At 70.6% G+C, this 57,671-nt stretch carries 48 protein-coding genes and 1 pseudogene (1 of these 49 running past the window's edge); 21 read left to right on the top strand and 28 right to left on the bottom strand.

The features are described 5' to 3' along the window. From cas3 to ACIHCM_RS34605, 8 genes are all read left to right on the top strand, one after another. Positions 1 to 914: the 3' portion of a CRISPR-associated helicase Cas3' gene (cas3, locus tag ACIHCM_RS34640; RefSeq protein WP_399905044.1), read on the top strand. 1,939 nt of this gene lie to the left of the window's left edge; only the last 914 of its 2,853 coding nucleotides appear in the window; its start codon lies beyond the left edge, outside the window; the stop codon is at positions 912 to 914. A gap of 642 nt (positions 915 to 1,556) precedes the next feature. Continuing rightward, positions 1,557 to 3,149, top strand: coding sequence for a type I-E CRISPR-associated protein Cse1/CasA (casA, locus tag ACIHCM_RS34635; RefSeq protein ID WP_399905041.1), 1,593 nt, complete (start codon positions 1,557 to 1,559; stop codon positions 3,147 to 3,149). A gap of 63 nt (positions 3,150 to 3,212) precedes the next feature. After that, complete coding sequence (locus ACIHCM_RS34630; RefSeq protein WP_399905038.1) at positions 3,213 to 3,878, top strand: type I-E CRISPR-associated protein Cse2/CasB; 666 nt, start codon at positions 3,213 to 3,215, stop codon at positions 3,876 to 3,878. A gap of 1 nt (position 3,879) precedes the next feature. Continuing rightward, the gene (cas7e, locus tag ACIHCM_RS34625; protein ID WP_399905035.1) at positions 3,880 to 5,070 is read left to right on the top strand and encodes a type I-E CRISPR-associated protein Cas7/Cse4/CasC; all 1,191 of its coding nucleotides are present in this window, start codon (positions 3,880 to 3,882) and stop codon (positions 5,068 to 5,070) included. Further along, positions 5,067 to 5,852, top strand: a complete 786-nt coding sequence (gene cas5e, locus ACIHCM_RS34620; protein WP_399905032.1) for a type I-E CRISPR-associated protein Cas5/CasD — start codon at positions 5,067 to 5,069, stop codon at positions 5,850 to 5,852. Before cas7e ends, cas5e begins: the two co-directional genes overlap by 4 nt. Then, on the top strand, positions 5,849 to 6,559 hold the full coding sequence (cas6e, locus tag ACIHCM_RS34615) for a type I-E CRISPR-associated protein Cas6/Cse3/CasE (protein ID WP_399905029.1): 711 nt from the start codon (positions 5,849 to 5,851) through the stop codon (positions 6,557 to 6,559). Before cas5e ends, cas6e begins: the two co-directional genes overlap by 4 nt. A gap of 45 nt (positions 6,560 to 6,604) precedes the next feature. Further along, positions 6,605 to 8,191, top strand: coding sequence for a Mu transposase C-terminal domain-containing protein (locus tag ACIHCM_RS34610; protein ID WP_399905025.1), 1,587 nt, complete (start codon positions 6,605 to 6,607; stop codon positions 8,189 to 8,191). Beyond that, positions 8,188 to 9,054, top strand: a complete 867-nt coding sequence (locus tag ACIHCM_RS34605) for an AAA family ATPase (RefSeq protein ID WP_399905022.1) — start codon at positions 8,188 to 8,190, stop codon at positions 9,052 to 9,054. Before ACIHCM_RS34610 ends, ACIHCM_RS34605 begins: the two co-directional genes overlap by 4 nt. Positions 9,055 to 9,919: 865 nt before the next feature. On the opposite strand, the gene ACIHCM_RS34600 is transcribed toward ACIHCM_RS34605, so the two are convergent. From ACIHCM_RS34600 to ACIHCM_RS34590, 3 genes are all read right to left on the bottom strand, one after another. After that, positions 9,920 to 11,389 carry a UvrD-helicase domain-containing protein gene (locus ACIHCM_RS34600; RefSeq protein ID WP_399905019.1) on the bottom strand — a complete coding sequence of 490 codons (1,470 nt, stop codon included), beginning with the start codon at positions 11,387 to 11,389 and terminating at the stop codon, positions 9,920 to 9,922. Positions 11,390 to 11,956: 567 nt separating this feature from the next. Continuing rightward, positions 11,957 to 12,853, bottom strand: coding sequence for a DUF6083 domain-containing protein (locus ACIHCM_RS34595; protein ID WP_399905016.1), 897 nt, complete (start codon positions 12,851 to 12,853; stop codon positions 11,957 to 11,959). A gap of 160 nt (positions 12,854 to 13,013) precedes the next feature. Further along, on the bottom strand, positions 13,014 to 13,277 hold the full coding sequence (locus ACIHCM_RS34590; RefSeq protein WP_399905013.1) for a helix-turn-helix transcriptional regulator: 264 nt from the start codon (positions 13,275 to 13,277) through the stop codon (positions 13,014 to 13,016). 520 nt (positions 13,278 to 13,797) lie between these two features. Here ACIHCM_RS34590 and ACIHCM_RS34585 point away from each other — a divergent pair. Both ACIHCM_RS34585 and ACIHCM_RS34580 read left to right on the top strand, forming a co-directional pair. Then, positions 13,798 to 14,526, top strand: a complete 729-nt coding sequence (locus tag ACIHCM_RS34585) for a hypothetical protein (protein WP_399905010.1) — start codon at positions 13,798 to 13,800, stop codon at positions 14,524 to 14,526. Between the two features lie 331 nt (positions 14,527 to 14,857). Then, positions 14,858 to 15,862 (top strand): annotated as a pseudogene (locus tag ACIHCM_RS34580) (DUF4011 domain-containing protein); the annotation flags it as partial. 330 nt (positions 15,863 to 16,192) lie between these two features. On the opposite strand, the gene ACIHCM_RS34575 reads toward ACIHCM_RS34580, so the two are convergent. Beyond that, positions 16,193 to 16,981: a hypothetical protein gene (locus ACIHCM_RS34575; RefSeq protein WP_399905078.1), complete on the bottom strand. Its 789-nt coding sequence runs from the start codon at positions 16,979 to 16,981 to the stop codon at positions 16,193 to 16,195. A gap of 51 nt (positions 16,982 to 17,032) precedes the next feature. Then, positions 17,033 to 17,446 (bottom strand): hypothetical protein, encoded by a 414-nt coding sequence (locus tag ACIHCM_RS34570; protein WP_399905075.1) that lies wholly within the window; start codon positions 17,444 to 17,446, stop codon positions 17,033 to 17,035. Here ACIHCM_RS34570 and ACIHCM_RS34565 point away from each other — a divergent pair. Further along, positions 17,424 to 18,209, top strand: coding sequence for a hypothetical protein (locus tag ACIHCM_RS34565; protein WP_399905065.1), 786 nt, complete (start codon positions 17,424 to 17,426; stop codon positions 18,207 to 18,209). The two genes, ACIHCM_RS34570 and ACIHCM_RS34565, sit on opposite strands and share 23 nt — an antisense overlap. After that, positions 18,206 to 19,036, top strand: a complete 831-nt coding sequence (locus ACIHCM_RS34560) for a hypothetical protein (RefSeq protein WP_399905072.1) — start codon at positions 18,206 to 18,208, stop codon at positions 19,034 to 19,036. Before ACIHCM_RS34565 ends, ACIHCM_RS34560 begins: the two co-directional genes overlap by 4 nt. 295 nt (positions 19,037 to 19,331) lie before the next feature. On the opposite strand, the gene ACIHCM_RS34555 is transcribed toward ACIHCM_RS34560, so the two are convergent. Then, complete coding sequence (locus ACIHCM_RS34555; RefSeq protein ID WP_399905007.1) at positions 19,332 to 20,834, bottom strand: Wadjet anti-phage system protein JetD domain-containing protein; 1,503 nt, start codon at positions 20,832 to 20,834, stop codon at positions 19,332 to 19,334. Beyond that, positions 20,827 to 24,006 carry a hypothetical protein gene (locus ACIHCM_RS34550; RefSeq protein WP_399905004.1) on the bottom strand — a complete coding sequence of 1,060 codons (3,180 nt, stop codon included), beginning with the start codon at positions 24,004 to 24,006 and terminating at the stop codon, positions 20,827 to 20,829. The genes ACIHCM_RS34555 and ACIHCM_RS34550 overlap by 8 nt, the downstream gene beginning before the upstream one ends. A gap of 172 nt (positions 24,007 to 24,178) precedes the next feature. On the opposite strand from ACIHCM_RS34550, the gene ACIHCM_RS34545 reads away from it, so the two are divergent. Continuing rightward, positions 24,179 to 24,712 carry a hypothetical protein gene (locus ACIHCM_RS34545; protein ID WP_399905001.1) on the top strand — a complete coding sequence of 178 codons (534 nt, stop codon included), beginning with the start codon at positions 24,179 to 24,181 and terminating at the stop codon, positions 24,710 to 24,712. Here ACIHCM_RS34545 and ACIHCM_RS34540 read toward each other — a convergent pair. From ACIHCM_RS34540 to ACIHCM_RS34525, 4 genes are read right to left on the bottom strand one after another with little or no spacing between them, the layout of a single operon-like run. Beyond that, positions 24,669 to 25,622: an IS5 family transposase gene (locus tag ACIHCM_RS34540; RefSeq protein ID WP_399904998.1), complete on the bottom strand. Its 954-nt coding sequence runs from the start codon at positions 25,620 to 25,622 to the stop codon at positions 24,669 to 24,671. The genes ACIHCM_RS34545 and ACIHCM_RS34540 overlap by 44 nt on opposite strands. A gap of 23 nt (positions 25,623 to 25,645) precedes the next feature. Beyond that, the gene (locus tag ACIHCM_RS34535) at positions 25,646 to 26,293 is read right to left on the bottom strand and encodes a hypothetical protein (RefSeq protein WP_399904995.1); all 648 of its coding nucleotides are present in this window, start codon (positions 26,291 to 26,293) and stop codon (positions 25,646 to 25,648) included. A 2-nt stretch (positions 26,294 to 26,295) separates the two neighbouring features. Beyond that, on the bottom strand, positions 26,296 to 26,865 hold the full coding sequence (locus tag ACIHCM_RS34530) for a hypothetical protein (RefSeq protein ID WP_399904992.1): 570 nt from the start codon (positions 26,863 to 26,865) through the stop codon (positions 26,296 to 26,298). Beyond that, on the bottom strand, positions 26,862 to 28,157 hold the full coding sequence (locus tag ACIHCM_RS34525) for a hypothetical protein (RefSeq protein ID WP_399904989.1): 1,296 nt from the start codon (positions 28,155 to 28,157) through the stop codon (positions 26,862 to 26,864). The genes ACIHCM_RS34530 and ACIHCM_RS34525 overlap by 4 nt, the downstream gene beginning before the upstream one ends. Positions 28,158 to 28,342: 185 nt before the next feature. Between ACIHCM_RS34525 and ACIHCM_RS34520 the strand changes: the two genes are divergently transcribed. Next, positions 28,343 to 28,621, top strand: a complete 279-nt coding sequence (locus ACIHCM_RS34520) for a DEAD/DEAH box helicase family protein (RefSeq protein ID WP_399904986.1) — start codon at positions 28,343 to 28,345, stop codon at positions 28,619 to 28,621. Further along, positions 28,569 to 28,850 (top strand): hypothetical protein, encoded by a 282-nt coding sequence (locus ACIHCM_RS34515; RefSeq protein ID WP_399905068.1) that lies wholly within the window; start codon positions 28,569 to 28,571, stop codon positions 28,848 to 28,850. Before ACIHCM_RS34520 ends, ACIHCM_RS34515 begins: the two co-directional genes overlap by 53 nt. Positions 28,851 to 29,325: 475 nt before the next feature. On the opposite strand, the gene ACIHCM_RS34510 is transcribed toward ACIHCM_RS34515, so the two are convergent. Continuing rightward, positions 29,326 to 30,231, bottom strand: coding sequence for a hypothetical protein (locus ACIHCM_RS34510; protein ID WP_399904983.1), 906 nt, complete (start codon positions 30,229 to 30,231; stop codon positions 29,326 to 29,328). Between the two features lie 358 nt (positions 30,232 to 30,589). On the opposite strand from ACIHCM_RS34510, the gene ACIHCM_RS34505 reads away from it, so the two are divergent. The 5 genes from ACIHCM_RS34505 (at position 30,590) to ACIHCM_RS34485 (ending at position 38,675) form a co-directional block, all read left to right on the top strand. Then, the gene (locus tag ACIHCM_RS34505; RefSeq protein WP_399904980.1) at positions 30,590 to 31,237 is read left to right on the top strand and encodes a hypothetical protein; all 648 of its coding nucleotides are present in this window, start codon (positions 30,590 to 30,592) and stop codon (positions 31,235 to 31,237) included. Between the two features lie 532 nt (positions 31,238 to 31,769). Then, on the top strand, positions 31,770 to 34,997 hold the full coding sequence (locus ACIHCM_RS34500; RefSeq protein WP_399904977.1) for a DnaB-like helicase C-terminal domain-containing protein: 3,228 nt from the start codon (positions 31,770 to 31,772) through the stop codon (positions 34,995 to 34,997). Further along, entirely contained in the window at positions 34,997 to 35,569 is a 573-nt protein-coding gene (gene tpg, locus ACIHCM_RS34495) for a telomere-protecting terminal protein Tpg (protein WP_399904973.1), read from the top strand. Before ACIHCM_RS34500 ends, tpg begins: the two co-directional genes overlap by 1 nt. Positions 35,570 to 35,604: 35 nt before the next feature. Beyond that, positions 35,605 to 37,899 carry a DEAD/DEAH box helicase family protein gene (locus ACIHCM_RS34490; RefSeq protein WP_399904969.1) on the top strand — a complete coding sequence of 765 codons (2,295 nt, stop codon included), beginning with the start codon at positions 35,605 to 35,607 and terminating at the stop codon, positions 37,897 to 37,899. A 632-nt stretch (positions 37,900 to 38,531) separates the two neighbouring features. Next, a complete protein-coding gene (locus ACIHCM_RS34485; RefSeq protein ID WP_399904966.1) occupies positions 38,532 to 38,675 on the top strand; it encodes a hypothetical protein in 144 nt (47 codons plus the stop codon). 667 nt (positions 38,676 to 39,342) lie between these two features. Here ACIHCM_RS34485 and ACIHCM_RS34480 read toward each other — a convergent pair. The 5 genes from ACIHCM_RS34480 to ACIHCM_RS34460 form a co-directional block, all read right to left on the bottom strand. Then, positions 39,343 to 40,698, bottom strand: a complete 1,356-nt coding sequence (locus tag ACIHCM_RS34480; protein ID WP_399904964.1) for a tetratricopeptide repeat protein — start codon at positions 40,696 to 40,698, stop codon at positions 39,343 to 39,345. Positions 40,699 to 40,786: 88 nt separating this feature from the next. Continuing rightward, entirely contained in the window at positions 40,787 to 40,936 is a 150-nt protein-coding gene (locus ACIHCM_RS34475) for a hypothetical protein (protein WP_399904959.1), read from the bottom strand. Positions 40,937 to 41,007: 71 nt separating this feature from the next. Next, the gene (locus ACIHCM_RS34470) at positions 41,008 to 41,196 is read right to left on the bottom strand and encodes a hypothetical protein (protein WP_399904957.1); all 189 of its coding nucleotides are present in this window, start codon (positions 41,194 to 41,196) and stop codon (positions 41,008 to 41,010) included. A gap of 114 nt (positions 41,197 to 41,310) precedes the next feature. Beyond that, positions 41,311 to 41,895, bottom strand: coding sequence for a hypothetical protein (locus tag ACIHCM_RS34465; protein WP_399904954.1), 585 nt, complete (start codon positions 41,893 to 41,895; stop codon positions 41,311 to 41,313). Between the two features lie 232 nt (positions 41,896 to 42,127). Then, positions 42,128 to 43,207 carry a hypothetical protein gene (locus ACIHCM_RS34460; protein ID WP_399904951.1) on the bottom strand — a complete coding sequence of 360 codons (1,080 nt, stop codon included), beginning with the start codon at positions 43,205 to 43,207 and terminating at the stop codon, positions 42,128 to 42,130. 167 nt (positions 43,208 to 43,374) lie between these two features. On the opposite strand from ACIHCM_RS34460, the gene ACIHCM_RS34455 reads away from it, so the two are divergent. Then, complete coding sequence (locus ACIHCM_RS34455) at positions 43,375 to 43,572, top strand: hypothetical protein (RefSeq protein WP_399904948.1); 198 nt, start codon at positions 43,375 to 43,377, stop codon at positions 43,570 to 43,572. 331 nt (positions 43,573 to 43,903) lie between these two features. Here ACIHCM_RS34455 and ACIHCM_RS34450 read toward each other — a convergent pair whose 3' ends face one another. The 11 genes from ACIHCM_RS34450 to ACIHCM_RS34400 form a co-directional block, all read right to left on the bottom strand. Beyond that, positions 43,904 to 44,710, bottom strand: a complete 807-nt coding sequence (locus ACIHCM_RS34450) for an endonuclease domain-containing protein (protein WP_399904945.1) — start codon at positions 44,708 to 44,710, stop codon at positions 43,904 to 43,906. Positions 44,711 to 44,851: 141 nt separating this feature from the next. Continuing rightward, entirely contained in the window at positions 44,852 to 45,862 is a 1,011-nt protein-coding gene (locus tag ACIHCM_RS34445) for a hypothetical protein (RefSeq protein WP_399904942.1), read from the bottom strand. A 14-nt stretch (positions 45,863 to 45,876) separates the two neighbouring features. Beyond that, positions 45,877 to 47,220 (bottom strand): AAA family ATPase, encoded by a 1,344-nt coding sequence (locus tag ACIHCM_RS34440; RefSeq protein WP_399904940.1) that lies wholly within the window; start codon positions 47,218 to 47,220, stop codon positions 45,877 to 45,879. 205 nt (positions 47,221 to 47,425) lie between these two features. Continuing rightward, the gene (locus tag ACIHCM_RS34435; protein WP_399904937.1) at positions 47,426 to 49,249 is read right to left on the bottom strand and encodes an RNA-binding domain-containing protein; all 1,824 of its coding nucleotides are present in this window, start codon (positions 49,247 to 49,249) and stop codon (positions 47,426 to 47,428) included. A gap of 297 nt (positions 49,250 to 49,546) precedes the next feature. Next, a complete protein-coding gene (locus tag ACIHCM_RS34430) occupies positions 49,547 to 50,455 on the bottom strand; it encodes a helix-turn-helix domain-containing protein (protein WP_399904934.1) in 909 nt (302 codons plus the stop codon). After that, a complete protein-coding gene (locus ACIHCM_RS34425) occupies positions 50,434 to 50,619 on the bottom strand; it encodes a hypothetical protein (RefSeq protein ID WP_399904931.1) in 186 nt (61 codons plus the stop codon). Before ACIHCM_RS34425 ends, ACIHCM_RS34430 begins: the two co-directional genes overlap by 22 nt. Before the next feature lie 349 nt (positions 50,620 to 50,968). Next, positions 50,969 to 53,041 carry a HEAT repeat domain-containing protein gene (locus ACIHCM_RS34420; protein WP_399904928.1) on the bottom strand — a complete coding sequence of 691 codons (2,073 nt, stop codon included), beginning with the start codon at positions 53,039 to 53,041 and terminating at the stop codon, positions 50,969 to 50,971. 845 nt (positions 53,042 to 53,886) lie between these two features. Further along, positions 53,887 to 54,609 carry a hypothetical protein gene (locus ACIHCM_RS34415; protein ID WP_399904925.1) on the bottom strand — a complete coding sequence of 241 codons (723 nt, stop codon included), beginning with the start codon at positions 54,607 to 54,609 and terminating at the stop codon, positions 53,887 to 53,889. 94 nt (positions 54,610 to 54,703) lie between these two features. Next, positions 54,704 to 55,804, bottom strand: coding sequence for a hypothetical protein (locus ACIHCM_RS34410; RefSeq protein WP_399904922.1), 1,101 nt, complete (start codon positions 55,802 to 55,804; stop codon positions 54,704 to 54,706). Positions 55,805 to 56,608: 804 nt separating this feature from the next. Continuing rightward, positions 56,609 to 56,995, bottom strand: a complete 387-nt coding sequence (locus ACIHCM_RS34405) for a fic family toxin-antitoxin system, toxin component (protein ID WP_399904919.1) — start codon at positions 56,993 to 56,995, stop codon at positions 56,609 to 56,611. Further along, entirely contained in the window at positions 56,992 to 57,291 is a 300-nt protein-coding gene (locus ACIHCM_RS34400; RefSeq protein WP_399904916.1) for a DUF1778 domain-containing protein, read from the bottom strand. The genes ACIHCM_RS34405 and ACIHCM_RS34400 overlap by 4 nt, the downstream gene beginning before the upstream one ends. Positions 57,292 to 57,671 lie beyond the last annotated feature (380 nt).

Raw genomic sequence — 57,671 nt, 5'->3', positions numbered from 1 at the left:
AGGCCCTCACCCGCCGTATCCGCACCGCCCTGGCCTCAGCCGGCGAGCGCCCCGGGCGGCTGGTGGTCGTCACCACCAGCCTGTTGGATATGAGCCTCAATATCGATGTCGACGTCATGGTCAGCGACCTGGCGCCCCTGCACACCCTCCTGCAACGCCTGGGCCGCCTGTGGCGCTTCGACCACATCAAGCGGCCCGACTGGCTGTCCGGCGGTCGCCCCTGCCTGATCGTCCTGGAGCCCACCGACCATCGCGGCCGCACCCTCTTGCCGCCCGCTTGGCGCCAGTTGGGCTCCCCGTTCCTGCCGCTCGCCACCGCCGCCTATCTCGCCCGACGGCCCGAGCAGCCGCTCACCCTGCCCGACGACGTGCAGCAGCTCGTGGAAGCCGTACACGGAGACGCCGACGCCCTGGCCCGCACCGATGCCGCCCTGCGCCGCAGCCACACCTTGCACCAGGCCCGCACCCGCACCGAGGAACACCACAGCCTGCTGCACCTGGTTCCGGCCTGGCGCGACACCCTCTCGCTGTCCGATCTGCACCGCCAGAACCTGCACCCCCGCGAGGCTGCCACCCGCCTGGGCGCCATGCCCCGCCGCCTCCTGCCCGTCTACCGCATGTCCGGCGGCCGCCTCACTCTGGACGCGGCCGGCACCCGGCCGCTGCCCGAGCACCGCAAACCGACCACCGCCCAGATCCGCACGATCCTCCAGCACACCCTGCCCGTCCCCGCCGCCTGGGTCGCCGGCCGCACAAGAGACCACCACATCCCCGCCTCCTGGCGCAGCCACGCCCTCCTCGCCGACCTCGTCCTGCTCCCGCAGGACGCCGGCGATCCCTCCCGGCCGGTGCGCTTTGGCCGGCACCGTCTGCACCTCGACGGCGCCCTGGGACTGGTCCACACCGAAGACTGAACCGCTTCCCGCTTCCCGCCTCACGCCGCCCGCCCGAACTCCCCTCACGGGCATCGTCGTTGCAGGGAAGGCCGGACCTTCCTGCCCGAGGAACGCAGCAGCGCGATGCCAGAAGACAGAAGGCCGCGAATTCTCATCCCAGGCCGCCAGGGCTCCTCATCCGATGCCCCCTGCCGCGGCTGGGACCAGACAGAAATGCCTGACATCTGCGCGAGAACCGGCAGTGACATCGAAATGAGAAGCGACAGCCGTCGCGCCGTCGGAACGGATTGAGGAGTGCGGTCCGGAAATGACGTACGTTCAAAAAAGGGGCACCGACCGGTAATTGTCGGCTGGACTATGTGGTTCGGAAGCTGCTCGTCTATGGCTAATATGGAAACGCGGAGCCGGACTGACGTTCGAGTCCGGTCTCGCGCGCCCTGCCTGCTGCGCTGTGTGCACCGCACCCTTGGTGCCCCCGTGGTGCAGGGGCGGCACGTCGGCGTGGCCTGACCCGGCCCGCGCCCGCACCGTCTGCCCCTTCCTTTCCTTTCCTGCCGCCCTGGTGCGCCCCCTGGTGCCTTGGTCTGTGCAGAATTCCCGATCCGGCGCGCGAGTCTTCCCGAAATCCCTGTTTTGTTCGCACCCGGCAATGGATCCTGTGTGTCTTCCCCGCATTTTGAGACTGACAAAGAACCGTGTATTCCCGTCCTCTTCCCGGACGGGCGCCAGGAGGATTTGGGGTGGCGGGACGTGCTGCTGCGCGCCCACCTCATCAAGGACCTGGCACTTCCCGTGCCGCCGGCGGCATCTGCCGTCTTGCGCCTGCTCGTGGTGATGGCCGCACGGGTCAGCGGCCTGGACGCACGAGGACAGCGGCGCATGACGGCACGTCAGTGGGCTGCCCGCCGAAGGGAGTTACTGGCGCATCCCGCCGGGTTCGACCCCGACGCCGTTCATGCCTACTTCGACGCCTACATCTGGGACCTGTTCCACCCGGCGCGGCCGTTCCTGCAAGACCCGAGACTGGCCAGCCAGTGCCCGCAACGCGCCGGCGTCAACAAGCTGGTCTTCGGCCGCCCCGAGGGCAACAACCTTTCCTGGCTCAGCCCGCACTCCGACAGCGACCCGCAGCCGGTGCCCAGCGCCCAGGCGCTGTGGCACATGCTCATCCACCACTACTACGGCGCGGCCGGACAGTGGTCCGTGCGCACCGTAGGCGGCCGCTCCCTCAACCGGGCCAAAGCCGGCCCGCTGCGCTCGAGTCTGTCTTTCCACCCCCTGGGCCGGACCCTGTACGAGACCCTCCTGGCCGGCATCCCCAAGCCCGACCCGTCCTGGCCGGACGCAGTGGACCACTGCCCGTGGGAGGAACCGCTGCCCCACCCCGACCCCGACGACGGTGACCCCGTCGAGGGCCCGGACCCCGATGCCGCTCCGCCGCCTGTGTCCTCGCCGGGCCGTCTGCTGACCGGCCGCTCGCGTCACGCCGTCCTTCTCATCCCGGCACCGGACGGACGCCACGTGACCGACGCCTACCTGACCTGGGCCACCCAGAAAAAACTCCCGGCCCTCGACCCGTACCTCATCCATCACGTCCATGCGGAAGAACCGGTCACCCGACGCCATCGACCACGCCGCGCGGACGCCGACCGGGCCCTGTGGCGTGACCTGGACGCGCTGCTGCTGGCGGGTGACGAGGACGACCGCAAGGGCACACAGGCAAAGAGCGGCAAGGGCCGTTACACCGTCCAGCGGCCCGACGCCTTCACGACCCTCAACGACCTGCCCCCCGACCTGCGCGCCGCCCTGCGGGTGCGGGTCTACGGATTCGACCAGGACGGCAAGACCACCAACCGCACCTGGTACACGGCCCTGACCCCGCCGATCTGGCCCTGGACGCAGGAATGCGACCCGGCCGCGGCCGAGCGGATCGCCGAATGCCGCAAGGCCGCCGAAGAGATCGGCGCCCACCTCGACCGCCTCTCCCAGGACGCCTGGAAGCAGACCACCAACTCCGGCAGCCCCCGCCACCTGCCGCCCTGGACCCGCAGCGCCCGCACCCTGTACTGGCCCCGCGCCGAGGCCACCTTCTGGAACCTGCTGAACGAACCCGACCGCAGCGCCCGCGCGGCGTTCGCCGCGGACGCCATCCACGCCCTGCGCACCGCCACCCGCCCGGCGATCGCCCAGCACTTCCGCGCCGCCGAAGCCGTCGCCACCGCCCTGGCCCAGCTACGCCAGCGCAGCCGCTGACCCGCCCTCACCACATCCCCCTGCCCACTCTTTCTTGCCGCCTTACCGGAGGCTGCCGCCCCTATGCCCGTCACCACCGCGCAACGCCGCGCCCACTACGACGACTTCGTCCACCAGGTAATCACCCTGTGCGCGGTCAACGGCATCCGCGCCGACCTCAACTCGGGCTTCGGACGGCCCGTCGCAGAGTGCTCCCGGATGCCAGAGCACCTCACCCGGCACATCGCCGGCTTCGGAGCACGCCGCGCCCACTACACCGTGGCCTCACTCATCGCCCTGCACCGCGACCTGCCCCACCAAGAAGGCCCCTACCAGCCGGAGCAGCCCACCCCCGGCAAGGACCAGGACGCCGCCACCACACCGACCGCGAACACAGCTCCGGCATCCGACCCGTCGGGGCCGGCACCGGCGGCGAGCACGGCTGAGCGGCCCTGGCGCCGCCGTCCCGATCTCGGCACCCACCTCGCCATCGCCGTGGCCCGCTACGGCTTCAAAGAAGCCACCATGACCAACCGCGTCAAAACCCTCACCCGGCTCGACACCTCGCTGCTGCACCCGAGGCTGTGGACGCTGACCGGCCACTTGAACAGCCGCGGCGCCGCCCGCCTCGACTTCGCCGTCCTGCTGGAAGACCTGGCCTGGTGGGACGACGACCAACTCGAGATAGCGGCCCGCTGGCGCGAGAACTACTTCCTCACCCTGCACACCATGACGTCCAAGGAGCAGTGACATGACCGCCTACGCCCCCGCCCGCTACGCCGACTTCCACATCCTGCACCCACTGCCCGCCTCCCTCCTCAACCGAGGAGAGGACGACCTGCCCAAGACCCTGAACCTGGGCGGCGTGGTCCGCGCCCTGGTGTCCTCGCAGTCCTGGAAGCGGGCCGTGCGCCTGCGCCTGGAGGACGTCCTGGACGAGCACGCCGCCCGCACCCGCATGCTGCCCCTACGGGTGGCCGACGCCCTGCGCGCGGCCGGCTGGCCCACCGACCTGGCCGCCTTCGCCGGAACCCAGATCGTGCGCTCGGCCACCACGGAAGGCCTCAAGACCGAGGAAAACCAGCGCGGCATCACCTCGGCCACCCTCTACCTGCCGCGCGACGTCCTCGACGACCTCACCGACCTGTGCACCGAACACCGCCCGCACCTCGAAGAAGCCCTCGCCAAGGAAACCGCCGCACAGACCGACCCGGCCAAAGGCACCCGCAAGAAGCCCAAGGCGGAGGCCGTCCTGCCCACACCCAAAGTTGCTTCCGTGATCCGCCGGCGCACCGCGACCATCAACCTCTTCGGCCGCATGCTCGCCGAGGTGCCCGACGCCCACGTCGACGGCGCCGTGCAGATGGCACCCGCCTTCACCGTCCACCCCAGCTCACCCCAGCCCGACTACTTCACCGCTGTCGAGGACTGGGCAGCCCCGAACGAGGCCGGCAGCGCCCACCTGCAGACCGCGTTCTTCACCACCGGCCTGCTCTACCGCTACGCCACGGTCAACCTCACCGAACTGACCCGCAACCTAAACGGCGACCACGAACAGGCCCTGCACCTGCTGGGCCTGTTCGCCGACGCCTTCATCGACGTCATGCCCGGCGCGAAGAAGACCTCTACCGCCCCGCACACCTACCCCCACCTGGTCCACTACACGATCCGTGACCGCCGCCCCGTCTCCTACGCCGGCGCTTTCGAACAGCCCGTCAAGCACGCGCCCGGCGGCGGCTACACCGCTCCCGCCATCACAGCCCTGTCCGAGCATGCTGGCGCCCTGAACCGGCTGCTGGGCACCCGCCGCCTCGTCGGCTGCGGCTACGCCACCCTGCACCCCGGCCCCGTCGACCACCTCGGCATCGCGCACGCCGGCCTCGACGACCTCATCGACGCCCTCACCAAAAACGCGGCCCTGCCCACCGGGACCCTCGTATGAACGGCATCCTGCTTCGCCTTGCCGCCCCGCTGATGTCGTTCGGGGAGCACGCCGCCTTCCACTACCGCGACACCCTCCCCTTTCCATCCCGCTCAGCCCTCATCGGCCTGTTCGCCGCCGCCGACGCACGCCCCCGCAACGAAGCCCTCGCCCCCGACCCGGACGCCGGCCAAACCCCCTACACCGACCTGACGTTCACCGTCCGCATCGACCGCCCCGGCACCCGGCACACCGACTACCACACCGTCGGCGGCGGCCGCCCGCACCGCCAGGGCCTGCGCACCAGCAGCGGCGCCTACCGCCCCCGCGAGAAGTCCACCCTCATCACCGAACGGGTCTACCTCGCCGACGCCGTCTTCACCCTCGCCGTCCAAGGACCCGACCCGCTCCTGGAACACCTCCTGAAGCGGCTCGAACAACCCGCCTTCGGCCCCTACCTCGGCCGGCGCGCCTGTCTCCCCAATGAACCCCTCGTCCTCGGCGGCCCGCACCCCGATCCCATCGGCGAACTCCTTCACCACGTCCCGCTCAGCCTCACCACACCACCGAGCACCGCCACCGTGCCTGTCGCCTTCGTCTGGGAACACCCGCCCTCCCACGTACCCGCCGCGCACAGCGAACGCGAAGTCGCCGACGTCCCCCACGACTTCACTCCCACACGACGCTTCCACAAGACCCGCCGTACCTGGCACACCACCGAAGAACTGCCCGCCGCCCTGTACGCCCCACCCCCCGCACTCACCGAACTGACCGCCTACATCCACCAGGACGCCACCCCGTGACCAGCACCCCAACCGACGCCCTCGCCACCACAGCGACACTGACCCGCATCCGCCTCAACCGCCGTAGCCCGGCCGCCCGCCGTGACCTGGCCGACGCCGTCAGCCTGCACAAGAGCGTGATGCTCCTGGTCCCCGACGACCTCGGCGAAAACCCCCGGCAGCAGGCCGGCCTGCTCTTCCGCCTGGAAGACGGCACCGACGACACCCCGCCCACCCTGCTCGTCCAGTCCCATCAGCCGCCCGACCTCACCCGCCTGCCCCACCACTACGGCACCGCCGAAACCCGACCCCTGCACCCCATGTTCCAGGCCCTGACCCCCGGCCGAGCGGTGCGCTACCGCATCACCGCCAACGCCAGCGCCGCCCGCCGCGTCCTGGACGACCACCACCCCGTCGACAACAAGCACGGCCGGAAAATCGTCGCGCTCTACGGCGACGACGCCCTCGCCTGGTGGCAGCGCCGCGCCCACCAAGCCGGCCTCACCCTGGCCAGCACCGACATCACCCCTGCCCGCTTCCCCCGCGCACGCCGCCGCGCCGACAAGCCCGGCGAACAAGCCCACTCTCCCGGCCCCATGCACGCACTGACCCGCTTCGACGGCCTGGCCACCATCACCGACCCCGACCAACTCAGCCACGCCCTGCTCACCGGCATCGGCCGCGGCAAGCCCTACGGCGCCGGCTTGCTCACCCTCGCCCCCGCCTGACCCACCCGCGCCCCGACGTCCACCACCCCAGAAAGACCCCGACGCGTGCCCGCCACACCACCACCCGACGGCCTCTACGACACCACCTCCCTGCGCGCCGCCGCCGTACGCCGCCTACTGCGCCTGCGTAATGCCGAACGCCTGACCCACTACGACGTGCGTACCGTCGCCGCCGCCTTCACCGTCCACTGGCGCACCGTGCGCCGCTGGATGGACAACGCCACCACCCACAACGGCACCTACACTCCCCAAGGTCGCCGCCACTTCACCCTCACCCCGGCCATGCACGAAGCCCTGGCCCGATGGAACGGCAACGCCGCAGGCACCTACCGCGAACTCGTCGGCGATGGCATCTTTGGCAACCCGCCCCGTGTATCCCAGGCAACCTTTTACCGCGCCGTAGACCGGGAACTCACGCCCGGCCAGCGTGCCGCCCTCAGAGGAGGCGAAGCCGCCCGCCGCCGACACGACGTGCACGCCCTGCGCCCGCACGGCAACCGCAACGACGTATGGGAGACCGACCACGTCGAAGCCAGCGTCTTCGTCAACATCGACGGACGCCGCCGCAAACCCTGGATCACCTGGTTCATCGACCACACAACCGCCGTCATCTGCGGTCTGGCCATCACCCCCCACCAGCCCCGCCAGGACGCCATCCTGGCCGCCGCCCGCGACGCCATCCTCTGCACTGATCACCACCGGCCCTTCGGCGGCATCCCCCGCAAGATCCGCACCGACCGCGGCCGCGACTTCCTGGGCAAGTGCGTGGACGAAGCGTTCAAAAAGTTCGGCACCGAACTGATCGTCCTGCCGCCCTACAGCCCCCACCTCAAAGGCACCGTCGAAGCCATCAACGGCGCCGCCAAGCACATGCTGTTCAAAGGACTGCCCGGCTACGCCCACACCCCCCGAAGCCGCCGCGACCGCCGAGGCCAGCCCCTGTGGGCCCTTCACGAACTCCTCGACTACGAAACCTTCATCACCATCGTCCTCGACTGGGTGGACTGGTGGAACAACGACCACACCATCGCCCGCCTCCACCGGCGCACCCCCGCCCAGGCCTGGCACGCCGACCTCACCCCCATCGACACCCTCGACCCCGCAGACCTGCACACCTACACCCTCACCGACGCCGGCCCACCCCGGAAGATCACCAGCAAGGGCGTCCGCTGGAAAAGCGCCTACTACGTCGGCGACTGGATGCACGGCCACTCAAGCGCCGGCGAGATGGTCCGCCTGCGCCACGAACCCCACCACTACCACCGCGTCGAGCTCTACGACGCCGACACCCTCACCTACCGCGGCCCCGCCTTCCGCAGCGACGAAATGAGCCCCCGCCAAGCCCGTGCACTGCACAACGCCCGCCGACGTGAAGCCGACCGCTACGCCGCCAAAGCCCGCCGAGCACGCAAAAACGCCACACCTCGCTACGCCGCCACCAGCGTCGCCGCCGCGCCCGAACCCCTCAACCGGCTCACCGCCAGCCAGGCAGCCGCCCAGCTACGCCAGTTGCAGACACCGGAAGGTCACCTGCACGCCGAGGCCCGGCCCGACCTCCTCAACCGGCCCCAGCCCGACTCCGCCCGCTGGACCAAGCCCCGGCCCGACCCCAAACCCCAGGACACCCAGTGACCCACCCGACCACGCCCGAAAACCAGCCGACCACTGGCCCCAACTACCACTACATGGGCCTACCCGGCGCCCGCGCCATGCTGACCCAGGCCAGCGCAGAGACCTACGCCAACCTCGTCACCACTCTCAACGCCGACGCCGGCAAAGGCGCCATCATGTGTGTCCACGGCGGCGTCGGCCTGGGCAAGACCTTCGCCGTCAACAGCCACCTCGACGACCTCGCCCCCCACGCCACCCTGCGCATCAAAGTCGGCTCCGCCAAAATCCAGGCCCTGCGCGCCGCCCTGTACAAAAAGCTCGACCTGCCCGGCGAGGCGCCCCTCAACACCACCCGCTGCGAAGCCATCCTCAAGGAAGCCCTGTCGGAAACCCCGCGCGTCCTGGTTGTCGACGAAGCGCAGTGGCTGGACACCCGGGCCTTCGAATTCATCCGCGAGCTCTGGGACGACGAAGACACCCGCCTCGCCGTCGTCCTAGTCGGCGCCGAGACCTGCTATCAGAAGATCAAGAACCGTCCGGCGCTGGACTCCCGCATCCTCGTCTGGCAGCGCTACAAGCCCCTCACCCCGGCCGAAGTCCTCACCGTCATCCCCGAGTACCACCCTCTGTGGGCGGACGTACCCGCAGACGAACTGCTGTGGATCGACGACGTCGCCTGCCACGGCAACTTCCGCCAGTGGGCCAAAATCACCTACCTGCTCCGGGAACAGCACGGCGGCCCCGCCACGAAGGGGGCCGGTAGCACGGGGCCGACGAACCCGCCCACGCCGCACGAGGCGGCAACACCGCTCCCTCCTTACAGCCGGGACCTCGTGCGCGCCGTCCTCAGCCGCCTCGACCCTACCCAACGTCACACCGACTGAAGCGCCGCCCCGGCGTCTGGGCGCATACGCACCGCCACCGGAGCTGGCGGTGCGGCACCGGCAGCCACCAGCGATACTCCAACGCCCGGTGACCCTCAACGTGGGGGAGCGGCTGGCACACCCACCCTCCCGGAGGGGCGAACATGGACCAGCCCGCCCAGCCAACGCATCACACGGTCCGGTTGCCCCGGAGCCCCGTCTACGTCCACGAAGCCGTGCTCGACCGGCGCCCGCTTACTGCTCAGCAGCCGGCTGGCCGCGTTCGTTGAGGGCGGACCCCCACCCGCGTGGGGAACAAACAGGTGGTGACGCCACCGGTAGTGCGGCCGTGGAGAGACCCCCACTCACGTGGGGATGACCCCTTGCTGACCTGCGAGGCCAGCTTCATCGATAGAGAATCTCACGCGTGTGGTCGGGGCGCGGCAGTCAGCAGTGCCTTCTGCCGGAGGGCAAGGCGGAGCACGCGAACCGGGCTGGACAGGCGGGACAGCCACCGGCAGTGGCCTTGTCGGACGAGCCGCACCTCTCGCGTGGCAGCTTGCCCCGGCGGCCATGGGCGCGGGCTGGTTAGAGGCTGTTGTCGGTGAGGGTTCCGCGCTGCACGAGCTCGTCGGCGGTGCAGCCGCGTCGCTGTGCCATCGCGTGGAAGGTTTCGCTCGCGCTGCCAGGACAGGGCTCGGTCGGCTGCCGTCTGACGGATGTACTCATCAGCGGACAGGCCCAGAGCGGCGGAGTGGGCGGCGATCGCCTCGCGCTCCGCAGACGTGAATGTCATAGTGACCTCCTTTGGCCGGTGGGCCTGCTGCTCGGCGGGGAGCCGGGCGTAACCCCTGCGCAGGCCATGACGCTACCCGTTGCGCGGGCTTCAGCCCGCGCTCTCTGCGGTGGGGTGGGTGTTGATCCAGGAGAGGCCGCCGAGGTCGAGTTGGTGGCGGGCGCGGGTGACGGCGACGTAGGCCAGGCGGGCGTCGGTGTCGCTGACGGGTTCCGGAATGGGCTGGCCTTGGGCGCCGTGCTGGTCGGAGTCCTTGGGCGGGGGGAAGTCGTCGGCGATCTTGACGGTGGGCCATTCGCGGCCCTTGGCGGTGTGGGCGGTGGAGACGGTGACGTCGGCGTGCTGTTCGTCGGTGAGCTGGTCGACGGCGGCGAGGATGGCGTCGGGTCCGTGGGTGTCGACGAGGTCGACGAAGGGCTGAAGGTCACGTCCTGCGGGGTCGTGGGCGGCGTAGTCCTGCAGTTCGCCCCAGGCGGCGAAGAGCACGAGCTCGGGGTGGGAGGTGCGGCGGCCGTCCTTGAGGTCGCGGGCCGCGAGTGCGAGCGCGGCCAGCTGCTGGCCGCCTCGGGTGAGCGCGACGCGGTGGCCGGTGGAGAGCAGGCGCATGACTTCGGCCATGGCGCCGATGTTGGTTCGGCACAGCACCGCGTCCGGCCGGTCGAGGCTGCCGATTTCGGTCGCGATCGTGTCGGTGCCGGTCAGACGGATGGGGGCGTCGGCGAGTGTGAGCCACCGGTTGGCCTCTTCGGCGATCAGCGGGCCGAAGCGGAAGGAGCGGGTCAGTGTGAGAGGAGTGGCGTCGAAGCCGGTCATCACGTCCCGGGCCCCGCGCCAGCCGTAGATGGCCTGCGCGGAGTCGCCGACCATGACGAGCTGGGCATGGCCGCGCTGGGCGGTGAAGACCTCCTCCAGAACCGGGTTGGTGTCCTGGGCCTCGTCGAGAAAGAGGAAGTCCGCCTCGATCTTCGGCTCGGTCAGGGCCCACATTTTCAGGTAGTGGTCGTGCTCGAAACGGACCACCCCCTGATCGGGGTTGTGCAGGTCGGCCCAGGCCTTGGTCGCGAACGGCATGACCTCGTCGGCAAGTTGGGCATGGTCGCCGGGTGTGTCCAGGCCGCGCAGTCGCGGCACGTGGTGGCGGGTCAGAGTGCGGTCGGCGGAGTGGCAGTAGCGGGTGACGGTGCGCAGCACGGTGTGGGAGAGCACGCGGGGCCTGATCTCGTGATCACCGATGCGGACCGGACGCGTGATGCCGAGCGCCTGGCCGGTCTTCCACGCCGGCTGGCGGGGGCTGTTGAGCCGGCGGGTGTAGCGGTGACCCACGGCGGCGAAGGCTGTGGCGTGGGCGGTCTTGCACAGCACCGTGCGGGGGAAGCGGCCGGCGGCGTCCTGCGCGATGTTCTTGTTGAAAGCGAGGTAGCGGCCGCGGCGATGGGTGCCGACCGCGAGCAGGCCGAGCGTGCTGGTCTTCCCTGTCCCGGCGCCGGCCTGCAGGACGAGATGGTGACCGGCCCGGAAAACGTCGGCAGCGTGCGTCTGTTCGTCGGTAGGCGTGTGCAACAAGAACTCCGCGAAAGAGAAGAAAAGTATCGAAAGGGGGAAAGAAGTGATGAGTGAGGTCTGCGGTGTTAGCTGCCATCCCGGCAAGTTGCAGCGCCCGGGGTGGGCTCACGGCGCTGCCGGGATGAGCGGTGATGCCGGCTGTGCAGGATTCGGGCCGCGTAGACCAGGACTTCCTCGACAGTGGGGTGCGCGACAGGCTCCCGAGCCGGTTCTCCGGGCGCCGAGCGCATTCTTGCTCATGCTGGGCAAGGGCCGCCGCCACACACCGGCTGAGCACATCCTGCGGCCGCTGCCCAGGCCCGCAACGGCTCAAGGAGCCGAGAGCGATGTTGAGCAGAACCCGGCCGCGCCGGTTGGGGTAGTGCATGGTCAGGATGTCGATCGGCAGTCGCGTGCCCCGTTGGTGCCGCGGCACGTGCGGGGCACCGCCCAGGCTGAGCGCTCTGCACCGTCATCAGCCGGGTACGGCCGCGTTCGCGGCCGGCCGGACGCATGCTCGGGCGTGCCGGAACTCGGTTCGGGTGGCGGGCCTGGGCAGGGTGAGCTCGAGGGCGTGGAAGGGCGTCATGGGCGGGCTGCCTCATGGGCCCTGCCGGTGGGGTCTGGGTGTCGGGTGTGGGTGGGAAGGCGGTTGTGGATGTGCTCGTGGTGGCGCAGGGGGTCGAAGGGCTCCCAGTCGGCCACCGCCAGGTCGGCGGCCGTGGGGATGGCGGCGTGCTGCGGGCAGCGCTGGGCGCGCCAGCGCAGCTGCTCGGCGTACGGGAGGCTGCTGAGGTCGTAGATGGCCATGACCGCGGAGGGCAGGGCCAGCTGCCCGCTCGTCGCGGTGGCCGGGACCAGCCTCCAGGTGCCGGCCGGGGCGCCGGGGGAGAGCAGGGTGCTGGTGCAGCGGTGACGGCGCCGGGTCTGGGCGATGCACTGGATCTCGTCCACCGGGCGGGCGGCGAGGTAGCGCACGTACAGCAGTTGCACGACGGGGCGGGCCGGGCGGCAGGCTGCCGAGTTCTTCCGTTGGGGTGCCGGGCTGTCCGGGGAGGCCGGGCAAGGGGTGAAGGCGTCGGCGTCGATCAGACGGCGGGTGTTCACGGCGAGCGACCGGCGCAGCCCGGTCAGCTCGGGCGGGGTCGGGGGAGTATCGCGGGCGGGACAGACGACGGCGTGCGGCAGGCGGCACCAGCTGCTGCCGTCTCCACCGGGGTAGGCGACACCGGAGCTGACGTGCCAGCGGCACACGGCGGGCACCCTGGCGGCCGGAAGTTCGTGCGGATGGAGGCGGACGGGCCGCTGAGCGCCGCGGTGGTACCACTCGATCCGGTTGCCGCACTCGCGGCACCGGTCGCCCTGGCCGCAGCGCAGCAGCCGGCTGACGCCGTCGGGGGATACGTGCAGGGAACGGCGCACGCGGTGGGCGAGGGGGCTTCCGTCCCAGCGCCGCGTCGGGGGAGGAGGTGTGGAGCGCATGCGGGCGAACCTGTCAGCCAGCACGCCGGGTCCGCGGCAGCAGCTCTGCCGGATCGCCCGGTCAGCCTCATACGGTGCGACTGGAGTGCGAATGCATGATTGCGTGTTCGAGAGGGTCTCGCCGGTTCGGGTGATCTGCGACCGGCGCCCGGGCGGGGGGTCAGTCCCGGGCCGGGCCGGGCAGGTCGTGCCCGCGGCACAGGGTGCTGAAGAGCTCGTCGAGCGGGGTGTTCAGGGCGTGGGCGAGGGCGTGCCAGGTCTTCAGCGTGCCGATGGTGCGGCCCTGCTCGATCTCGATGACGGTGCGTCTGGCCAGGCCGCTGCGGGAGGCAAGCTCGTCATAGCTCCACCCGCGCGCGGCCCGCAGGCGCGCGAGTTGGAACCGCAGCGCCGTGAGGTCCGGATCGGGCGGCAAGATCGTCACCCGTCCATCCGACGGTGCAGACCCCTGCACTGCCAGTGCATACCTCTGCCCTATTTTCCCAGGTGACGGCGCCCGCAACAGGGCAGAGGTCTGCACTACGGTTAGCGGCCGCCCCACCCAAGAACGGGACCGGCGCGGATGTGACAAGGAGGAACACGCGCCCATGAGGCTGCGCCCAGCATGTCCGACGACACCACGCGCCTGGACCGTGGAACTGCGCTCGCACGCCGGCGGGCTTGCTCTCGTATGCCGGCAATGCCCGCACGGCAGCGGGCAGATCACCGCAGCCTCCGCCCGCGCGGCCGCCCTCGCCCACCTCGCACGGCACGCACGCGGCGATCTTCGTCCCCCGCATCTACGGATCTGCCAATGTCATGAACGCGGCTGCCCCTGGCACCCCCGCCACCGTGGCTGCGCTGGCCCCATCCGCCTCCTCCTCGCACGCGAAAGGGGCGGACGACTATGGCGGCTCGCCGACGCCTGCAGCGCCTGTGCCGCAGCGACAGCACAGGCCGCCGTAGTGCCCGACACCGTCCTCACCCACGCATCGCTGCACCCCACAACCGCCCGTCGGTACAGGCGGCGCCCCCAGGGGCCCGGCGAACAGACCCGGGTACGCGAAATCCTCAGCTACCTGGCCGCCGCCCTCCCGCCGGGCACTTCGGCCGCCGCGCGCCTGCTCGCGCTGCAGTGCGCGCTTCGCGTGGATATCAGAATGCACGTCCGGCTGCCCCACGGCGTGCTGCGCAGCCTCCGCCTCAACGCCCTCCCGGACCCGTGGCGCGAGCTGGAGCACGCACGATGGCTGCGCATCATCCCCGCGACCGCGGCCAACGAGGTCGTTGCCGAACTACTGGACGCCGCGCTGCTCGGCCAGGCCCCGGCCCGCCCCGACCGGATGCGTGCCGCGGACTGGGCGCTGCGCGCCGGCTCCTCCCCGACAGCAGGAGCAACCGGACCAATGCCGCAGTTGGCGAGCGCCTACCTTGCGGCGCACGCCGACCCGCAAACCGGCAGCGGACTGAGCGAGCTCGACCAGATGGCGCGCGCCTGTGGCGTCCCGCTCGCGCAACTCCCCACGCTGCTTGATCAACTGGCAGCAACCGGGCTGCTCACGTCATGGCAGGCCTGCCCAGACTCGGGAGACCTGCACTGGACCCTCGCGCACGGAAGGGGAATCCACGACACCAGCCGCCAGTACGACACAGCCGCTCCAGACAATACGGATGAGGCAGGAGCACGATCTTGAGTGTGCGACAGCCGCTCGGGCGAAAGAGGCCGTGGCAGGCTTGATCTTGAACAGGACGTCGTCTGTCTGGCGGACGGCCGGCCTCGACCGGATCCCGCGCCGCCCCGTTCCAGCCGCTTCCTTGACTCCTTCCCGGAGCCGGCAGACGGCGCAGCGGTGTCTTCCGGGCGCCCGTAGTGCGCCGTGCGTGCTTCTTTCGCGCCCTGTGCGCGCTCCAACTCCGCCTGTTTCAACGCGTCTTTGCCTCCTACGTTGGTCTGTTCGCCTGCAGGGGCGGGCTCCGGCGCTCGGCGGGCCGGGTTCGGCGGACGAACCAGCCAAGGGGTGACACGTGGAAGCCATCGCGAGGCAGGCCCGTCGGGAGAAAGTGGCCGCTGAGGCACAGCAGTGGGCCGATGCACTGGTCGACTTCGGGCCCTACAACACGTTGTTGCACTTCAAGGACACCAAAACCGCGTCGCTGGATGTGACCGACGCGAATGGGCAGGCCCTGACCTCGCTCCTGGCAGGACGCAAAACCCGCCTGGCCGCCTTGTTCCCCGCTGCCGCCGACCATGGTCCTGCCTGCACTCGGGCACGGGGCCTGCGCCGCAGGATGGTGGAACTGGATGAGGAGCAGGGCATCGAGGCCGGGCGTCTGGCTCTTGGCCTGATGCGCGTCGACCCGCCGCCCACGCGCGGCAGCACCCCTGTGCCGGCGCTGCGCGCCCCGCTGCTGCTGCAGCCTCTGACCATCCAGCCGCGCACCGCGTCCGAGAACGACTTCGTCCTCGAGACGGCCGGCGAGGCGGAGATCAACCCGGTGCTGCTGTACGCGCTCAGCCGCCAGTACGGCATGGACGGCGACACGGAAGTCCTCGCCGACAAGATCTCCACCGCACTGGAGGAATGCGCGGACCCCGCCGACCGCATCCCCCTCGCCTACGAGATCCTCAAGGCCGTTCTCGTCCGCAGCAACCTGACGGCCGAACTGGAAGAACGCATCGTGGCCGGCGTCTTCAGCTTCGATCGGCTGCCCATGGTCCAGGACCTGCGCAACGCCACCGACTTGCTGGCCGACCACCCGGTCATCGCCGCACTGGCCGGCGACCGGGAAGCAAACCGTGCCCTGGCCGAGGACACCGGCACCCGCGCTCCAGCCGGCGCCGACGACATCCCGCCCCACTCGGAGTACCTCGTTCTCGACGCGGACGCCTCCCAGCAAAAAGCCATCAGCACCGCGCTGGCCGGCTCCCACCTGGTGATCGAAGGACCGCCGGGAACGGGCAAGAGCCAGACCATCGCCAACCTGATCGCCACCTTCTCGGCCCAGGGCAAACGCGTCCTCTTCGTCGCCGAGAAACGCGCCGCGATCGAAGCCGTCACCGACAGCCTCGCCACCGTGGACCTGGACGGACTGGTCTTCGACCTCCACGGCAACAAACTCAGCCGCCGCCAGATCGCCCAGCAACTCCACGACGCCCTGGAGCGCGCAGGCCAGCAAGCTCCGCCCCGCCCGGCCGACCTCCACACCGGCCTGGCCCACTACCGCGAAGAAACCCTCCGCCACATACAAGAATTCCACCAACCGCTCGACCCCTGGCAGGTGAGCCCGCACCAGGCGATCACCCACCTGATGGGCTGCCCGCCCGCCCACCACACCCGCCTCCGGCTGCGCGGCCCCGCACTACGCCACCTCCATGGCGAGCACCACCGCCAGACCGAACAGGACCTGCGGACCTTCGTCGCCAAGAAAGGACTGACCATCCGCCGCGGCGAATCCCCCTGGTCCCACACCCAGGCCCGCACCGAGGACGAACTGCGCGCCGTGGTGGCCGGCCTCGACCAGCTCACCGGCACCGCACTGAGCGACACCCGCCGCACCCTGGCCCTCCTGGTGGACACCGCAGGCCTGCGCCCGGCCGACGCCCTCCAAGGATGGCAGGCCCTGCTCACCCTGCTCCAGGACGTCACCGCGACACTGGCCCGCTTCGAAGCAGCCGTCTTCGCCCCCGGACTGGACGATCTCATCGCCGCCACCGCGAGCCGCGCCTGGCGCAAGGAGCACGACCGGAACATCAGCTGGTGGAACCGCCGGAAACTGATCAAAAAGGCGCGTGGCCTGACCAAGGACGGCCTGCGTGAACGCCCCGCGCTGCACGCCGCCCTCCTGCAGGCGGCCGACCAGCACACCCGCTGGCAGGCGCTGTCCGTGACCACCAACGCGAACCCCTGGACGGTCCCCGGACTCACCCGCGCCCTGACCGCCTTCACCGATCTGCAAAACCGCCTGGCGGCGATAGCCCTGTGCGTGCGCTGGGACGGCTGGCAGACCGCCCCCACCGACGAAGTAGACAAAACCATTCAGCGCCTCGACGGTGACCGCGACACCCTGCTGCGCATGCCCGAACTCAACCAGCTCACCGACCGCCTCGAAGCGGCCGGACTCGGCCGCCTCCTCGACGAGCTGGCACACACAGACGCCGACCCCGACACGGCAGTGGCCACCTTCGACTACCTGTGGTGGTCATCGGTACTGGAGGAGGCGCACATGCGCTCCGCCTACCTGCGCTCCTTCACCCGCCTCGAACACGACCACATCGTCGACCAGTTCCGCCGCAACGACCTCACCCACCGCAACAGCAACCCCGCCCGTGTCCGCTACGAGGTCGCCGTCCGGCTCCGCAAGGCCCGCGACGCCCACCCCGACCAGAACACCTTGGTGCGCACCCAGGCACGCCGCAAGTCCCGGCACCTGTCCCTGCGCAGACTCGTCGAGAAGGCCCCTGACGTGCTGCTGGCCGCCAAGCCGTGCTGGGCCATGTCGCCCCTCGTCGTCAGCCGCGTCCTGCGGCCCGCTCAACAACGACGGCGGAGAGCGCCGCCTGAACGTCGCCATCACCCGCGCCCGCCACACCATGACCGTCGTCAGCTCCTTCACCCACCACGACTTCGACCCCGGCAAACTCAAAAACACCCGCAACCGCGGCCCCGAACTGCTCCGCGCCTTCCTCGAGTACTGCTCGCACGGAGGAGACCTCCAGCGCACCGGAACCGCACGCACCGACTGGAATCTCAACGGCTTCGAACAGCAGGTCCTCGCCACCCTCGAAGCCGCCAACATCCCCGTCACACCGCAGTGGGGCGTGTCCGGCTACCGCATCGACTTCGCCCTCGGCCACCCCGAACGCCCCGGCCAAATGATCCTCGCCGTCGAAACCGACGGCGAGCGCTACCACAGCGCTCCCAGCGCCCGAGACCGCGACCGCCTGCGCCAGGCGCACCTGGAACGACTCGGCTGGCGCTTCCACCGCATCTGGGCCGCCGACTGGTTCACCAACCCCCACACCGAACTCGACCGCCTCCTTGCCACCTGGCGCGACGCCGTACGACAGGCCGACGAAACGCCCGCCGATCCCGCCCCCACGCCCGGCCAGGCAGCAACCCCGCCTCCGGCACAGGCCGCCCGCCGCCCCCGCCCCGCCCTGCCCGCGGCGGACCGTATCGGCGACTACTCCGACGCCGACCTGCTGGCCCTGGCGTCCTGGCTGCTGAGCGACGGGTTCCAACTCGACCGCGACACCCGCATCACTCAGGCCATCACCGAACTCGGCTTCAAAAAACGCGGCCGCGTCATCGTCGAACGCCTCACCCGCGCCTTCGAACAAGCCCAGCACAGGGCAGACAGGGAGACCCAGCAGTGAAACCCTTCGACCCCCTCACCCTCGAACGCGTCGCCCGCCTCATCGTCGACATCGACGGCCCCTTCGAACGCCGCGGCTACCAGCTCACCCAGCTCCTCCAACGCGCCGGATGGCCCCAGCCCGCCGAATACGACGGCTCACCACGCATCCCCTGGCTCACCGACATCCTCACCAGCACCGACGACCCGGCCGCCGTCAGCCGCCTGCTGTGCCGCATTTGCGACCCACTCGAATACGACGACGGCCTTGCCTCCGCCGACCTCGTCCGCCAGACACTCAACACCCACCTCGCCGCCGAACAACTCACCATCACCTATGTCTCCGGACGCCCCGTCCTGGGCCAACCCGGCACCGACGGCCACACCACCGTCTTCACCGTCCCCGACGACCTCGAGGCCCGCATACGCCCCCTCGTCAGCAGCGAAGCCTTCCTCCAACAGCTCATGGAACGCGTCACCGAAACCCAGATCTGCGAACAACACGGCGCCTACGGCCTCACCCTCATCGGCATCGGCAGCTTCGCCGAAGCACTGCTCCTGGACGTCCTCACCCACCGCGACCCCACCCTGCTGCAGGGCTTCGTCCTTCCCAACGGCAAGCGCGTGCCTCCGGAACGAACCAGCTTCTCCCTGCTGCTCGACACCGCCCGTTCCCGCGGCTGGATCCAGATGGACGCCCACGACTTCATGAAGATCGTCCGCGACTACCGCAACTTCGTCCACTTGCGCCAACAACAAGAACGAGGCGTCACACCCGACCGCGACACCGTAGGCATGTGCTGGGGCCCGGTCCTCGCCGTCCTCAACGACCTCGAGACAAGCCGCTGACAGTCGGCTGCGCTGCGCGCACCGCTGCGTCGAGCCAGCGTTATAGGCGAATCCAGCGGACGGAACAGCAGCGGCCGGCTCGTCGGCCCGCCCTCGGACGCGGTACTCGCAGGCGCACACCGCCCGCTGGCCCGACCACACTGTCCCCCTCTTATTCCAACGCGTGCTGAAGGCGTTTCTGTCGCTCGGGTCTGGCGCGGCAACAGGGCGGCTGCGTGGGGAAAAAGTTGGCTCACAGTATCCGGATTCCGCCCCCTCCGCGCGTGTAGGAGGTGTGGACGCAAGGACGTCCGCATCAACGAGTCGATAACGGGAGGCCGGTCGATGACCTGGCTGGAGTGGACGCGCGCGGGTGGGATCGCGACTGGACGTCCGGCGCAGGTCCGTCAATGATCTGATCCAGTGTGCGCGCCAGGGTGGGCAGGACTTCGTGGTAGAGCGTTTCGTGTTCGCAACCATCGCCGCCGTTTGCGGCGATTGCGGCGGCCAGGGCGCGCAGGGAGAGCGGTCCGCTGGCGGCGAGCCGCTCGGCGAGTTTGCGGTTCGCCTCCCTTTTTTCGGGTTTCTGACGGTACTTCGTTCCCTGCCGGTACAGGTCGACGTCCATGCCGACGGGGGTGATGGGCCGGCCGATGCGTTCGGTGAGGTTGGCGATGATCTGGATGCCGTGGGCGTCCAGGTCCTGCCAGGCGGCCACCGGCAGCGGTGCCATGGCCTTGAGGAAAGCGGCCAGGCCGTGCGTTGCGTAGCCGGCGCCCCATACACACAGCCACTGGTCTGCGACGTCGGGGAGTCTGCACACCTGGGCGAAGGCGTCCTCGTTCTCGACCAGGAGCACGCCCACCGCCGAGCAGTCGATCAGCCCGAGGCTGCGCAGGCCGCCTGCGGGCAGGCCCAGCCAGGGGCGACAGGCTGCGGCGTCGGCGATGACGGTATCGACGCGCCAGCGCAGGGGCCCGCGCATGCGCAGCTCGGTGTCGGTCTCTTCCACCGCCTGGTCGAAAGGGCGGCCGACGAGGTTGGCGAACGCCTGCCGACGTGCCGGTGTCCACGTGTACTTGGTGTCGCGCATGCTCTTGCCCGCCAGGACCTTGGCGGTCATCGGCTGCGGGCGGGACTGGGCGGCCCACCACACCGCGGCGGACCTGACGGCCACCTCGTACACCCGCCAGTCCTCGGTTCCGGTGGTGCTGCCCGCGGGGACCTGCAGGGTGCGGGCCGGGGCGGTGGCGGCCAGCAGGGCGTATTCGCTCGCCAGCTGGGGGATGCCTGCCATGACCTGCAGCAGTTCGGCGTGCAGCCGTGAGGGGTCGGGGTGGCCCCGCAACTGGGCGAGCTTGTCCTCCCTCAGCGATGCCCAGGACGGGGTCAGCCGCCAGGAGTCGGGGGCGAATCCGGTGGTCTGCACGACCTTGCAGCGCAGGACGACGGCGCCGCAGCGGATCAGCGACACGGTCGTGCGCCACGCCTGTTCCTGGCCGAAGTCGGCCTCGATGGTGGTCCACCGCTTGCGGGTCCGGGTGGTCAGGACCTTGACCAGGTCACGGTCGGCCAGGCCGGCCGGCGGGTCGTAGGCGGGTACCGGATCGGAGGCGACGAGGTCGACGACGGCGGGGTTGACGCGCCGTTTGCGGTCCACGGGCACGCGGGTGAGGACGTCGTCGCCGTCTTTTCGGGTGCGGGGCACGGTGACGGCGATGACCCCAGAGGGAAGTCCGTGCAGGGGCACTTCCCGTCGGCCGTGGGCTTCGCCGACCAGCAGGGCGGGGCGGGGGAGAGGGACGGTGAGCTCAGGCATGGGAGCGTCCTGCGGTGATCCAGTCAGCAGTCAGTTCCACGCGCTGGCCGTCGGAATCGTGTCCCCAGGTACGGGTGGGCTGGTTGTAGGCGTCGGAGGAGGAGGCGTGGACGAACCACAGCAGTTCGTCGCACACGTCGGCGGCATCCACCAGCACACTGTCCTGGCAGGTGCCCAGGATGGTCAGGTGCTGACGGCGCGCCACGTCCCGCAGCGCAGCGAGCATGTCCTTGCGGTTGACCTCGCCAAGGCTGTTGCCGAGCTCGTCCAGGATCAACACCCGCCCCCTGGTCTCGGCGTCGGCCAGCACCGCGGCCAAGACCAGCTGGATGGCATGCACCTTCACCTGGGCGCCGTTGGCGTTCTCCCGGTAGTGCACGAAGGCGCCGCGCGGGGAGCGTTTCCAGCGCGGCGTCACCTGCCACCGCCAGGGCCTGGCGCCCTCGGGCCGCACGCTGGTGTAGTCCAGGCGCGCACCGTCACCGCCCCGCTGCCGGTCCAACGCATTGAAAGCGTCGCTGATCTGCGCGAACAGCCCTTCGACGTGATGTTCGATCATGTCCTGCAGCGCCTGGAGAGTGTGCCCGCTGCGCTCCGCCGCACGAGTGAGCTTGGCCAAAGCCTCTTCGCGCAAGGAGCGGCCGGAGGTGATCCGGGCGGCTTCGACGGCATCCTTGCCGGAGTGGCCGTCCAGCCGGGTCTGCAAGGGAGCGGCCACCTCGTCGAAGCCCGTGCGCGGCAGCGCGGACGCCTCCTCCTCCGCGAAGGCGTCTCGCAGGCGTTGCGCCAGGAGCAGGTCCTCGTCGACGACGCCGGTTACAGCGCCGGCCGGCAGGCCGTAGTGCTCGTACGCGTTCCGCAGATGATCCTCGACGTTCCGCCGCAGGCGGCCGGGCCGGGGCACCGGTGTGCCGGGGGCGGTGGCCTCCAGGAGTTCGGCTGCCTCCTCGGCGGGGGCGCCCCACAGACGCTGCCACTGCGGGCAGGAGATCTCGGCACGGGCTCTGCCCAGCGCTGTGTGCTCCTTGGCCCGCTCCTTGTATGTCTTGGCGGCCGCGTCCCGGGTGAGCTTCGCGGTCGTCACCGCCTGGGCGTGGGCCGTCAGTGCGTTCTGGGCCTGTTCCCACGCGTCGTGGCGCTCCTCCTCTGCGCTCCGGGCGGCGGTGGTTTTGTCGTCGGCCTCGGCGATCGCTTCGTCCAAGGCGGAGGCCTGCTCTTCCAGGGCGGCCAGATCCCGCGCCGCCACGGCTGCCTTGTGCTCGATCTCGGCGACCTCGAACTCGGACTCAGCCGCGGCAAGGCCCTCAGCCGCCGTAGACACCTCGTCCTCGCAGCGGCGGCGGTGCGCGACGGCCTGGGCCACGCGGGCATCCCGTCCGGCGATCGGAGCCTGGAAGCCGCCGACGACCGCCAGCGACAGTCCTGCGTCGTAGGCCGCGGGCGGGTCGTCCAGAGCCGTCGTGCGCTCCTGCAAAGTGCCGAAGAACCCGGCCAGCGCCCTGCCACTGCGCACACCCTGAGGCAGGGCACCCCCGCCACTGCCCGTCCCGTCGGCAGGGTCGGCGGCGACGACCTGGGCGCCGGGCAGGCCGCGCAGAATCTCCCGGGCGCGTTCTGCCTGCCCGCACGGCACCACCACGGCGTCGCGCCAGGGCCACAGACGCGCCTCCCACTGCGCACGGACCGACTCCTCCAGCTGCAGCTGGTCCATCAGCCCTGCGGCGCTGACGCCGTGGCCGTCGAGGATCTCCAAGGCCTGGCCCGCGGCCCCGCTGCGTCCCTGCCGGGCCGCTTCCTCCAGCCGCTGAGCCCGGGACAGGGCGCTGTCTGCGCCGGCCTTCTGCTGCCGCGCCGCATACAGCACGTCTCTGGCGGCTTCCAGCGCGCTGCGGGCATCAGCGACCGGCGATCCCCGCCATACACCCGCGCTCGGCCGAAGGGGGGCCATACTCTGACGGATGACGTCCCGCCGGGTAGCCGCCGATGTCCGTTGTGCGGCGGCCTGCTCGGTGACCTGCTTGGCGTCCACCCACTCCTGGCGGGCGGCGGCCGCTGCCGCGGCCAGTCCGGTGGCCGCCGTCAGCTCGCGCAGCTTCTCCTCGGCACTGTCGAGTAGTTCCTGCGCCTGCACCACCTGCTGCTCTTTGTCCTCCAGGTCCGCTGCCAGTTTCCAGTCGGCCTGGGCTGCCTCCAGGTAGCAGGCAGCCAGATAGCGCCGCCACGCATGGCGTCCTTCCTCCAGCGCGGTGCGGGCAGCAGCACGTGCCCGCACGCCCTCCAGTACTGCCTCTTCGTCCGCCAAGGCCAGTGCGTGCTCGTCGCGCGCCTTCTCCAGCTGCGCAGCGTGCTCGAGGGCCTTGCCGCGGCGGGCAGCCTCCTGCTCCAGCAGATGAGTCATACCGGACAGGGCGATCAGGGCCTCTCCGATGTCGTGCGGTTCCATCGCGGTCATCTGCTGGCTCAGCAGCGAGGGAACCGCCGGGCGCAGCGGCGTGTCGAGGTAGGTCAGGCACCGCGGTGCGTTGCCGTAGAGGGCGTCGGCCATGCGGTGTGCCGACAGCCTGCTCGCACTGCCCAACTCCTGCCAGAAAGTGTCTGCCTGCGCCGCCCGCTCGGCATCGTCGGCCGCATCGGCCACGTGGATGCCTTCGGTCCAGTTGGCCTGGACGTACGGGGCGGACGCGGCGATGCGCACCCACACCGTCAGCGCCCCTTGCGGGGGGCCACTCGCAGCGAGTGCCTCGCGCCCGCCGGATGCGTCGGGCCTGTCGTGTGCGAAGACGCCGACCACGTAGCCGTGCGAGGCGGCTGGAATCTGCTGGGCCCGGTCCACCCCGGCCGCGTCGGGCTTGAACAGGATTCCGCTGGCGTCCCGCCCGTGGTTGGATTCCAACCGCCACTGGGGATCGGCCAGCAGCAGCGAGACCGCGATGAGGAACGAGGTCTTGCCCGAGCCGTTGGAGTCGTCCTTGGGGCCCATCCCGGACACGGCGACGAATGTCTCGGGCACCACCGGCACCGCGTGGGTGGTCAGTCGGGCGATATCGAACGTCTGGACCGCCACCAGATGACGGTCACCGACGATGCCGCGGTGCTCGACGAGCTCGGGCAGTCCCTCCTGCCCGTCCTCGTCCGGCTTCTCGGTGCCGCGCTCGTGCCAGGTGCCGTTCATCGTTCCTGTCCTTCCTGGCTGGCGACGCGGGCCCGGCGCCGCCAGATCGACTCGGCCATGAGAAGTTGTTGTCTTTCCGGACTTGAGGACTGTGTTTCTGCTGGTGGGGCGTAGGTCGGCGGTCTCGTGGGAGTAGTGGCGTGTTGGGTTGTCGCTGCCCGGGAGGTCGTGGATGCCGTCGGTTGTTGGACTGCTGGAACAGCACGAGCTCGCTGCTCGCCGTCGCGTTGACGGGCTGCGGGAGGCGGCCGACCGCATTCAGGCCGAGTTGGCCGTGGCCGAGCAGGAGTGGCAGGAGTGGGTGATCGCCCGCAGGCGAGTTGGTGACGTGCTGACTCCGGAAAGCGGCACCGTGTCCGTGGGGGTCGCCCAGGAACAGCGGGACACGGATGCGCAGGCGGCTGTCCGGGACGCGGCGAAGGCGAAGTCGCAGGTGCCCGTGTGGCGTGAGGGTCTGGCCTGGTCGGTGTTGTCGGTGGACTACCAGCGCATTCTGCAGGTGGCGGCCGACCGGGCCCGGCTCGGGCAGGGGCAGGTGACCTGCCAGGAGATGGCCGCTGCGTTCGGCATGGACGTGGTGCCGGCGAGGGTGGAGGCTTTGCGGTCGAAGGCGAAACGCCTGGTCGCGCGCGGCTGGCTGGCCGAGCCGGGTGCGGGCCGGTTCACGCCCACCCGCGGTGTGGCCGGGCCAGGCGGCGGCTCATGACCATGGTCATCGACCAGTAGACCACCGCTTCGGCACTGGTGGTGCGGCGCTCGTAGTCGCGGGCCAGGCGGCGGCTGCGCATGAGGTGGGCGAAAAGACGCTCGACGATCCATCGCTTGGGCAGCACCACGAAGCCGCGCATGTCGTCGCTGCGTTTGACGATCGCCAGCACGAGTGCGAGGGCGGCCAGGCAGTGCTCGACGAGGCTGCCGGTATAGCCGCCGTCGGCCCAGACAAGGGCGAGGCGGTGGTGCGCGGCGGCCACCTGGGCCAGCAGGACCTGCGCGGCGGTTCGGTCGCCGACATCCGCGGCCGTGACCATCACACCCAGCAGCAGGCCGAGGGTGTCGACCACGACGTGCCGCTTGCGCCCGTTGATCTGCTTGCCGCCGTCGTAGCCGCGGCTGTCGGCACCGACGACGGCATCCGCCTTGATGGACTGCGAGTCGATCACCCCGGCCGTGGGCTCCGTATCCCTGCCCAGCTTCTCGCGGACCTTGGCGCGCAGCCGGTCGTGGAACTCCCTGACCAGCGCGTTGTCGCGCCAGCGGCGGAAGAATGCGTAAATCCGGTCCCACGGCGGGAAGTCCACCGGCATCGCCCGCCACTTGATTCCGTTGTCCACGAGATAGCGGATCGCATCGAGCATCGCACGGTGGCAATACCCCTCCGGCCGGCCGCCCCGCCCGCGCATCCAGCCCGGCACCGGCAGCAGTGGCCGGACCTCAGCCCACTCCGCGTCCGTCATGTCCGTCGGGTACCGGCGCTGCCGTTCAGGCTGGTCGGCCGCGTTGCCGTACACGTGCGCGAGGCAATCACACGATGGAGCAGCCGAGTTGGACTGCCCGGCCATCGACACGGAAGACTGCGGCACCGGGGCCTCCTGCTGCTCAATGGATTCGACACCCACGAGCTGTTCGGGAGGCCCCGTCCTCATGCCCCGGCCACGGCCAGATCACCCGACCGGGAAACCGCGTTCGACCGCCACCGCTCAAGATCGAAAAGACAACACCCTCTGACTCCCTGCGGCTCGGCCAGCAGCACCAAATGCTCGAACAGGTCGGCCTGGGCCGCCGGCGTCAGCCGCAGCAGCTGGCTGCCCAGCACGATCCCCGAACCTGTTGTCCGCACCAGGTCGGCTGCGGTGAGACGGCTCAGCGCGGCATCCACAACCCGGTCGGGGACCGTGGACTGCTTCAGCCGCTCCCTGCTCACCGGCACCCCCTGGGTCCACAGGGCCTGCGGCAGGACGCTGCCGCCGGCGCGGGGGGCAGCGACGCTGAACAGCAGCACCAGCGTCAGCACGGCACGGTCTTCACGGGGCAGGACACCGACACCCTCATCGGCCAGCCGCGCTCTGACCGTGTCGTCGTAGCCGGACAGGAATCCCTCTCCTACACCGAGCAGCGTCCGGCCCGAAGCGGCGAGTACCTCCTCGACCACCCTGCGCAGCGGCACCTCCGCCAACGCCCGAAAACGCGCCGCGGGCACCGGCAGCCGCGCGGTCTCCACCGCACACACCGCTGCCCGCACCTCTGCACGGCGCTGCTCCGACAGCGCCTCCAGATACCGCACTTCCATGCCTAGCCCTCCTCCACCCGGCAGGGCAGCAGGTCGTAACCGCGCCGCAACTCATCGACATCCCGCTCGCTCCACGCAGCCACCACCGGCCCCAGTCGCACCATGCCGTCCCCGGCGTCGGCAGCCAGGTAGCCGCACGCACGCAGGACCCGCAGCGCGCTGCGATACGCCGATGTCTGGGCGATCAGTGCCATGCCCTCCCGCAGCAGACCGTCCCCCGGCGGAACGCAGGCCGCCAGCACGTCCTCCTCGGCCACCGCGCCCCCCGGATACAGTGCTAGCTCGGGATCGGGCCAGCACGGGCGCACAGCAGCTCCCAGCGTCAGCAATTGCGACGGCGCTGCCTCCCGGTGCGTCAGCGGATCGCCCACCACACCGCTGACCGGCTCCACGTCCGGCGCCCACCGCACCATGACCGCCGGGCCGTCGACCGCTTCCACATCGACGAGGCGCCGCTGCACACCATCGGCGGCCCGCCGCAGCACCGACAGCCCATCGGCCGCACCCGCTGCCGCCAGCGGCACGATCCGTACGGCCCGAGCCCGGGCCAGCAGATAGGCATCCTCGTTCATACCGGACCCTCCTGCACGGCCGAAGAGTCTCCGCCCACGGCACCCGACACATCCTGAGGCAGCCGGTACAAGGACAGCGGATTGGCATAGGTGACCGCCCCAGCCGGATCGACGAGGACCTCCTCGCCGATCTCCACGAAGAACGGCGTCGCCGGGTCCGCAGACGCCTGCAGCAGGTCCACCACCGTGGCAATCGCCGCACGCCATGGCAACGTCCCCAGCGTCGCCGTCAGGTCAGCCTCCTGCCCGCCCCTGACCAGCGAATTCATCGATGCCGAACGCCGCCGGCGCAGCAGCAAGGCCTTCTCCCGCGCCGCTTCCACCGGATCGGGGCCCGGCGGGAGCGGCGCCGGCCGCGCCGGCCGCCGCCGAGGGACCGGCGGCCGCCGCTCCCCTGCGGCCACGAGCACCTGTGCTGCGGTGATCTCCACGCTGGCGGGATCAAACACCGTGGCGGCAAAGACCTCCGCCAAGGCGTCCACCGGTGCGCCCAAGGCCGCCGACAGGTACTGTTCCGGCAGCAGCATGCTGAAGTCCCGCCGGGCTCGCACCTGTTGCAACAACCGGTCGGAGAACTCATCCACGGCCGCCGAATAGCGAAGCGCCTCATCGATCAACCGGGTCCCCGACGCTCTCAGCCGTGGGAAGCGACTGCTGATGGCTTTAACCAACTGCCTCGCATGGTCCAGCAACGCGGCCTTGGACTGGTGGTGGTGGCGTTCACCCACCAGCTCCTCGATGGGCTTGGACCGCACCAGCCGCAGCAGATGCGCAGTGGTGATGGACAGGTCACGCCGCACCCGCCGCAGCCGGTTGGCCAGTTGCTCCTCACTCAGCAAGCCCTGTGCCAGACCGACCTGTGTACGGTCCAGCAGGGTCATGATCTCCTCGACACCGCCGGCTTCCGCCAGCCGTTCGAAGACCAACAAGGCCGCACCGCTGGTCGGACTGAAGACGTAGCGCCCCTCGTAGGCTTTGCCCCGGGCCTGCTCCAGCATCCCCAGCCCCACAAAGACCCGGAACCGGGCATCGAACGCCTCTCCCGAGGCCACCGGAGCACACGCTGCCGCGATCTCCGACCGGGTCAGCCCCCGATCGGAGGCAAGATCTCCGAACGCATCGTGAATTGCCTCAGCCAGTTGCAACGACACAGGATCGTCGGCGACCGCACCTGCCGTCGATGCCACCGGCGCAACAAAAGGCCGCACGAAGTCCAACCGGCCATCGCGAGCCCCAGCAGCGGCACCATCGAACAGATCACCCTGCTCGAAGCCGCTCTCCTGCTCAGACAAACTCCCCCCATAACCTGCCAGGCGCCCCCGCACCCTCTTCCCAGGGGACCGAACCTATCCGCCACAGGCGACTCCTGTTGCTACATCGTCAATATCCCCGCATACACAACGGATGGCGCAAAACCTCTGCTTGTCGGGCGCTGCAGCGCACGGCCGAATGCCCCTGAAGATGGAGAGGCTGCGCGATGAGGTCGGTCATGGTCACACCGGTCGAGTCTGCCGTCCCTCGCTCAGCTGGCCGTCCCGTGTTGTTCCCTGACCAGGCGGAGGCAGTCGATCGGCTGGTACGGCATCTGCACCGTCCGGGGAGCCGGGGTCTGTTCGTGTCGGCTACGGGGACCGGTAAGACGCTGGTGTCGGTCCGGGTGCGGACGGGCTCGGTGCGCGGCTGGTGCTGTTCGTGGTGCCCTCTTGGATCTGGCGGCGCAGACGGCGCTGGCCTGGCGCCGGGACGGCCACAGTGAGCACATGGTGATCGTCTCGTCCATGGACGCGGGTGGCCGTGACGACCTGGTCGCAGCCCGCGTCATGTCGACGACGAACCAGCATGCGTTGGGCGGGCTGATGTCAGTGGTAGGGGAGGGGCAGGACCAGATCCCCGCGCTCACCGTCCTCTGCACCTACGACTCCCTGAACAAGATCGAGGCAACGCAGGGCACGGGTTCGAGGTGCCGGCATTCGATCTGGCGGTGATGGACGAGGCGCACCGGATCGCCGGCCGGGCGGACAAAAAGTGGGCGATCGTCAACGACGCGCAGCGGATCCGTGCGGAGCGCCGCCTCTACATGACCGTCATCCGCGGATCTTCGCCGCCCCGGAACTGGCCGAGTCCGCCGACCTCACGCGCCCGCGACGCCGCGCCCCGGAACCGGAGCCGGGCGTGGACGCGTTCGCCAACTCCATGGACAACGAGGCCGTCTACGGCAAGAAGGTCTTCGAGTACCCGCTGGCGCAGGCAGTGGCCGACGGCCGTGCCGCGGACTACCGCATCGTGGTACCCACCCTCACCGACGCCGACCTGCGCCGCCGCCTGAACCTGCCCACCACCCCCAGCGACGGCCGCGGCGACGGTGGCGGCGAGGACCAGGACGGTGCGCTGCGCACCACCGCCCTGCACCCTCGCGGTGCTGCGGGCGATGACCGACCACGGGTTGCAGAAGGTGCTGGTCTACTTCAACCTGGTCTCCGACGCCCGCCGCTTCGCCCGCGAACTCCCCCACACCCTGCGCCTGCTGGCCCGCACCGACCCCGACCTGACCCCGGACGCCGCTCCGGCCCTGTTCTTCACCCACGGCGAGCACACCCCCGCCCAGCGTGTCGACATCTTCGATTGCTTCCGTGCCGCCGTCTCGGCGATGCAGGGCACGAGCATCTCCAGCAGCGGGAAGGGGCCGGAGTCGACATGGAGGACGTCGCCCTGTGGCCGGGTGGCACGCAGCCGGAACAGGATGCCGGTGACCTCACGGCGGGTGGAGGCGGCCCAGGCGGCTTCCAGCCGGTCATAGAACGCCTCGATCGCAGCCGCTTCGCCGTTCTTCACCGCGCGCTCTGAAGCGAAGGCGACGAAGGCCTCAAGCAGCCGGTGGAACCCCTCCTGCTTGAGTGCGCGACGCCCCTGCAGCGCCAGGACCCGCGCGATCCGGCGTGCCTCGCCAGCCTGGTAGAGGTCACGCCCCTGCGCCCACGCGTACTCCTCCAGGAGCAGGTCCACCACCTTCGCGACCGCGCCGTACTCCTTGTCGACCACATAGGCCGCGCACCGCCCCTCCAAGGCGCCGCCCGGCCCCCATAGCCGACGCAGGACTTCCCGGCGGTTCGCCCAGCGCCCCGCGAAGGCCCTGAACTTCAGCTCCGGCGACTGCTGGATCCGGGCCTCTCGGCGCAGCTCACGCACAATGTCGGCGGCTTCGGCATCATCAACGGCCACGGACGCATAGATCAGATAGCGACCGTTCAGCAACTGCTCGCCGTCGTTGCCGGACTCGTCGCAGGCAATCCACCGCCCGCTGCCCTCACTGTTGCTGGTGGCAGCGGTCCGGGTGTAGAGGGTGAAATCGTCACCAGTCAGAGGCATCCGCATAGTCTCGCTCCCCGCCACGACCCTGCATGCCCCGCCCCCGGCCATGCAGCACCCACAGCACACCCTCTGCTCCGGGTCACGTCCCGCCCTGCAAGCGTGCGGGGCCTGCACCTCATCGAGCCCAACCCGCCTTCCTGCCGGGCGGCAGTGCGCCCGGCACGAATGGGGTGTCCGTGGCACCGAAGGCACGGCCAGGTCAGCGGGATGGTCTGGCGAATCGTCTCCTACGGGTGAGGCGGCGAACCCAGCAGGCGGCCGGCGGCACCCTCGTCCGTCGTGGGTGCATTCTGACCGGTGCGCAGCGCCCAAAACCGTTACCTCAAGGGCCGCTTGGCTTCTACCGTGGGCGGGCATGAGCACGCAGGCCTTCAACGGCGCCTACCTCCTGCCCCTCTTCAGCGAGATCGAGCAGGCCCGCGCAGACGGCGCCTACCGGCCGCTGCCCGCTCCCGCCCCGGCCAGCAGCCTGGCCACCGACGACGCACCCCTGGGCCCGTACGCCGCCGCCCACCTGATCCGCACCTCCTACACCGCAGGCCTTGCGCACGCCGACGCGCTGCGCCGCCTGACAGTGGCAGGCGAGGTCGACCCCACCAGCCCCTGGACGCTACTGCGCGGCGCCTTGGAGAACTTCGCCACCGGCCTGTGGCTCCTGGACGGCGCTGGCCGGGCCGAGATCCGCGCCATCGCCGACCACCTCGCCCTGGCCCCGCTCGCCGCACCCAGGACCCACCAGATCCTGCTTGCCGCCGCCCCCACGGCAGGTCTCACCGCGGCCAGGGTGGGCGCCGCCTGGCGGGCGGCCTCTGGCTTCGCGCACGGCCGCTACTGGCCCAACCTGCGCGCCTCCCAGCCCCGCGCCGCGATACAGGGAGCCGACGGCGTCCACACCGTCGCTCTGGTCATCGACGAGGAGCAGCACCGGCCACTTGCCGAGTACTGCCGCATCATGCTGCGCCAGCTGCAAGAGCACTACCACGCCCGGGCCCAGGCACGCTGACACCCGGCGAGCAGCCGTGTCCGTCTACGCAGGCGGGTGCAGCCCATCGAAGGGATCGAACCCGAGCTGCTCGATCACCCGCTGACGGGTGACTTCCCTGGGCCGCCACTGTCGGCCGGCTGGGTAGATGAGGTTCAGCTCAGCCGCCGGAGGCACGAGCAGATAGTCGGCCCTGGGACAGCCCGTCACGTGCAGACACTCCTCTTCGGAGTGCGGTGCCCGTTCTTCCGCAGGGGTGGTGGGCGCGTCTGCAGTGTGGGAGGTGCCGTGTGCCGCGCTGGAGCCTGGCCTGCGCGCACGGTGCCCACTGAGAGTGCCAGGTTGCCCTGTAAAGCATCACCATTACAAATCACGGATCAGCCTGACTCATACCTCATCCAGGCCTGTCTACATGGGAGTTGGCTTCATTCCGCCTCACGTCCATTACGATTCAGGTAGCGTCTGCGGTACGAAACTCTTGACAGGGGGCGGCATGGCTGCCGCTGAGACAGTGAATGTACCCCGCGGGCCGAGCGCCGGCCGGACGGTGGGCGTGCACAAGGCGCGCGGTGAGTGGTCCGAGTTGGTGGCCGAGGCCAAGAAGGGCACGGTTGTCAGGCTGACGCATGAGGACGGCGCGGCGGCGGTTCTTGCTCCGCTCGACCGGCTGGAGGCAGCGGCCGGTGCGCGGCCTGCGGTGGTGGAGACGCCGGTGAGCGCGGCCCGGACCAAGCTGGGTGAGTTGGTGAGGGACGCTGCCCGGGGTGTGCCGCAGGTGCTGACCCGCTACGGCCATCATGTCGCCGTCCTGCTGCCGGGTCCTGGCCAGGCCGAAACGCAAGCATCGCCTGCGGCCGGGTCCGGCCGCAGGCGGCTGGTGTCGGCGAGCGACGTCCTGAGCGCCCCGTCCCCTGCTGCTCAACTGTCGTTCGGGCTGCCCGCCTTGGATGCGGTGGTGCGCGGGCTCAGCGCCAGCCGGCTGACGCTGATCGCGGGGAATCCCGGTGTGGGCGCCAGTTTGCTCGCGGTGGCCGCCGCGCGGCAGACGGCACTGGTCGAGGAACGGGGCAGCGTCCTGTACGCCGCCTCCGGTCCCGGGCAGGCGGACGTGGTGGCCCGGCTGGTGGCCTCTCACGCGGGGGTGAGCTACCACCAGTGGCGTGCGGGCACGCTGCCCGAGCCGGAGGCGGCTGCCGCCCGGCTGGCCGAGGCGGCGGTCCGTGAGCACGGGGACACGTTGTTCATCGACGCCGGTTCCGGGCTGGACGCCGCCGTGATCAGCGAGGTGGCCCTGGACGACAGCTGGTCCAAGCCGCTCACGCTGGTGGTCGTGGACCGGCTGCAGCGCGCGGCGGACGCGCGTCTCCCGCTGTCGGGAGCCGCACTGAAGGGCGCTGCGCGCGATCTGGCACATCTGGCGCGTCAGACCCAGGTGCCGGTACTCGCGGTCGTCGACAGCGACGATGCTGACCTGCTGGCCGCGCTGGACGCCGACGTCACCCTGACTTTGACGCGCATGGGCCAGGCGGCCCGGATCGACGTCATCGAACGCGGGATGGGCCGCCTGACGTCGGTGGCTCTGGAGCCCGACATCCCCCGGGCACGGTTCCTGCCCCTTCCCGACCACATTGCCCAGCGGCTCCTGAGCGAGGACACCAGCCCGCTCGCCCAGACAGCGCCCCCCGTTGCCGACTCCGCCCCGGCTCACCCGGACACGCAGGACGCTGCGGGCACACCCGGCCCCACCGCGGCACTGGATGAGGACGCGCAGGAGGCCCAGCAGCCGGACCACCAGCCCGCAAGCCCCGACCAGGAGCAGCGGCGGCCCGGCGCCTGGTCGGCGGCCGTCACCGAAGCCGCTGCGGCCACCGCCTGCGCACCGGCCACGGACACCGCCGCGGCTACCTGGGCGGCAGACGAATCCGTCGCCCAGGACATCGCCCCGGCCGACGAACAGCCGGTATCCGAGATGGAGCCGGTGCCCGACGACGAACGGAGCGGGAAAGGCTTCGACTACGGGCCGTTCGCGGTCATCGACGGCCGCCGCCGGGCGCACCTCACCAGCGGAAAAATGATCCCGTGCCCGGCGACCACCATCCGGGAACTGGTGACCTGGGCCGCCGACCGTCCCTTCGGCACACCCCGCCTGCACCCCAGCGGCCGTGACAGCGACCCGCTGATCGTCCTGACCGCCGAGGCCGCGCACGCGCTGGGGCTGCCCGAGCGCACCGGCGAGGACCGCGCCCTGCCCGTCGACCACCCGATCATCGCCGACCTGACCGCTCACGGCTGGGAGATCCCCCAGCGCGGGAACAAGCCCTGGTTCTCCGCCTGGGTCCGCATCTTCCAGCGAGTCGAGCGCGGCCGCCGCTCGGTCCAGCTGGCCGTCCTGCCCTGGGGCGCGCTGACCAGCGGCGGCTGGCCGCTGCCCATCGACAAGGAGACCAGGCTGCCCCTCTCCACGACGGCTGAAGTGGTCGACTTCCTACGCCTCTACAGCGAGCGCATCATGACGCCGGTCAGCTCCACGGCCGCGACGGGACAGGAACTGATGAGCGCGCTGCGCCCGGCCACCCGCGCCTGGCGCGACGAGAAGACCAAGAAGGTCCGCTCCAAGTGGCTCGAGGGCTCTCTCCACCTCGCCGTGGACCCGGCGCCTCCGGAGGCGACCAAGGACCATCCGCTGGCCGCCGGCCGCGATCCCAAGGACCCGGCCCAGTTCCTGCAGGAAGAGGCGCTGCAATGGTGGCGGCTGCCCACCGAGGAGGAGCGCGCCCTGCCCTACGTCGTGTGCCTGGACACCATGATGGCCTTCTTCGCGGCCTGCAACGGCACCCCCATGGGCACCTGCGCGCCCTACCACCTGCCGCAGGCCGCCTTCGACAAGAAGCTCCCCGGTGCCTGGCTGACGGACCTCTCCGGTGTCGCCACCGACCCCCTGCTGCCCAGCCCGTTCACCCCGGACGGCACCCGCCCGAGGGGACCGGGCTGGTACCAGACCCACACCGTGGCCCTGGCCGTCGAACTCGGCCACACCCCCCAGCCGATGGAAGCCTACGTGCGGCCCACCGCGGACCAGGCCAAGGCGCTGGGCATCTCCCCCCACCCCGACCGCTACGACGAGCGGCGCCGCGAGGCCGGACCGGTCCCCGCCTTCGGCGCGGGCCCCTACCTCAAGTCCTGGTACGAGCACATCAACGACGGCTACCTGCAGACCATGACCGCCTTGGGCGCGGTCACCCACGACGACGGCAGCCCGCTGTCACCCCGCGAGTTCCTCGAGGCCATGGCACGGATGGACGACCCCGACTTCCGCGCCACGCACGCCACCGACCTGCTGGTCCTCAAAGCGATCAAGCAGACCGTCAAGGGCGCGATCGGCAAGTACCAGCAGGGCCCGCAGGACTACGGCCGCCGGGCCGCCGGCCAGCACGCCCGCTGGAAGACCCTGGACCGCCCGGACTGGCGCCCCGACCACCGGGCCGCGATCCTCGCCCGCTACCGCGCCGTCATGAACCGCAAGATCATCAACACGTTCAAGGCCACCGGCGCCCGCCCCATGGCCGTCAACACCGACGCCGTCCTGTTCGCTTCTCCGGTCTCGGACATCCTGTGGCTGACCGGCCACAAGGGCGGCTTCGCCGTCGGCCCCAACCCGGGCCACGTGAAGCTGGAAGGCGTGCAGTCCATGGACTGGTACCTGCAAGTGACCGCCCTCAACAAGAACCCGGCGAGCCGTGCCAAGGACGGCCGCACCGACAGCGCCCTGGACGGCAAGTGATGACCACCACCCCCGTACTGGACGCCCTGTGGGAAGTCCACCACCTCGAGCGGGACCGCCTCGCCGCGGCCCCTCAGCGCGGCATGCCCAAGAGCCCCCGCGCCCAGATCGCCTTCCTCCACCGCCGCCTGGGCCGCAGCACCGCCCGCGTCGCCGCCCTGCTCGGCGTCCACCCCGAGACGGTGCGCCGCTACCTGCGCGGCCAGCGCCGCAACCCGCCCGCCGACTTCGCCGCCCGCCTCCAGAGCGCGGTCGCCGCCCGCTTCCGCTCCCGCCTGGCCCGCAGAGCCGACGATGAGATGCGCCGCCGCGGCCTGCGCGCCTACCTGACCGCCACCTTCACCTTCTACAGCCCCTCCGCGGGCAGCAGCGACGACGGCCGCGAGCGCCGCCTGGACGAAGACCTCACCCCCGAAGAGACCGCACGACTGCTGACCGCCCGGGACGCAGGCGACGAGAAAGGCGCCCTGGACATCGCCGGACAGGCCGTCGCCGAGGCCTACTTCGGCCTGCGCGGCACCGGCATGGACGTCACCGTACGCGGTCTCGTCGCCATCAAATTCGAGCTCTGACCCGCCCGCCCCCTCTCCTCGAGGACCACCACCCCATGACACGCCGCCCCGCCCGTCACACCCTGCGCCGTGACCAGCGCACCGCCCTCAACGCGAGCGTCACCGCCGTCGCCGGCGGCGGCCGCGCCACGATCGTGATGCCCTGCGGCTGCGGCAAGGGCCTGGTGGCCGCCCGCACCGCCGAACACCTCGCCCACAGCGGCCATGTCCGTCGCACCGTCGTCATGGTCCCCACCCTCGATCTGCTCGCCCAGAGCGCGCAGGTGTGGAAGGAACAGAACGACCACCACGGGCACCTGCTCGCCGTGTGCAGTCCCCGCGCCGACCTCGACGCCCTCGGCATCCCCCAGACCACCGACCCGGCCGAACTCGCCGCCCTCCTGAACAGCCTCGACCACTACACCGTCTTCGCCACCTACGCCTCCCTCGCCGACGGCGACGACACGCAAGGCGCCCTGCTCGCCGCGCACGCCGCCCGCGCCCTGCCCTCCTGGGACCTGCTGATCGCCGACGAAGCCCACCGCACCTCGGGCAGCATCAACAAGGCCTGGGCCGCCGTCCACGACGACGACAAGGTCCCCGCCCGCCGCCGCCTCTACTACACCGCCACCCCCCGCATCTGGGAGAGCGACCCCGCCTACGCCGAAACCCTCCGCCCCGGCACCGGCGGCCCGAGCCTGGCCGTATCCATGGACGACCCCGACATCTACGGCCCCGTCGTCTACCGGATGGAACTGAGCGAAGCCATCACCGCCGGCCTGGTGTGCGACTACCGCATCGTCATGATGGTCGTCGAACACCCCGGCCTGCAGCACGAGCTGCGCCGCACCCGCAACGCCACCTTCCAGGACACCCCCGCACTGGTCAGCCTGTCCACCGCACTGCTGAAGACCGCCGCCCGCTACCCCGGCACCGGCGCCAGCAAGTGGATCAGCTTCCACCAGCGCGTCAAAGACGCCCAGGCCCTCACCGACACCTTCCTCCAGACCGCCGCCGCCCTGAACAGCGAGACGGCCCCCGGACCGCACGACGAAGCGGAAGTCCCCCTCGTCCCCGCCACCCTGCGCGCCGACACCGTCCACATGGACCACCCCGACCGCGTGGCCATCCTCGACAACCTCAACCACCCCCAGCCGCTCACAGACGACGGCCGCCCCAGCGCCCTCACACTCGTCTCCAACGTCCGCATCCTCGGCGAAGGCTGGGACTCCACCTCCGTCGACGTCTGCTTCGCCGCCCCCCGCACCGACGTCGTCGGCATCGTCCAGGCCCTCGGCCGCGCCCTGCGCCCCCGCCCCGACGGCTCCAAGGCCACCCTCCTGGTCCCCCTCTACCTCGCGCCCGGCGAGGACCCGGGCGACCTGCTCAACTACCGCTACTACAAGCCCCTCTACGACATCCTGCTCGCCCTGCGCGCCCACGACCGCCGCATCAGCGACCGGCTGCCCACCACCCAGCTCGCCGAGCCGCGGCCCGCCCCGCCGGCCGCGAACACCCCGGCCGGCGGGAGCACGGGCGAGGAGGAGCACGCCGGACCGGTCGTGGACCTGCCGCAGCAGCAGTCGCCGACGCCGCCCTTCGGCGACAGGCCCGGCACCCCGGAGATCGTCGGCCCCGACGGCGTCGTTCTGACCCCCCGCGAAGTCGCCCAGGTCATCCGGCTCCACGTCACCCGGCCCTCCGGCATCACCGCCGACTGGGCGATCGGCGCAGCCGCCGCCGCCGACTTCTTCAACGAGCACGGCCACCTGTCCCCGCCGCGCACCCTGCCCGGCCAGGGCACCGACCCCCGCTTTCTTGAACTGCCCGCCTGGCTCGACGCCCAGCGGGCCGCCCGCCGCAACGGCGACCTCAAGGACTGGCAGATCGGCTTCCTCGACGAGGCCGGCATGGTCTGGGAGCCCCGCAGCGAGAACCGGCAGATGCTGATCGCCTACGCCCGCGAGTGCGCCCGGGAACACGGCGGACTCGCCGTCTCCTCCGGCTACACCACCCCCGACGGCCGCAAGTTCGGCCGCGACCTGGCCAACCTGCGCCAGCGCGCCGCCCGGCTGGAACAGCAGGCAGCCGCCGACAGCGAGGACCAAAAAGGGTTCACCGAACTCCTGGACGCCCTCTTCGAGATCGACCCCTGGTGGAACCCGCCGTGGCCGCTGCCCTGGCAGCGCCACTACCAGCAGGCCAGGGCACGCTACGACCGCGGCGAGGACCTCGCCCAGCCCGGAGACACCCGCACCTACCGGCAGTGGCTGCGCAACCCCGGAGACAGCCTCGCCGCGGACCAGCTTGACCTGCTGCGGGCGATCGGCCGCGCACCCGTCAGCGCCTGAACCGCCCCCAGCGAAACCGCTCCCCCCGCCCCTCGGCACGCAGGCCGCGGCCATCCCGGCACCACGGCCCCCCGGCCTACCGCCGGAGGGCCGGTGCCACCTTCGGCCCCGGCGCCCCGCACGCGTGCAGGCGGGCTGTGAGAACTCGTCGGCCAACCGGCGCGCGCACGCCCGCCGCGGCCACGGCACCCCGGGCGGCCTGCGTCCCGGCCCGCCGCGAGCTGCACGGGAGAAAGGCCGCCTGTCGAACTGACGTCGCAAGAAGCACCCGCACGGATGAACAGCCCTCCGCGCCGCAACCGCCCCACCCCCGCCCAGCAGGCGCCGCTGCCCGCCGCGGGAGTCGGCAACCCCGCCCGCCACCACCGGACATCACCTGCGGATTCTTTAGCCCCACCCTTTCCGGGCCCCGCCTAAACAGCGCCGCTGCAGCAGACAGCAGCGCCCTTTCCGGCCCTCTGTCCGCTCTCTCCAATGCGACGCATGCCATTCCACTACAACAGCCTTCCCCAGCCGGTCGTTCACGGAAAGGCGCGCCTTCAAGCCCTTTTCGTGTAACGTTCGGTGCGCCCCTTAATGACGCGCACGCACATCCAGCGTGCGCATAACCGTTCGAGAGGGGGTGAGTAAAGATGGGCAAGACCGGTACGGGGTCCGAGAAGGACCCGGTGCCGCCGAGGACGCTACTGCAGCGCTTCACCGACGTGGTGAAGCTCGCGGGAGCGGCGTGCTACCTGGCCTACAACGCACTGCGCCTAGGCCAGTGGTATCGCTAGCCCCGCAGAAGCAGCGGCGGGCCCGCCCCGGAGGGCGGGCCCACCTCGTCGCACCATCGAAGTGCGGGGCTCGTGTCGGCCGGCAAAAGCAACGGCGCGAGCCCCGCATTGTCATGAGGAGCGACTGCGTCACCGTATCACCAACGGTGAATCCGCACGACGTAAATGCTCCCGAAATGACATCGCGGAAATGTCGATGACAATTCGCTCCGCGTCCGCCGTGAATCTGAGAGCCCCGAAAAAGTTCGGCGAAATACTCGGATGTAAAGTTCGGCTCCGTTCCGCGATGCGGATGCCGCGAAAATTGGGCGGCGAAGTGGAAATGTCACATCCACTCGGAAAAATTTTCGGCACAGTCGCGTGCGCACCGGCGTTGGGACCTCCACCCCCGTCCACGGCCGGCCAAAGATGGCAAACACATCATGCTTCAGCACAGTGAACCCCCAGGCCCCGGCCCCGCCCACGCCGGACGCACCCACCTGCAGCACCCCGCGCGGGAACGATGGCCCACACGAACGGCGACGCCGGCTGCCGAAGTTCTCCTGCGGCCACCAGGGAACCGCGGACAACCTGACAGCCGAGTACGGACCCAACGCCCGTCGCCGGCCGGTGCCCATGGCCGGCTCGGTGGCTCCCGCTGGACAGCTCACCGGCCCACGGACCGTCGTCAAAACGGGGGCCCGTTGTCAGGCTCGCCGGTCCACGGCGGTTCGACCGGTGCGGGATCGCGCTGAAGCACGTCCACTGCTTCCTCGATCCGGCCCAGGTCGATCAGATGCCAGGCCAGGACGCCGGAGCTGGCAGGCAGGTGCGGTACGAGGACGGCGACAGCCTCCTCGAGGCGTCCGGCATCGGCCAGCAACCCGGCCAAAGACCAGGCCGCATACCAGGTGCCGCCCTCGGGGTGGGCGCGCACCTGCTCGATCGCCTCCTCGCGCAGGCCGCACGCGACGAGCAGAGGCAGCCGCATCCGGAAGAAGTCCCAGTCCTCTTCACCGCGGCGCTCCTTGAGAGCATCGAGGTACACCAGACCGTCCCGGGCGCGGCCCTGGTCGGCGTACAAGGTGCACAGCTGGTCGACGATCCAGTCCTGCCCGCCTTCGGGCGAGTCGGCGAGCGCGCGCATCACCGCGATCGCCTCGCCGGCACGGCCGTGCCGCACAAGGAGCTGTGCGAGCCGCACCGCTCCGTCGCACCGGCGGGCCGGCGAGTCTCCCGGCTGCTGGTACACGGCGATGGCGCCTTCCACGTCACCGCGCTCCTCCAGCACCTCCGCGAGCCGTTGCGCGGCATGCCCGTGGTACTCGGTCCGTGCGTATGCCCTCAAGTCCTCGATGCGGTCGTGCCGGGCCAGCAGGTCGGCCAGCTCGTCACGGCCGTTGACCGAGGTGACATCCCGGGTGTGCAGCAGCGCGACCGCGTCATCGATGCGGCCCTGGCGCTCGCGGATCGCGGCGAGCAGGGCGACCGCATTGGACGGTTCGACGCCGTGCCGGTGGCACGACGGGGTGCCGCAGCGGCGTCCCGCCTCGATACGGGCAGCCAGCAGCGCGGCGGCCTTCTCGTCCCGGCCCGCGCTCTGGGCCACATCGACCAGGGCAGCGGCCGCCCACCAGTCCTTCAGATACGGGCGGACCAGAGTAAAAGCCTCATCGGCCCGACCGTGCCGGGCGAGCAGCCGCGCGAAGAAGACCAGCGCCGACCGGTCACCCGCCTCCCCATGCGGACGGACCAGCGCCATCGCCTCCTCCGCCCTTCCCCACCCCTCCAGCAGCCCGGCCGCGGTCTCAGCCGCCGTCCACCACCCCGTCGCGACATACGGGGCCAGCACGTCCCACGCCTGCGCCTGCCGGTCCAGCGCTCCCAGCAGCCGTGCTCGCTCGCGCGCACAGAACCACTCCCCGCGGCCGGCCTGGCGCGCCACCTCCTCGTCATGACCGAGTTCGAGCAGCCGGGAGACCAGGTGCGGGGGAATGCAGCCCTGAAGCGTCCGGGCCCGGTAGTCGAGATCAGCAACGTCCACGGGGTGCACCGTAAACCCCGCCTCCGACACCGACCTGCCGCCCGTTCACGTGACACCCGGCCCCGCACCACCCGGGACGGGCCTTTGCTCAACCGGCCGAACCCGCCGAGGACTTCCCGGGCAGGGCGCCGGGGGTGTCCCCGGCGATCTTTCTCCCCGAGAACACCACGTCCGTCACCCCGGCATCCCGGTGGCGCCGCACCTCCTGCCCGCCGATGCCCGCCACAGCGTCGGCCACCGCCGGCACACCGGCATGCCCCCCAGACCCGCTACCCGGGCCGCGACGACGGCGCCCTGGACGCGACGGCCTCAGCCCCCGTCACAGCCTCCGCGGACGTCCTCGTCCTCGTCAGAGGCTTCCGGGCGCCCGCCGAGCAGCCAGACGCGCACCCGCGTCTGCAGCCGCGCGGCCCGCGCCCGCAGACGGGCACGCACCCACTCGGAGCCGGCCCGCACCTTGCCCCTCCACCAGGACAGTGCGGGCGGCGCAAAGAACAAGAAGACACCCGCGAGGAGGAGCAAAGACGCGGGAGAGTGCAAGACAGTGAAGAACAAGACGACCTCGTGTAGGAAGAGCGGGCGCTCAGCGCGCCGCCCCCTGCCTTCGCAAGGTCACGCGGCCGCAGCGCCTGCGGTGGGCTCGGTCCGGTGCAGAAGCCGGACAGGACCCGGCGCTCGCGGTACCCGGGGCGTCGTCAGCCTGATCACCCCGCACGGCGAGGCCGCCGTGCGCACAACCCGCTCCCGACGCGGGTACCGGGCGCCGTCCAGGAGCTGCTCGAGAGCGCAGCGCAGGAGCTCCAGCAGCGCCTCGATCGCGGCAGCCTGCTCGCGCAGGGCATGCACGCGGACTGCGAGACCGAGGTTCCGCCTGAGCTGCGAGGCCACCTTCGCGGCCGAGAAGGGGTGAGCCGGTGAGATCGATTCGCCGACGGCCTCCGGCACCGCCATGGCCTTCAGCCGGTCGAGTTCGCCACGGATCCGGTTCAGCTCAGTCTCGGCACGCCACTTGGCCTGCAGGAGGTACACCACGCTCTTGCCGGAGCCGGAAGAACACCACATGACGAGATCCGAGCGGGTCGCCCGCGCGTCCACCGGGGGGCGGACCTGCCGCATGTCCTCGTCGAAGGCCCGCTGCATCAACTGCTGGAACACGGCGTCATCGCCGACTCCAGCATGCAGAGGGTCATTGTTCATGCGCACACTGTAGCCCGACTGGCGGATGCCGTGTGCCGGCCAGCCCTAACCCGCAGGCGGTCCCGCACTACACCGTCGACCACGGCGCTCCTGAACAGGCGGGGCACATCCCGCCCCTGGCCGGTCCAGCGGACTGCCATGGCCCGCTCGGCGACCAGCCGACTGCATGCCGGAGGATGGCACGTACCAACCCCTCGTGTCTGGCGCGGGCCCGTCCGGCAGGCCGGGACGGTCACCGTCCGACTACACCGCGGGCACCGGCGAAGGCAGCACTGAGGACGTCTTCATCGGCCAGGCCGAGCTCGAGGCGCAAGAACCGCAGATAGGCCTCCAGCGCGTCCGTGTTCCCGGGCCGCCGGGGATCGAGTGCCTCAGCGATGAGGATGGCCAGCGACTCCTCCCGGGCAGCGGTGGTTCGCGAGATGGTCTGACCCCAGCCGATCCAGACAGGGTGTCGCAGCATGCGCACCACACCCTCGGGCTCTATGCGCAGTGGCATCTCGGGAGCCACCTGCAACGCGGCAAAGCTGCACAGGAGAGCCAGCACCTGATACTGCGTCGTGAGCATCACGGCGGCCGCGGCACGCATCAGCGCCTCATCGTCCGCACTCTCCACCGCGGCGACCAGCGCCTGATCTCCGGCAAGGTGGCTGCTCAGAAGGTGAGGCGTCTCCCCGCGGCCCAGCTGCTCAAGCTCCCGAGCCGCGAATGTCATCTTCATCTCCTCGATGAGAGAGTCCGGCAGGCTCAGGCTCGCACCCACGGCCTCGGCGATCTCTTCCAGGCCCACCGCGCCGGGCCCGCCGGCGGACACCCGCGAAATCACAGCCACCAGAGGCCGCACCTCCCGCCACTGAGGCATCCGAGCCACGCCCTCCACCTCCAGGCCCCGTTGCTGCGCCAGCTCCCGGAGAAGGTTGTGCCTCGGGGGCGGCGGCTGCGAGCGGCGCGCGCGCTCCGCAGCCGCCTGCAGCACCGCCTCCGCCTGCTCGTCCCACGCCTCCTCGCTCAAGTCCACCCCCGACAGGGTCTGCGGGACGTCCCCGAACACGTCGACGCGGTGCTGCAGATGCTCGATGATCACCATGCGCAACGCGGCCGGTGAGTCCTCGCGCATCGCCCGATCCAAACCGGTAGTCACCACGGTCTTCAGTGCGCGGCCCTGCCGGGCGGAGCGGGCTAACAACTCGGCCCGCTCCACGATGGCTGGCAGCAACTCGGCGCGCGTACCGCGCCCCCGGCCCAGCCCCCGCCGGGGATGCCGAGGCAGATGCCCAGCCGCCCGCCACCGCTCCAACTGGTAGACGGACACGCGCACACCCCGCTCGGCCAGAGTCCTGATGAGCTCGGCGTCAGCGCCCGAGGGCGGGGTACGGGGCACGCCCCACATACAACCCCGCGATCTGCCCCTGCGCAACGAGTTCCCGGCATGAGGTCATCAGGTGACAGCACCGCCCGACGGAAGGACCTCAACTGCCCATGCTCGACACCGTGCTGAGCGCGTCCGACTTCGCGCCCTACCTCGCGCTCCTCGCCGCCGTCGCCGTCCACGCCCGCCCGCTCGTCCTCCTGACTGGCTTCCTCGTGGCCGTACGCGGAACCAGCGGTCCCAAGCGCAGCGACATGTTCACCGTCTTCGCCCGCCACGTCGCGTCACGGCACAGTCCGCGCCGCTGACCTCTACCGCTGCCCCGGCGGCATGGCCTGCTCACGGGGCAGAAAGACCGCCACAAGGCACTGGCGACGGCACCTCAGCGCCGTCGCCAGGTGACATGCATCGGCGAGAAGCGACACGTCCCCGGAAACCCACGCTGGCGCTCAAGGGGCGAGCGGGAGCCCTTCACCGCAGAGATCAAATCCGAGTGCCGTCGGACGCTGTAGCCCGTCACGGCGGCAACCAGCGCGGCGTGGATCCGGCTGACGCACGCACGAGCTCGTCTCGGCAACACGATCGTTCCACACCCGAGACAGTCCGCAGCCGAGACAGACCAGACGCCGGGGCGGGTCCTTACCGTGGCATGCGCCGGGTGGGCAGTCCTTCGAAGGGGTCGAAGCCGAGCTGCTCGATCACCCGTCGGCGGGTGAAGTCCCGTGGACGCCACTCGTCACTGAGCGGATACACCAGCCCCAGACCGGCAGCGGGCGGCGCAAGCTGGTAGTCGGCCCGCGGGCAGCCGGAGACGTGCGGGCACTCCTCCAGGACACGGTTGCACAAGCCGCACAGCAGACCACGCACCAGCCCGGTCTCGTGATCATGGTCGACCATCGCTCCGGGGTAGCGGCCGCACAGATGGCAGTCGGGCCCGAGCGCGTCGACGAGCGCGGCGCGCATCTGCCGCACGGAGGCGGTGCGGGCCGGGGGAGGGGGCCACAGGTGCAGCAGGCTGTAACGGCCGACGGTGCAGCGCTCCCTCCGACTGATCAGACCGGGATCGACGCACGGGCCGAGAAGACGCACCGTCCAGGTGACCTCGGCCGCGCCCCAGACGGTGTCGTCGTCGGCCCGGCCGCCCATCCACTCCCGCGGACCGCCGGGGCTTTCGACCCACGAATATTGCTGCCGGTGCGTGTGTCCTGCGGGCGGCGGCTGCTGGTCGCCGCAGAGCATGTGACCGGCGCGCACGAGGTGGTGGCGGCCGTCGTCGCCGGGGAAGGCATAGGTGGGGCCCGGCGGCCCGGGCTGGGCAACCGGCAGATCGCACGGGCGCTTGGCGGCGTCGGCGACGAGCCGTTCCACGAACGGCAGGCCCTGGTGAGCCCAGCGCCACAGCAGCTTTGCCCGCCGGTAGGGAGACATGTCGTCCAAAGTGGGCACAAGGTGATCGTGGCGCATGGCACTGACAACGCCCGTATGGCCAGCGCGGGTATGAGCCTGCCGCTCCCGATGGCCAGGGCAGCCGCACCCTGGTGCACCAAGTGCAAGGATCATGCGCACCTTCCGCAGCCGAGCAATACCTCAGCCCCGCGGTTCGGGAAGTTCCCCTGGCCTGACGGCTACGATTTCCACGCTGGTGCAGCCGACGCGTTCGAGAGCAGCCTTCCGATCCTGGGCGCTGGGCTTGTCGTAGGCGACGGCGGAGGAACGAGGCGTGCCGGTGGGGCCAGTCCAGGTGAGGCCGTAGTTCTGCATGGCTATCACGGGTTCATCGTTGCTCCTTCCGCCGACCCGGGAGCGGTCGTCGCCCGCGAGGGTGTCGTCGACGACACCGTCGATGCAGTTGGTGTCGGCAGCGCCTCCGCATACGCGCGGTTGACCGACGCGGAACGAGAGACGATGCGCGGCGCGCCAGGCAACAAGGGCCGGAACGGTCGCCTGACCAACGACGGTCGCCTCGACGCCCGGCTTGAGACGGGTCATGGCGTGCACGACATCGATGAAAGGCGAGTCCAGTAGCGCCTGCGCCAAACGGCCCGCCTCCGGGTCTGCATCCTGGTGCAGCCTGTGCCAGTCGCGCAGATTGGAGCAGGCCCGGACGAAGGCATCCAGCCGCCCTTTGACGAGATCAGGGCGGTTGAGACCGAAGACCCGGATCGTCTCCTCGCCCCTGGCCGACTCGTCCACCGGGTCGTACAGACCGCTTTTCAGCAGCAGCTGCAGATGGTCTGCCGGGTCCTCCGCAGAGGGATCGACCAGGAGACACACACCGTCCGCGTTCACCGGGTACTGCGACCGCTTGGCGTTGCTGTTGCAGTACGAGCAGGCCAGGAGGTGGTTCGACCACTCGAAGGCACGCAGCGGCGCGTTCTCCAGTGGCTGGAAATGGTCAATGTCGGTGCCGCGGCTGTCGTCGCAGTACATGCAACGCACAGCACCACGGGTCATCGACTCCAGCGCCGTGCGCACGTGCTTGCGGGGGGTCTGCGCCTTGATCCACTGCTCACGCGCCGCCTTGGACGTTCCCCCTGCGGTCCGGACGCGTCCTGTCCACCGGGTCAGCAGACCCTGCGTCTTGTCGGAGACAGGCACGCGTTGAACCGGAATCACCGTTCCTGCTCCAGCCGCGCCGACACCTCGGCCACCCTGCTCTCCAGAGAGCTCGTCAGCAGGCTGCTCAGCTCCTGGTATTCGGCGATCTCCTCAGCCGTGGCCGCTTCGGCATACACCTTGCGCTCCAGGGCCACCAGACGTCGGCGCTGCTGCTCGGCACGGCTGGAGTACGGCGTCTCCAGACCGAAAAGCTCCGAGAGCACAGCATCGTCTCCGCTCCCGTACACGACCCTGCGGTAGAGATCCTCGTCCACCACTTCGGGGGGCTGTTGCTCGTCTGCTCCAGGGAGCCGGATCAGTCCGCCCTCGTCGGCGGCCTGGCAGATGTATGGGCTGTGGCTGGTGACGATGAACTGGATGTTGGGGAAGTGGTCCTGCATCCAGTCGCCTATCTTGCGCTGCCAGGTCACATGCAGGTGCGCGTCCACTTCGTCGATCAGCACGACGCCCGGGGCGAGGATCGCCGTACCCCCAGACCTGGAAGCGGTCGGATGAGTGTGCAAGTACCCGTAGGCGCCGTGGAGCTGCCGGACGATGTCCAGCACCAGTGCCGCCACCGTCCGGTAGCCGTCGCTCATCTCCTTCAACGGGAAGCCGGGCCCCTTATGGCCCTTCTCGACCACCCACAAGCCGTCCGCTGACACCCTCTGGATCTGGTACCGGTCGGGCAACAACCCGTCCCGCAGCAACGACAGGACCTGATTGAGCAACACGGCGGCCTCGCTGCTCGTGCCTTCCTCGTACATACGCAGCCGTAGATCGATCAGCCACGCCACGCCCTCGGCCAGCGAGGCGTCCTCGTGGAAGAGCGTTGCCAGGCGCCCACTGGGCCCCTGGTTCAGCATGAGTCGCTGCGCCTCGCTGGAGCCGCCGGTCAACCGCCGGAACGGCCCGTAGCCGGCACAGAACCAGCCGATCGGGTTCTCCACCCACGGCCCGCGAGGGCCACTCTTGCCGGTACCCAGCGGTGCCATCACCGGCCGAGGAGCATGACGATCAGGCTCAGGGTGTGTCCACCGCAGGCCCAAAGAGATCTCACCTTGAGGCTTGTTGCCCGATCCCGTGAAGCCATCGTGCACCGGGTCGCTGACGACGTGGACCTCTACCTCCCCCTTCTTGGCAGGCGTCGAGATCCAGCCGGTGAAGTCCGACACCAGCGCCCGCGCGACCGCCGGTCCACCCAGCGCCAGGGCGATCGCCTGCAGCACAGTGGATTTGCCCGAACTGTTGCGTCCCGCAAGCACCGTCCAGCCGCTGCGCCCGGGCAAGATCAGATCGGCCGCCCGCCTGCCGGTGAAGCCTTTGACGTTCCTGAGCTGGACCCTCGTGACGTACACCCGCGCTCTGCCTCCATCCGACCGCCTTGCCCCCACCCAAACAGAGCCTCGCAGGGCACCGATGCCCTACATTCTCACGCCCCCACCACGGGCGACCTGCTGGCAGGACGACGAGCACAGCAACGCCGCCCCTGCGGCGACCCTCCGCGGCTGACAATGACAACCGCACACGGCCGGCTTCCCCGGCCGACGCTGCGCCCTCCCACTACAGCAGCCCCGCCTCCGCATGGACGTAACCGAAGGCCTGCGCCATGTGGACCACCGCGCGGCGCATCACGTCCTGGCGCTTGGCACGCCGCATGGAGGGCTCGGCGGTGATCGTGACTGCCATCTCCTGCCGGGAGCCGCGACCGCCGGGACCGAGTGGGCTGAAGTCGACGAACGACGACAGAGCAGGGGTCACATCGATGTCGTCATACCGTTCGGTGCTCAGCCGCAGCTCGGTCGTGGGCGGGGCCGCCCAGCGCCGGACGGCCGGGTCGCCAAAGACCGCAGGCAGCACGTCAGCCGCCGTCTCCCACGCATGGAAGAGGACGTCCTGGACCTCCTCGAAGTCCAGCGGTATACCCCGATGACCGCCCAGCACCGCCGCCCAGCCCGCCGTGTCCCCGATCAGGACGTCCGCGCAGGACACGACAGCGGAGTCCATCACACCGGGGAGCGTGATCATGGCGGCGGCCGTCACGGCCGCCCGGCCGTCCGGGGCGGTGACCACACTCGTATAGCTTGCGGCGTGCAGCGAGTTGTCGTGCGGGCCCGCCTGCCACCGGGCCGCGGGAAGACTGCCGCCGCGCCGCTGGGACAGCAAGGTCACCGCACCCGCCAGCACACTGTGCGGCAGGTGCTGCTCCAGGCTCTGGCGCCGAGCCCGGGTGATCTCCAGGGCGGGGGTGTCGGTCCAGGGAAGCGTCACCAGGGCGCGCAGGCGCAACTGCGGCGGCGGCACCTGGCTCGTCCACCGTCGTGCGGACCGGGTCTGCTCGAGGCTGAAGCGCACAGCGGGCTCCCACCGCCATCCACCCGTCTGCGAGCGCACCAGGCGGCCGGCGCCCCACGTGCCGCCTTCCAGGTCCACCCGCACGGCGTCGGCGGCCACCACCCACGCCCGCGCTTCCTCGTGCGCTTCCGGCAGTACGGGGTAGCCGACCGCCGCCAGCGGATCCCCGCCGGCATCGCTGCGACCGGCGGTGACGATCGCCCGCCACACGGGCGCGGCGACCACGACCGGCGGGCGCGGAGGAGCCACGCACAGCACCCACCCCGGCTCCCCGTCCCGGGCGTGGTCCAGATCCTGCAGCGCAGCCGACCCGTGACGGTACGCCTCACCCACCGGGGCCCCAAGGCCCGCACCGGCCAATTCCTCGTACGCCTCCCGCATCTCCCGCTCCCACTCGGGCAGGCCCTGCCCCACGCGCACAGCGGCCGGCTCTGCGGGGGAGTGGGTGACGGCTTCGTGCAGGAGCCTCGACAGCGTCTCGGCGGTGGGCATGCCGGAGGCGGCGACACCTTGGGAGAGCAGGCGCTGGATCTCGGTGCGCGGGAGCCAGTGTGTCCCGTCGGCCTCGCGCACGGGCACCGCGACCGTGTCCGTGCGCGGCGCACCGGGCTTGCCGACCGGCGCCGCGACGACGAACAGGGCGTTCGCCTGCTGCGCAGGGATGTCGATGTAGAGCACGCGACAGCCCTGCCGGTCGCCTGACCACTCCACGCTGACCCCGCGCGGAGCAGGGGTGACGTGCGCGCGGATCAGCTTGCGGATCTGGTCGCGGTCGACCGAGGCACGGTCGACCGGGATGATCCGGTCGAGGACCTCCATGTCGTCCGCCACGCGCGTGCCGATGCCCAGCACGATGACACCACCGCCCCCGTTGGCGAAGGCACAGACGTCCTTGGCGAGTTCCTCCACCGCGCGCGGCTCACGCAGTTCGTACGGCACCGTCTTGGCGTCCAGCCACTGACCCTCCGGCTGCTCCAGCAGCAGGTCGGGCTTCTGCGCGCGCAGCGCAGCCCGGACGGCTTCGAGATCCATCGTCGACACCCTGGAAGTATCCCGGCCAGAACCCGCCCGTCCGACCGGATTTCCCAACTACCCATGGCCAAGGGCACTGTGCCGCCCGTCTCGGCCGCCTCGTCCGGTACTTCTCCCACACCCGGCTGCACGAAGACCAACATCCGGCTGCTGCCCTGCACGTCCTGGCCGCCATGCAGGACAAGCGGCGGCCGAAGCGGCCTGCCAACTGCCGAACCGACCATGGAGCATCGGCTTGCCGCAGGGCGACTGACGTGCCAGACCCCGGACAACCACCAGCCCGACTCCCAGCGCCCGTCACGCTCCCGGGTGGGCCCGGGCACCATAGGCAACCAGCTCGGCGCGCAAGTCCAGCTCCGATCCGGCTGCGGCCTGGCCCTGCAGGGCCTCGATCTCGTCAGCGCTGAGGCTGTCGACCCACTCGACCCAGCGCTGGAACGCAGCCTCCTCCTCATCGCGCAGCCGCTGGTCGTACTCATCGAGCTCGTTCTCATGCCCGGCCTCGGTGCCATAGAGCAGTTTGCTGCGGGTCTCCTCCCGCTGACGGCGCTCCTCGGCCCGCTCGACGACCTCGCACGGATAGCTGGCGCACCCCCTGGGCCCGGTGAGGATCCGCCGGTGCGCGGCGAGCATGCCGGCGGTCGTCTCGGGCCTGGCCCCGTACGCCGCGAGCAGAGCCGACAGCTGTTCCGCGCTGGGACGCCGCTCACCCCGGAGGATGTTGCTGATCGTGCTCTTCGACAACCGGCTGGCCGCCCCGGCAGACGCCGCCAAAGCCCGCAGCGAGGGCATCTCAGCCTCCGCATGGATGCGCTTCAAAGCCCTGGTGAGACCACCCCAGGTACTGACCCGCCCGGGAACGTGCGAAGGACGCGGCCACACGGGCACCGGCGTCGGCGCAGCGGCATGCCGCGCCGCCGCCAGCAGGTCCAGGCCCCGCTGCTCGAACGCCCGGCCGTCGACACCGTTCTTGCTCGCCCACGCCCAGGCGTAGGCACTGATCGTCTTCTCCGTCGGCAGCGAAGGCGCGTCGAACGCGCGCCGCAGCGTGCGCTCACCCACCGGCCGCCCGGCCATCACGGCCCTGTCGGCCAGCCGCGGGAACGTCAGCCCGCACTGCGCCTCGCGCATCCAGGCATGCAGCGCGGCCAACTCCAGCCACGACGCCGCGACAGCCCGGCGCTTCACCGGCTGCTCCCGGCGCACGCACCGAGCAGGCAGCCCAGACGGCCGGGCATGAGCAGCGCCCCGGCGGCCGCCGCGAAGCCGACCAGGATGCCCGGGAGGGGGCGCTCGAGCGCGGTGAGCGCGGTGACACACACAACGGGCGTGACGGCGACGACCGCCTCGCTCACACCGAGCCGGCTCATGCAGCTAGCGCTGTCGGACGGCGGGGGACAGGACGAAGACATGGCGATACCTCAGGATCGGCAAGGTGGGAGGAGGGGCCGGAGGCGAGAGCGCCCCGCAGCGGTGCAACCGATCGTCGCAGCACCCCTGAATCCGGCGCGACCTGCTCGCCGACGGCCCGAAGGAGGCGTACGCTCGCGCCCGGCCGCCGGGCGCAGGTCAGCGGCTGTGAGGTCACTTTTCCGTCCACGCCCCCTTCGCGCGCGGGGATGCCAGCGCTCCCCCAGACATCCCGCCGGTTGAGGCCCTCCACCGGGTTGCTGAAGGCGAGCGGCGCCAAGGGACCCCGGCCTGCGCATCGGCCGTCTGTCAGGGTGCCGGTGGCGCGTTGCGCTGCTCTGGCCAACGCAGCTCGACGTTGATGATCATCCGCACGTCTTCATCAGGGTCCTGGGCAAGCTGGTCGATGGCGCGCCGGGCCGTGTCGTCATCGGACCATCTGAAAATCAGCGCGGCGCCGGACTTGGTGCGGACATGCGGGCTCGGGTCGCGGGCGAGCTGTAGCAGAGCACCGCGCGCCACGGTGTCCCCCGCCCACCCTTCCTGCAACATGTCAACTGCGTGGGCGCGGAAGTGGACGGCGCGCTCGGCGGCGTCCTTGCCGTCGGCGGGGATGGCGGGCTCGACGGACAGGGCCTGCAGTACAGCCATGTCATTGGTCTCTGACAGACGGATCACCGAGTCACGGGCCGTCTCAAGGCCGCCCCATCTCTCGACGGCCTGCTTCTGGGCCAAGTTGAACAAGTACTCCCGGGGATCCAACCGGAGAACGGCCGCACGCGTCCGAGAATTGTGCAGCCAGTGAGCAAGGATCCCGGCGAGGGCTTGCGCCGCGATCGTCGACTCCGGGTCCTGGCCGCCGCAGGCGAGACGCAGAAGTCCGTCACGGGCTTCTGCAGTGTGCAACCAGTTCTTCAGCAGTCCCTCCACTGCTTGTTTCCTGACTTCGATGTCCTTGTCGACGCTGAGTAGAAGCCCGAGCAGCGCGTTCCGCGCAGTACGGGACCGCGGCCACCCGACAGCCAGGCCTTCAGCGGCCGCGGCCCGTACCGAACGCTTCGGGTCGCGGGCGAGAGACACAAGAACACCAAGGACCCAGTCATCGCGCCAGCCCGCGGTAACCATGCCGTACGCGGTGCCCCCTCTGACGAATTCGTCAGTGTCCCGAGCAAGCAACGCGAGCGTGTCGTGGGCGGCACCGTCGTCCTTCCAATGCTCTGCCAGGCCGTGGGCGACGGCGAACCGAACCTCCGGGTCGGGATCAGCAGCCAGGCGTAGGAGCGTGGCACGGGTGTCCGGATGCCTGGGCCATCCCGTCACCAAAGAATCGAGAGCGGTGCGTCGGCCGTCGGAGCCGGACAGCCGGGTGGCGGCCAACAGCACGAGGCGCTCGTCGTCCGGTGCATACGGTCCTGAATCGCTCAAGGGCCCCTGGAGGACGCCGGCCTCCTCTTCCCCCTGGGCATTGACGACGCGGGCCTTGTCCAGGGCAGCCTTGATGTCGTCGAGCGCGTCAAGAGCCGGCTGGGCGAGCAGTTCCCGAGGTGGCAACGGCGGCGCGCCCGCCTCGGGACTGGCCGTGTCACTGGCGGCGATCTGTGCCGCATCGGGCACCACAGACAGCCGGAGCAGTTCGGCATGGGCCCTCTCCCAGCGCTCTTCGAGCGTGCGCAGACGGGAGGCGGCGCGATCGGCTTCCGCCTGCGCAGCCCGCTTGTAGCCGAGGGCTCGCTCTGTCTCGCTCTGGATGCGGGCGAGATGGGCAGGGGTGCCGCCACCGTGCACAAGACGCGTCTGATCCGCGTAGTGTCCGGCGATGATCCCACGCAGCGCATCGATGATGTCCCACAGCGTCGTCACGAGGACTCGGGTGTCACGCAACGCGTAGTTCAGCTGGGTCACGGTGTGACGGGCATGCTCCAGGTCCACCTCGAGCCGGAGCCGCGCGACGGTGTCCGCACTCGGGCCGGATGCCAGCGCCACGAGCTGGGGCTGCACACGTTGCTGCACCCTGTCGTGTGACAGTGCCTCAAGTAATGCGCACGCTTCGGTCCACCGTCGCTCGAACTCTTGCTGGGACAGGCCTGCCGCCTTGCTGGTGATGGTCAGGAACTGGCGGGTGAACGCTCTAGGCGGCTGAGGGAAAGCTCGCCCCTTCAGGAGACGGTCGATCGTCGACTTGGAGCAGCTCATGTCCCGGATCGGATTCTGTGGGGGCCTGCCGACGGCAGCAGCCTGCTCTTGCCTCCTGGCCTCCTCTTCGAAGCGCTCAGCCAGCGTGCGTGCACTGAGTCCGGCTTCGGCGGCTTGCCGCGCGAGGAAACGGCCGTACCGCTCCAGCGACCCCGACCCCTGGCCGTCCTGATCGACTGTCATCACCATCCCCCCACCCGGCCCGTCCCAGAAACCAGCCACCATGGCCCAGCCCTGACGAATTGCCCCCGCAGCCACCGGCCCTCTGTGACCTGCACCCATACTGCCGCACTGTCCCACCCTGTCCCAGCCTGTCCCAAGCACCGTGAGGGACAACGCGGCGAGCGCTCATGGTCTGTCTCGACCCGCCGGGTGCCTGGAGCGCCCAGCCCGACGAGAACGGAGAACAACACCGTGTTCGGCTGTCCTTCCTCCCTTCCCCCCGCACCCTCCGACCCGCCCTCCACCACCGGACTCGGGGAGGCCGCGCAGACCCTGCTGATAGCCGCGGCGCCCGAATTTCTCGGAGGACTCGGCGCAGGGCTGGCGATCGTACTGACCACCGCTCTGGTACGACGTCTGCGCCGCCGCTTCCCACCTCCCCATGAGATGGACGGCGCCGGATAGCCCTGCGGCGACCACACAGCAAGAAGCAGGGTTTCCTCGCCGGCCTCACGCCCGGACGGACAAGGGCACCGGTCGGCGACATCCCCAAGCCACGCCCTCGCAACGTCACAGGCTGTCCGGCCCGGCCCCACCCGGGCCTCCGGCAACAAGCGATACGGGCGGCCAGTAGCGCGATCCCTTCAGCACTCGTCCACCGGCTCGTGACCGGGCACCTGCCCGGGGCCGCGCCGCTGGCGGTCGCCGGAGAGCGCGACGATCCGCTGGACCGGCAGCGCGACGGCCAGATGACCGCCGTGGGGAGAAGCCCACCCGGCTCGGGGCGCAGGCCTCCTGCCACCGACGCCGGAACTCTGCGTCCTCGCGCCCACGGCGGGGACGAGGATTGACGATCGCGTGACTCTCGATCGTCAATCCTCGTCCTCGTCGGGACCGTCGGCGGGGTAGGGGTGCAGTGATACCCCTACCGCTATGCGCACCTGCCGGAACTCCTTGTCCACTGCGCCCTGCAACCTGTAGGTGTTGCGGAGCAGCGGCACCGGCCAGCCGGCTTCACACAGAGCCGCATCATCGATCACACCGGGCTTGGCCGCCCAGTCTCGAAGACCGCGCAGCGCGGCCTCCGCCGCTGCGGCGGTCATGTTCGCCGTATACACCAGCCACCCGGCCTCGGCGAGTTCCTCGCCGAGGCCACACTCGGGGCTTCCCTTGGATGCCCCAAGTGGCGTGTCCGTCCCAACGACCAGGACACGGCCGCCATCCATGCGGGCGAGAACCAGCACAACCCGGGACCTGTCCGCCTGAGCCTGCACTTCACCGGCAGCCGCAACCACCCGGCCCCACAGGTCCGCCGCCGACACCTCGTCGAGGTTCACGGTTTCGCTCTGGCCGCCCTGCGGCATGCGGTCCGCCGGCATGCGCGCGTTCACTCCGTCGATCTTGAGCTGCCGAAGGACGGACCGCTCCACCTGCCGCGCGGCCTCCCGGGAGGGCAGCAGCACGGCGCGGTACAGGTGCCAGCCCTGGCTTCGGTGCTGATCGATCCGCGCGGAATCCAAGCCTGCGATCCCCACCTTCCCAACCCCCGTGGCGCTATGCGTGACCACGTAAACGTGCGTGGGCGTTTCGATCATGCGGTCATCTCCGTCCGGGCCGACCCACACAGCCCAGCGTGGTCGGCGAGATGGATGGACAGCGCGACAGGACTCACCCACCGGCGCGCCCCGTTCAGCGTTCGTCCACCAGTTCGTGAGCGGGCACCTGTCCGTGGCCGCGCCGCTGGCGGTCGCCGGAGAGCGCGACGATCCGGTGAACCGGCAGCGCGAAATCCGGGTGGCCGCCGGTGGGGGAGAAGCCCACCCGGCCGGTATCGGGCTCGAAGAACGTCACCGTCCCGTACAGGCGGTGCAACACCGTATCCGGCCGCCTCCCGCACTCGACGTCCACCCACAGCGTCCACTCCCGCAACCAGTGGACGGGAAGGTTCGCCAGTTCCGCAGCCGCGGCGCCCGGGTGATCGTCGTCCGGTACCCAGATATATGCGCCCACGACCAGGTCGTTGTACCGCTCGATCGATTCCAGCCCGCCGCCCCCGGACCGCACCGACCGCCGCGCATCACGCCGCGCCGCCCTCGCCTTCGTCACCAAGACCGTAGGCAGCGCGCCCGCCCCATCACGCTCAGCATCCGCCGGCAGATACGGATAGGCACCGCGCAGCAGCGCCAGCACCTCCTGCTCCCCGGGGCTGGTAGCACCCGGCGCCACGTCCGGCCCGACCACGACCCGCCCACGCTGCTCGCGGGTATGTTCGGCGGCATGCCGGGCGGCGAAGCTCGGGACGGCCAGCACCACGGCGTGATCCGGCTCCCACCCGTAGCCGTTACGGCGTCCGCCGAACGGCACACAGGGCCCGTGCTGCTCGTACTGGGCCAGGTATGCCAGGTCCGCATCCTGCTGCCGGACAAGCGGCCAGCCGGTCACCAGCAGCAACTGCCGCCCCGCCGCGCTCTCCCCACCGGCGGCCGCATCCAGCGCCTCCTCCAACTGATCGCAGCACCCCGCCACCCACTCCTGCCACCGGTGCCGAAACTCCGCATCCGCCCACTGCGCGGGCGAGGAGAACCCGCCAGCCGGGACAACGGCAGGCTCCGGCAGCGCTGTCACATCACGCACCCGCGCCCCGCCCCAACGCGCCTCCAGCACGCCCAGCGCAGCCTCACGCGCCGCCGCCTCGCCCTGATCCCGGGCACCGCTCCAGGCCCGCCGCACAGCCCTCCACGCATCGAACGGCTCCGCCCACCGGGAGCGCTCCACCACCGCGGCCGCCAACCCCAGACCCTGCCGCCGCACCCAGCAGCCACCGCATCGCACGCCCCGCTGACCGACGTCGCCTCACAAGCCGCAGGGGCCGCCGCACGCCACTCGGCCAGTGCCGCCTCCGACCGCGCCAGCACTCCCGCCCAGGCCTGCCGCATCTGCCGGACGCCCGCACCGAACACACGATCACTCGTCCACGGCTCCAGCAACCCCGCCACCTCGGCATCACGGTTCCGCGCCGCCTCCCACAGCACCCGGGCATACCCATCCCAGGACCGCGGCCCCGCCTCCTGCCCCTCCAGCGAGCGCACCCGGACATCAGCCGCGACCACCTCGACCGCCGCCCGCAACAGCGCCTCCTCACCCGGCTCCACGCCCACCAGCGGCGCGCAGTGCCGGCACACCTGCTCCACGACGTCCAGGAGCACCAGCGGCCTGCCTGTCAGATGCGCCGCGTACCGGCAATGACTGCGCCACCCCGCACCGGAACCGGGAACGTGCCACTTACCACCACCCGCACGCCCCAGCACCACGGTGATCCGCCGAAGCACAGCGACGTCCACACCGGCCCGCGCCAGCTCCCTCTCCCGCAGCACCGGAAGTTCCCGTTCACGCCACATACCGGCCCGCCGCCTCCCCGCCCGCTGCCTGCTCCCACCGAGCACAGTGACACAGAGACCCGGACCGGCATGCCCGATCGCCAGGAACGTCACCCGCCCCCTCACGCCCCACCAGCGCAAGCCCGACAGCGTCCCACCGCGGCCTCCCCCTGGAGCCGGACGGACGACGAGCGCCCGGCTCACAACTCCCGAAGGGTCAAGAACCGCTCCAGGCACGCAGTTGACGGCCGATCAGGCCGACGCCCGTCGCGCCGGAGGCGGCGTCCCGCACCAGGGCGACTGCCTCCTTCGGCAGGTAGTCCAGCTGATACCCGTTCAGGGCCAGGTAAGCCTCCGTGGAGTGCCAGGCGAAGGCCTCGTTGGAGTGCTCCAGACACGGCAGCTTGGCCAGAGTCTGAAGGAGCGCGGCTGCCTTCAGATACACCGACCCGTAGATGTCGCGCTCCATCGCCCGGGCGTTGACCCGGGCGACCGCCGCGTAGAGCGGGCCGTAGTCGTCCACCTGGGGATCACCGGGCAGCAACTCGGCCGCGTGCAGAAGGAAGCCCACATCAAGAGGGTGGAACGGATCGTTCTGGCTCACGCGGCGTGTCCCCGCTCCTGCTGCTCCTCAAGATCCCGCCGGGCCTGCAGCTCCGCCGAGCGCTGCTCCGCGGAGGGATCGGCCGCGCTGGCCTCCTCTGTGAACGCGTCGCCGCTGCGGGCCATCGAGGTCCTGAACGCGTCGAGGAAGCGCTCTTCCACGGCGGTGGCCCGGGCGTAGGCGGCCGAGAGGATGTACTCCTGCAGACTGACGCCTTCCTGTCGTGCGGCGGCTTCGATCGCGGCCCGCTGGGCCGGATCCGGGAAACGGAGGTTCATGGCTTTGGGATGAGACATGGTACCGATGGTACCGCCGATACCACAGCCCGGCCAGAGCTCAAAGACCGGCCCGGTACGGCATCAGATGCCCACGACAGAAATAATCCGAATCGACACCGCCCCCAGGCCGGCCACCCCTCCACCCCAAGCAGGCAGCCGGCCCACCCCCCCGGACCCACCCCTCCCTAGCCAGCCAATCGGTAACCGGCACCCTCGGCCAACCGGACGACGCCACACAAGGATTGATACTCCCTCTGCTCACGCGGCCCCGACGCGCAGCAGAGGGGCAGTTCTGTGCGCAGCACAGAATTCCCGCGCGCAGCGCGGCACTTGTGCTGTCGGTGCGCAGCACCGACACGGCGGCGTTAGCCGCTGCGCGGCGAAGGGCGCAGCCCTGA

The sequence above is a fragment of the Streptomyces sp. NPDC052023 genome (assembly GCF_044548465.1).
In the GTDB taxonomy this organism is placed as follows: domain Bacteria; phylum Actinomycetota; class Actinomycetes; order Streptomycetales; family Streptomycetaceae; genus Streptomyces.
This window is presented reverse-complemented; position numbering and strand designations above follow the sequence as displayed.

Coding starts and splice junctions, on each gene's coding strand:
- ACIHCM_RS34630 (WP_399905038.1), top strand. CDS start 3,213: ATGCCCGTCACCACCGCGCAACGCCGCGCCCACTACGACGACTTCGTC.
- cas7e (WP_399905035.1), top strand. CDS start 3,880: ATGACCGCCTACGCCCCCGCCCGCTACGCCGACTTCCACATCCTGCAC.
- cas5e (WP_399905032.1), top strand. CDS start 5,067: ATGAACGGCATCCTGCTTCGCCTTGCCGCCCCGCTGATGTCGTTCGGG.
- ACIHCM_RS34595 (WP_399905016.1), bottom strand. CDS start 12,853: ATGCGCTCCACACCTCCTCCCCCGACGCGGCGCTGGGACGGAAGCCCC.
- ACIHCM_RS34565 (WP_399905065.1), top strand. CDS start 17,424: ATGACCGTCGTCAGCTCCTTCACCCACCACGACTTCGACCCCGGCAAA.
- ACIHCM_RS34555 (WP_399905007.1), bottom strand. CDS start 20,834: ATGCCTGAGCTCACCGTCCCTCTCCCCCGCCCCGCCCTGCTGGTCGGC.
- ACIHCM_RS34550 (WP_399905004.1), bottom strand. CDS start 24,006: ATGAACGGCACCTGGCACGAGCGCGGCACCGAGAAGCCGGACGAGGAC.
- ACIHCM_RS34545 (WP_399905001.1), top strand. CDS start 24,179: ATGCCGTCGGTTGTTGGACTGCTGGAACAGCACGAGCTCGCTGCTCGC.
- ACIHCM_RS34535 (WP_399904995.1), bottom strand. CDS start 26,293: ATGGAAGTGCGGTATCTGGAGGCGCTGTCGGAGCAGCGCCGTGCAGAG.
- ACIHCM_RS34530 (WP_399904992.1), bottom strand. CDS start 26,865: ATGAACGAGGATGCCTATCTGCTGGCCCGGGCTCGGGCCGTACGGATC.
- ACIHCM_RS34520 (WP_399904986.1), top strand. CDS start 28,343: ATGAGGTCGGTCATGGTCACACCGGTCGAGTCTGCCGTCCCTCGCTCA.
- ACIHCM_RS34510 (WP_399904983.1), bottom strand. CDS start 30,231: ATGCCTCTGACTGGTGACGATTTCACCCTCTACACCCGGACCGCTGCC.
- ACIHCM_RS34505 (WP_399904980.1), top strand. CDS start 30,590: ATGAGCACGCAGGCCTTCAACGGCGCCTACCTCCTGCCCCTCTTCAGC.
- tpg (WP_399904973.1), top strand. CDS start 34,997: ATGACCACCACCCCCGTACTGGACGCCCTGTGGGAAGTCCACCACCTC.
- ACIHCM_RS34490 (WP_399904969.1), top strand. CDS start 35,605: ATGACACGCCGCCCCGCCCGTCACACCCTGCGCCGTGACCAGCGCACC.
- ACIHCM_RS34485 (WP_399904966.1), top strand. CDS start 38,532: ATGGGCAAGACCGGTACGGGGTCCGAGAAGGACCCGGTGCCGCCGAGG.
- ACIHCM_RS34465 (WP_399904954.1), bottom strand. CDS start 41,895: ATGAACAATGACCCTCTGCATGCTGGAGTCGGCGATGACGCCGTGTTC.
- ACIHCM_RS34455 (WP_399904948.1), top strand. CDS start 43,375: ATGCTCGACACCGTGCTGAGCGCGTCCGACTTCGCGCCCTACCTCGCG.
- ACIHCM_RS34435 (WP_399904937.1), bottom strand. CDS start 49,249: ATGGATCTCGAAGCCGTCCGGGCTGCGCTGCGCGCGCAGAAGCCCGAC.
- ACIHCM_RS34425 (WP_399904931.1), bottom strand. CDS start 50,619: ATGAGCCGGCTCGGTGTGAGCGAGGCGGTCGTCGCCGTCACGCCCGTT.
- ACIHCM_RS34420 (WP_399904928.1), bottom strand. CDS start 53,041: ATGGTGATGACAGTCGATCAGGACGGCCAGGGGTCGGGGTCGCTGGAG.
- ACIHCM_RS34415 (WP_399904925.1), bottom strand. CDS start 54,609: ATGATCGAAACGCCCACGCACGTTTACGTGGTCACGCATAGCGCCACG.
- ACIHCM_RS34400 (WP_399904916.1), bottom strand. CDS start 57,291: ATGTCTCATCCCAAAGCCATGAACCTCCGTTTCCCGGATCCGGCCCAG.